Here is a 57671-nt window from a genome sequence, read left to right on the forward strand (position 1 = left end):
CTTCTTCGGACGAATCAAAACAAGTATTCTTTTGGATTAAAAGTAGTATTTCTTCAAGAATAAACTATATTTGTTTTAGCGGACAACAAAGCCATGGTAAGTCTCATCCCAACCGTCGGAGAATAAGCGTTGTAGGGTGTCAACTGTCGCACCTATATCGGAAAACAAAACAGGATCTATCGGTAGAATGTGAGTACAAAACAGGTCGGTTTCCGTCTTCTTTATAGTTGAAAATACCGATTGGAATGAATAATATATTGAAACATCGAATATTTGTACTGTTCTTATGCGCATGCGCGATAATAGGTTCGGCGGAAGCCCAACAAACACGTTCGCTCCGTGATCAATTTCAAGATCCGTCCTACGAGGCCAAACCTTGGACCTTCTGGTACTGGATGTACGGCGCTATTTCCAAAGAGGGGATTACTGCCGATTTGGAAGCCATGAAACAGGCCGGATTGGGAGGTACCTATCTGATGCCTATCAAAGGAGTTGAGAACGGCAAAGAGTATAACGGAAAAGCAGAGCAACTAACCCCCGAATGGTGGGAAATGGTTCGTTTCAGTATGCAGGAGGCCGATCGGCTGGGACTGAAACTCGGAATGCATATATGCGACGGATTCGCATTGGCAGGAGGTCCTTGGAACTCACCGAAGGAATCGATGCAGAAAGTCGTGTGGAGCGAATTGGTTGTCGATGGTGGCAAACTGAATAAACTGTCTTTACCGCAACCGGAAGCCTACGAAGGCTACTACGAGGATATCTCCTTGCTTGCGTTACCCGCTGACAATGAACCCGACGAAATGCCATCTAAGATCACTTGTGTGAATCTGGCCGTTACGGGCGAAGTGAAAGAGACGCAAGTAGTCAACAGAGATGCTTCAGGCGTGATTCGCTCTTCGTATCCCTGTTACATCCAATACGAATACGACCGTCCGTTTACCTGTCGCAATGTCGAAATTGTGTTGAATGGCAATAACTACCAGGCACATCGCCTGAAAGTAATGGCAAGCGATGATGGAGTGACTTACCGACTGGTGAAGCAACTGACTCCTGCCCGTCAGGGTTGGCAAAATACAGACGAAAACTCGACGCATGCCATTCCGGCAACTACGGCCCGTTTCTTTCGTTTCTACTGGACTCCCGAAGGTAGTGAACCGGGAAGCGAGGATATGGATGCCGCTAAATGGAAACCGAACTTAAAGATTAAAGAAATACGCCTGCACCGTGAAGCACGCTTGCATCAATGGGAAGGAAAAGCCGGACTGGTCTGGCGGGTTGCTCCGGCTACCCGTGAAGAGGAAGTCGGTACAAAAGACTGCTATGCTCTTTCGCAGATCATCAACCTGACGGATCAATTCAAAAATGGTGTCTTGACAGCAACACTTCCTAAAGGTAAATGGAAACTGCTGCGTATGGGACATACATCAACCGGACATACCAATGCGACTGCCGGAGGTGGTAAGGGCTTGGAATGCGATAAATTCAGCCCTGCAGCCGTTCGGAAGCAGTTCGATAACTGGTTTGCACAGGCATTTGTGAAAACAGATCTGCAATTGGCACGCCGTGTCTTGAAATATATGCACGTAGATAGCTGGGAATGTGGTTGCCAGAACTGGAGCACCGGTTTCCCAGCGGAGTTTAAGAAACGTCGGGGATACGACCTGATGCCTTATTTACCGCTTCTTGCCGGTATTCCGATTGAGAGCACTGCAAAGAGCGAGAAAGTATTGCGGGATGTTCGCACAACGATGGCCGAATTGGTGGTCGATGTGTTCTACACCGTATTGGCGGACTGCGCCAAGGAATACGATTGTCAGTTCTCAGCCGAGTGCGTGTCGCCAACTATGGTGAGCGATGGGCTGATGCATTATCAGAAAGTAGACTTCCCCATGGGAGAGTTTTGGTTGAACAGTCCGACACACGACAAACCGAATGATATGCTGGACGCAATCAGCGGAGCACATATCTACGGCAAAAACATTGTTCAGGCAGAAGGCTTTACCGAAGTACGTGGTACATGGGACGAGCATCCTGCCATGCTGAAAACTTTATTCGATCGCAACTATGCGCTGGGCATCAACCGTCTTTTCTTCCATGTGTATGTACACAATCCCTGGCTTGATCGTAAACCGGGTATGACATTGGACGGCATCGGACTTTTCTTCCAACGTGACCAGACATGGTGGGACAAGGGTGCGAAAGCTCTTTCCGAGTACGCAAGCCGTTGCCAAGCTTTGCTGCAATACGGACATCCGGTAGCGGACATTGCTGTATTTACAGGCGAAGAGGTGCCGAGACGGTCGATATTGCCTGAACGTTTGGTTCCCTCACTTCCCGGTATCTTCGGTGCCGAACGGGTAGAGAGCGAACGCATCCGTTTAGCCAACGAAGGACAGCCCTTGCGTGTTAAACCGGTAGGAGTTACGCACTCCGCTAACATGGCTGATCCCGAGAAATGGGTCAACCCGATGCGTGGCTATGCGTACGACAGTTTCAATAAAGACGTATTGTTGCGTCTGGCTAAAGTAGAAAACGGCCGCATGGTATTGCCGGGTGGTGCAAGTTATAAAGCGGTTGTACTGCCTCTCCCGCACCCGATGGACCCGAATCCGGTGGCTCTGTCGCCCGAAGTGCGTGCCAAATTAGACGAGTTACAAAAGGCAGGTGTACTGATTCCTGCTTTGCCATATACCAACGATGATTTTTCAGGCTCCGGCTTGGAACGTGATTTGATTGTACCGGAAGATATTGCCTGGACACACCGCAGTGGGGATCTGGGAGAGGTTTACTTCATCTCCAACCAACGCGAAGAAGTGCGTATCTTTAATGCCAATATGCGTGTATCCGGCATGGCACCGGAATTATGGAATCCGGTTAACGGGGAGATGACAATTCATATTCCCTATGCGCAGACAGACACTCGCACGGAAGTCTCTCTGACGTTGGCACCCAACGAGTCTGTGTTTGTCGTTTTCCAAAAGAATAACGGCACGAACGCTCTGGCAGGTCAAGCGTATGAAAAGGTATCTTCGATTCATGAGATGGAAGAGGTGGCTTTCCAGCCGGAACCTTATTCGGTTACGTTTGTTACTAACGGAAAGAAACTGGTTAGCGAAACGCTTTTCGATTGGAGTAAAGAGTCGGATGAATCGATCCGCTACTATTCGGGCACAGCTATGTATAGCACCTCTTTCCGCTGGAAAGGGAAGCCGAAAGCAGACCGTCGCGTTTACTTGGATCTGGGCGAAGTCGGCAACTTGGGTACGGTCTATGTGAATGGTGTCAACTGTGGCACTGTGTGGACACCTCCGTATCGGGTAGAGATCAGCAAGGCACTTCAGAAAGGAGCCAATAAACTGGAAATAGAAGTTACCAATACGTGGGCGAACGCTCTTCAGGGAGTAGACGAAGGGAAAGCACCGTTCCCGGGTATATGGACGAATGCCAATTACCGAAAACAAGATAAGACATTGCTTCCGGCGGGTTTGTTCGGTCCTTTGAAATTGACACAGGAAAAATAATAGATCATAAAGATTAAGGTTTGTCAGCAATGAAAAAGATAAAATTCTCACAGCGAATTATGATAGCAGGTTTCGTACTTGCTTCTTTTCTACAAGCTAACGCAGAGGTTAAGCTCCCTGCTATTTTCTCCGACGGAATGGTGATGCAACAACAAACAACGGCCAACCTATGGGGCACCGCATCACCCCATAAGAAAGTGACGGTTACTACCGGATGGAACAAGAAACAATACTACGTCACAGCGGATAGTAAAGGGGCTTGGAAACTGGCTGTTGCTACACCTAAAGCGGGAGGTCCTTACGCCATAACTTTCGATGACGGTGCTAAAAAAGTGTTAGACAATATCCTCATCGGAGAAGTATGGCTTTGTTCGGGACAGAGCAACATGGAAATGCCTATGAAAGGGTTTAAGAACCAACCGGTAGAGAATGCCAATATGGATATCCTACATAGCCGGAATCCGCAGATTCGTCTTTTCACGCTTAAACGCACATCGACTCTTGTCCCGCAGGATGATGTCGTTGGTTCGTGGTCGGCAGCGGCTCCGGTAAGTGTGCGTGAGTTCAGTGCCACAGCCTATTATTTCGGCAGACTGGTTAACGAGATGCTCGACGTTCCTGTTGGCTTGGTTGTAGCTGCCTGGGGTGGCTCGGCTTGCGAAGCCTGGATGAATGCCGATTGGCTGAAAGCGTTCCCGGATGCGAAGATCCCTCAGTCGGAAGCGGATATCAAATCGAAGAACCGTACGCCGACCGTGCTATACAACGGAATGCTTCACCACTTATCGGGATGACAATGAAAGGGGTTATCTGGTATCAGGGAGAAGATAATTACAACCGGGCGCATACGTATGCTGATATGTTCGCTACGCTGATTAAAGGTTGGCGTGCCGATTGGAATCAGGGCGACTTTCCTTTCTACTACTGCCAAATAGCTCCGTATGATTATGAAATAATAACCGAAAAAGGCAAAAAAGTGATCAATTCTGCGTATCTTCGTGAGGCACAGGCACAAGTGGAACACCGGGTTCCGAACACGGGAATGGCTGTATTGCTCGATGCCGGAATGGAAAAAGGAATTCACCCATCTAAGAAACGTGTAGCAGGCGAACGTCTTGGACTCTTAGCGCTAACGAAAACCTATGGCGTGGAAGGGGTGAATGGAGAAAGTCCGTGCTACAAAAGCATGGAGGTAAAGAACGACACAATCATTGTTAGCTTTGAACGTGCCGATATGTGGATCACAGGAAAAGACTGTTTCGAATCGCGTTTGTTCCAAGTAGCGGGTGAAGACCGTGTGTTTCATCCGGCCAAAGCTTGGATTGAACGGAGTAAAATGTATGTAAAATGTGCCCAGGTGCCGCATCCGGTTGCTGTCCGCTACGGTTTTGAGAACTATGTGGAAGGTGATGTGTATTGTGACGGATTGCCGTTAGGCTCTTTCCGGTCGGACACTTGGTAGGCAATAGCTTATGAGGAAATTAGTTATAAGTATATCGATACTGTTTGTTGGCGTGCTGGCTCTCCAAAGCCAACATGCCAATGTCGTTTGGAATACCCCCAGTCAGAACTCTTCCGAGTCGATGCCTTGTGGGGGTGGAGACATCGGCATGAATGTGTGGGTGGAAGATGGCGATTTACTTTTCTATGTGAGTCGTAGCGGTACGTTCGACGAGCATAATACCATGCTGAAACAAGGACGTTTCCGGGTTCGCCTGTCTCCAAACCCTTTGAAAAACGCCACGGACTTCCGCCAGGAACTTCAATTGAAGGACGGATGTGTGGAAGTGTCGGCAGGAGGTGCGAAGATAACGCTCTGGGCGGATGTATTCCATCCCGTGGCTCATGTGGAAATAGAAAGTGCGACTCCGGTGCAGACCGAGTTGATTTATGAAAACTGGCGTTACCGCGACCGTCCGTACCAAAAAGGAGAGGGGCAGCAGAGTTCGTACAAATGGGCTCCTTTCAAGGGCATGGTTACCTCAGCTGATAGCGTATGTACCAGCACGGCAAACAAAGGGGTATTGGTGTTCTATCACCGGAATCCGGAGCAGACCGTATTCGACCGGGCTGTTGAGCAGCAAGGTATGGAGGCGGTCAAATCGGAGATGATGAATCCGTTGAAGAACCTAACCTTTGGCGGATCTCTGCTGGCGGAAGGTGTACAATATGAAGGAACTACGGACGGAATATATGCCGGAACAGATTTTCGGGCATGGAAGTTCCGCACCCAGAAAAAACAACGGAACTATCGCTTCGCCATCGCTTTGCATACCGAGCAGACCGAAGAAGTCGGCCAATGGGAGCAAGGTTTGGCGAATGTTATCCAACGGATCGCACCGAAGGGGATAGTTGCCCGTTCGGTAGTGGCTAAAGATAAATTGAACAGCCGTTCGTGGTGGAACGCTTTCTGGCAGAGAAGCTACATCGAAGCAGGTGGAGAAGCTGCCGGAATAAGCCGCAACTATACGCTGTTTCGCTATATGCTGGGCTGTAACGCGTATGGAAGTGTACCGACCAAGTTCAACGGAGGGTTATTCACGTTCGATCCTTGCCATATAGACGAAAAGCAAGCCTTCACACCCGATTACCGGAAATGGGGAGGCGGTACCATGACGGCACAGAATCAACGATTGGTCTACTGGCCGATGTTGAAGAGCGGTGATTTCGATATGATGCCTGCACAGTTTGACTTTTACAACCGGATGTTGAAGAATGCCGAACTGCGTAGTCAGGTTTACTGGCAGCACGGTGGAGCATGTTTTGCCGAGCAGATCGAGAACTTTGGGTTACCTAATCCGGCAGAATATGGTTTCAAACGTCCCGATTGGTTCGATAAAGGATTGGAATACAATGCTTGGCTTGAATACGAATGGGACACGGTTCTTGAGTTCTGTCAGATGATATTGGACACTAAGGACTATGCGAACGCGGATATCACACGTTATATGCCGCTTATCGAAAGCTCACTGACTTTCTTCGATGCGCATTATCGCAAACTGGCTTCTCAACGGGGACGTAAAGACCTCGACGGTGAAGGGCATTTGGTGCTCTTCCCGGGATCGGCTTGCGAAACGTACAAGATGACGAACAATGCTTCCAGTACGATTGCTGCCTTACGTACGGTGCTGGAATCGTATGGGAAGAAGCCGGAAATGTTGCAAACAATTCCACCCATTCCATTGCGTTACATAGAAGTACAAGATAGCTTGAACAAAACCGCACAACCTGCATTGATACAGGTGATTGCACCCGCTAAAAGTTGGGAACGCATCAACAATGTAGAGACGCCACAGCTTTATCCGATATATCCCTGGCGCATCTACGGAGTGGATAAGGAGGGCTTGGAGATTGCCCGTAATACCTACTTCCATGATCCGGATGCTATCAAGTTCCGCTCACATACGGGTTGGAAGCAGGATAACATCTGGGCAGCCTGTCTGGGGTTGACGGATGAAGCGAAAAGGCTTACGTTGCAGAAACTGGCGGATGGCCCGCATCGCTTCCCGGCCTTCTGGGGACCCGGCTTCGACTGGACACCGGACCACAACTGGGGAGGAAGCGGTATGATCGGCTTGCAGGAAATGCTTCTGCAAACGAATGGTGATCGGATTCTACTCTTTCCGGCTTGGCCGAAGGAGTGGGATGTACGTTTCAAACTTCACGCACCTCAAAACACAACGGTGGAAGTGGTTCTGAAAAACAGAAAGGTTACGGTTTTGAATGTGTTACCGGAGAGTCGAAAGAAAGATGTAGTAATCATGAATGAATAAAAATATGAATAAAAGACAGACATTTGTTATCTCTTTGTTAGTATGGTTGCTTCCCACTTTTGGGCAAGCTACGGAAACACTTCGTTTGGAGACTTCCGTTGCAGGTTTTATTCAACTGCCCGGAAGCGGACGGCAGGTCTATAATTTTAATCCCGGATGGCGTTATTTGAAAGGTGATGCCCCAGGTGCGGAAGCAGTAGGCTATGATGATCGCAGCTGGCAGGTTGTTTCTACCCCACATACCGTAGAGCTGATGCCTGCCGAAGCAAGTGGTTGCCGCAATTATCAGGGACCGGCTTGGTATCGCAAACATTTTGTAGTCCCTGCGCAAGCCAAAGGGCAACACGTGTCCATTCACTTTGAAGCTGCGATGGGCAAACAGATGATCTACCTGAATGGAAAAGTAGTCAAAGAGCATTTGGGAGGTTACTTACCTTTTACGCTCGATCTTACGGCAAACGGCATACAGGCAGGTGACTCTTGCCTGCTGGCTGTCATGACGGATAACAGCGACGACAAATCGTATCCTCCGGGAAAACGTCAATATACACTCGACTTTGCGTATCACGGGGGTATTTACCGGGATGTGTGGATGATCGCTAAAGCACCGGTAGCCATTACGGATGCCGTAGAGTCGGCAACTGTGGCCGGCGGCGGAGTCTTTGTTTATTTCGATCAGATCAGCGAAAAGAGCGCACAGGTTTATGTGAACACCGAAGTGGAAAATAGTGATAATCGTGCTCAAACGGTTGTTGTGGAGACTTCACTGACCGATGCTTTCGGGAAAACAATCAAACGCGTATCGGGCAAACTGGCTCTGAAAGCGGGTGAGAAGAAAAAGATAATGCAGCAGATCGCGGTAAATAGTCCGACACTCTGGTCGCCTGAGAACCCTTATCTGTACCGGATACAGTCACGCATTAAAAAGGGAAACCAAACCATTGACGGCGGAGTAACACGTATCGGAATCCGTAAAGCGGAGTTTCGCGGCAAAGACGGTTTCTGGTTGAATGGCAAACCTTATGGACAATTGGTGGGTGCCAATCGTCACCAGGACTTTGCTTATGTAGGCAATGCGTTGCCCAACTCACAACAATGGCGAGATGCCAAACGGTTGAGAGATGCAGGTTGCACCATTATTCGGGTAGCTCACTATCCGCAAGATCCTTCTTTCATGGATGCTTGCGACGAACTGGGAATGTTTGTGATTGTAGCCACTCCCGGTTGGCAGTATTGGAACAAAGACCCAAAATTCGGTGAACTGGTGCATCTGAATACACGGGAGATGATCCGTCGCGACCGTAATCATCCGTCGGTACTGATGTGGGAACCGATTCTGAATGAGACTCGCTATCCGTTGGACTTCGCATTGAAAGCACTCGAAATAACGAAAGAGGAGTTTCCTTATCCGGGACGTCCGGTAGCTGCTGCCGATGTTCATTCGGATGGCGTGAAAGAAAACTATGATGTGGTTTACGGATGGCCGGGTGATGATGAGAAAGCTGATAAGCCGGAACAATGCATCTTTACCCGTGAGTTTGGTGAGAATGTAGACGACTGGTACGCGCATAATAACAACAACCGTGCGAGCCGTAGCTGGGGTGAACGTCCGCTATTGGTTCAAGCGCTTTCGTTGTCGAAGAGTTATGATGAGATGTATCGCACTACGGGACAGTTTATCGGCGGGACACAGTGGCATCCTTTCGACCATCAACGTGGTTATCACCCCGATCCTTATTGGGGCGGTATATTCGATGCGTTTCGTCAGAAGAAATATGCGTACTACGCATTCCGTAGCCAATCTCCGGCTAGCTTGAAACATCCGTTGGCGGAATCCGGCCCCATGCTATACATTGCGCATGAGATGTCGCAGTTTTCAGATCGTGACGTAGTGGTATTCAGTAATTGTGATTCCGTTCGCTTATCGATCTACGACGGCACGAAGACCTGGACTAAACCGGTGGTACACGCCAAAGGACATCAACCGAACGCGCCTGTTGTATTCGAGAATGTATGGGATTTCTGGGAAGCACGCGGATATAGCTATACGCAACGAAATTGGCAGAAAGTAAATATAGTTGCGGAAGGTATCATCAATGGGAAAGTGGTATGTACGGAACGTCGGATGCCTTCGCGTCGTTCAACCAAACTTCGGCTGTCTGTTGACAGAGAAAATGTAAATCTGGTTGCCGATGGTTCGGACTTTATCGTAGTCGTAGCCGAAGTTACCGACGATAATGGTAATGTGCGTCGACTTGCCAAAGAAAGCATTGTGTTTACCGTCGAAGGAGAAGGCCGTATTATAGGCGATGCTTCAATCAGTGCAAATCCTCGTGCGGTAGAATTTGGCTCGGCACCTGTCTTGATTCGTTCCACTCGCCAAGCGGGTAAAATCAAAGTGAAGGCGCATGTGTTGTTTGAAGGAGCACAGGCTCCCACAGCCACAGAAATAGAGTTTGAGAGTGTGCCGGCGGAATTGCCCTTCTGTTATGAAGTGGAGGAGGGTACGGAAGGTGTAATAAATACGCACCGGACAGCTTCTGATACGGAATCTTCGAAAGTCAAATTAACAGAGGAAGAGCGTAGAAAACTTCTGGATGAAGTTGAGCGTCAGCAAACAGAATTTGGAATCGAAAAATAAAAGCCTATTGGAAAAAAGTGCTATCTTTGGGTAAATTTGTACCTAACAAAAGCAAAGAAATGAAAAATCGTTTATTTTTGATACTAACATTTTCGTTGATGGCGTTTAGGCTAAGCGCCATCCCGAATATGATAGTGGAACATTATACTACTGAACATGGACTACCAAACAATATTGTCAATTGTACCCTAAAGGGCAAAGATGGGTTTATTTGGTTTGGCACCTGGTATGGGTTATGTAGTTTTGACGGTACTAAATTCCGTTCCTATGACAATCGGGACGGGTTCTATTCGGCTGATATTCCTCCCCGGAAAATTCAGCGAATTGTAGAGGACAAGAATGGTTTCCTCTGGATTAAAACAATCGATCGCAAGCTCTATCTGTTTGATAAAAGACATGAGAGCTTCCATGCCGTGTATGACGATGTAAAGGAGTACTCGGAGAATATCCAGATCATTAAAGTACAAACGACCGACGATGGCGATGTCTTGCTGTTGACCAAAGACAAAAGCTTCTTCGTGCATATACCGATCCGTACGGTAAAATAACGATGGAGCAGTTGCATGACTCGCGTCCCAACGTCAATGTGTATGATATGCGGCTGAAACATAATGTATTCAGTGAAACGACTGAGTTCATTAACTGGATCGGCATGGATTATAAGATTCTCTCTTTGCGAAAAGGAGAGGCCTTGAAGAATAAGCCGGCCGATTATATTCATAAAAAGATAGGAGCGGACCCTGCTTCATTCACTTGTGCATCGTACAACGTGAAGCTTTTGTGGTTGGGCGATCGCGATGGAAGAGTCTATAGCATTGACCCTCAAACAGGCATAGTTAACCGGTATGAAATCCCCGGAATTACACATCCGATAACGAATCTGCTGCTAACAGAATCCGGTTCGATGTATATTACCACGGATGAAGGGGCATACGAATACAACATTGGCTATAAGCAATTGCGTAAGCTTCCTTTTGATATCGTCGGAAATGAAGTAGGTGCGATCTTTAGTGATAAGTACGATAAGATTTGGTTTCAGGAAAACAATCATGCCCTGATCTATTATGATCCGCTTAATCAACGCAATCATCGCTTTGACTTTCCCGCTCAGAATTCAATAGGTAACTTTGAAGTACAGGATGCGGGCGAACAAGGTATGTTCTTTCTGACTCCGGGAGGAGAGATCTTACTCTTCGATCGGGAGAAGATGGGAATGACTCGTTTGAATCAACTGAAGTCCTTTGCCGATGACTTACCTAATCAACTATTCTTCCACCTATTACTGGATAAAGACGGCATCCTTTGGTTGGCTTCTACAAGCTTTGGAGTCTATAAGGTCAATTTCCCCAAGAAGCAATTCCAGATGCGGACCGAAGTTGCATCCGGCCCCATAGTAGGCAATCCGAGTTGGAGTCAGGGGATACGTGCGCTCTTTCAAGCCAAGAACGGAGACATCTGGGTAGGAACACGCTGGCAGGAACTTTATCGACTCGATCGGAATGGAAAGGTTAAGCAGGTCTTCTCGGATAAGAATTATCTGGTGGGGGCTGTATATCACATCATGGAGGATAAGGATGGAAATCTGTGGTTCTCTACGAAAGGAAATGGGCTTGTGAAAGCGGAACCGGATATGAACTCACCGCACGGACTGCGTTTTATCCGCTACAAGAATGATACGAAAAACCAGAACTCGATTAGTAACAATGATGTTTACTTCACCTATCAGGATAGTCAGGGACGTATTTGGGTCGGTTTGCTCGGAGGGGGCTTAAATCTGATTCGGGAAGAGAACGGGAATACGGTTTTTATACATAAATACAACGGTCTGAAACAATATCCTCCGTACGGCCTTTATATGGAAGTGCGGACAATGGCGGAAGATAACGAAGGGCGAATCTGGGTAGGTACCATGGATGGACTGATGTCTTTCAATAGTCATTTCACAAGTCCTGAACAGATTCAGTTTGAGACCTACCGACAGGTAAGCGATCGCTCGAATGTAGCTGATAATGACATCTACGTATTGTACAAGGATAAGGATTCGCAGATATGGATCAGTGTCTTTGGAGGTGGTTTGAATAGGCTGCTTCGGTATGATAAAGATAAACACGAACCGATCTTTAAGTCATATGGCCTACGCGAAGGGATGAACAACGATGTGGTTAAGTCGATCGTTGAGGATAAGGAAGGCAATCTTTGGTTTACTACGGAAATTGGCTTGTCTCGTTTTAATAAAGCAACCGAGCAATTCCGTAACTACGATAAATACGATGGCTTCCTGAATGTGGAGTTGGAAGAGGGTAGTGCGCTTCGTACGCTAAACGGTGATTTGTGGATTGGTACCAAGCAGGGCATTCTGACTTTCTCCCCCGACAAACTGGAAACCCAACATACAAACTATGATACGCGGATCGTTGACTTCAAAGTATCGAACCGGGAGTTGCGTACATTCCGCGATAATCCGATTCTGAAGGAGTCTATTCTATATGCCGAAAGTATTGAACTCAAGCATAACCAGTCGATGTTTACCATCGAGTTTGCCGCTCTGAACTTCTATAATCAGAATCGGGTTTCCTATCGCTACATCCTTGAGGGATATGAGAAGGAGTGGCACTACAATGGTAAGAACCGCATCGCGTCGTATACCAATGTGCCTCCCGGCGACTACCTGTTCCGTGTAGATACTATTGATGAATCGAATCCGGAACTTGTTTCTTCACGGACATTGGCGATAACAATTCTTCCGCCTTGGTGGTTGAGCTGGTGGGCTTATGTGATCTATACAGTCCTCGGACTTGTGATTCTATACTTTGCTTTGCGCTTGGCTCTGTTTATGATTAAAATGAAGAATGATGTTTATATCGAGCAGCGTGTGTCTGAGATGAAAATCAAATTCTTCACCAATATATCTCACGAACTTCGTACGCCGTTGACGTTGATCAAAGGACCGATACAGGAGTTGAAGGAGGGGAAGATCTGTCTCCCAAGGGGCTTCAATACGTGGAGCTGATGGAGAAGAATACGAACCAAATGTTGCAACTGGTCAACCAGATTCTTGATTTCCGTAAAATACAGAACGGGAAGATGCGTCTGCATGTATCTTCGTTCGATTTGAATGAAATGGTGCACTCTTTCCAGAAAGAGTTCCGGGTTTTGTCTGAAGAGAATGAAGTAAGCTTCTCTTTCCAGCTGCAAGATGAACCTATTATGATATGGGCTGATAAGGAAAAGCTAAGCATCGTTGTCAGAAATATAATATCGAATGCTTTCAAGTTTACGCCTTCGGGTGGTAGCATTTTCGTAACTACCGGTTTGACGGAAGATGAAAAGAAGTGCTATGTGCGGGTAGAGGATAATGGAGTCGGTATTCCCCAAAACAAACTGACTGAGATATTCGAGCGTTTCTCACAGGGTGAAAATGCGAAGAATCCGTATTATCAGGGAACAGGTATCGGTTTGGCTCTTTCGAAGGAGATAGTCAACCTGCATCACGGCTTTATCCAGGCGGAGAGTTCAGCGGGGCAAGGATCTGTTTTCACGGTTGAGTTCTTGTTGGATAAAGACCATTATAAACCTTCGGAAGTCGACTTCTACATGAGCGATGGACAAGCTCCTGAGGATATGGAAGGAACAGGCTTGTCATTAGACAATCAGGAGGATAGTCTCGCTAGAGATGTTGAGTTCGATACATCCTTGCCTAGTTTGTTGCTAGTTGAAGACAACAAGGACTTATGCAACATGATCAAGCTTCAGTTGGAAGATAAATTCAATATTCAGATTGCGAATAATGGTATAGAAGGCTTGAAGAAGGTTCATCTTTATCATCCCGATATTGTGGTAACGGATCAAATGATGCCTGAGATGGATGGATTGGAGATGCTGCAAGCTATGCGGAAAGACTTCCAGATAAGTCACATCCCGGTCATTATCCTGACAGCGAAGAATGATGATGGAGCTAAGACGAGAGCAATTACTTTAGGGCTAATGCCTATATCACGAAACCATTTGGTAAGGAATACCTCTTGGCCCGAATCGAACAATTACTTTCGGAACGTAAGCTGTTCCGCGATCGCATTCGCCAACAAATGGAAAACCAGCACACGGAGATTGATAGCTATGAACAATTCCTGGTAAAGAAGGATGTGCAGCTGCTTGAGAAGATCCATCAGGTGATTGAAGAGAACATAGACAACAGTGACTTTAATATTGACACCATATCTTCCAGCATCGGATTGAGCCGTTCGGCTTTCTTCAAGAAGCTGAAGAGTTTGACGGGCTTAGCTCCTGTAGATCTGGTCAAAGAGATTCGGTTGAGTAAATCGGTCGAACTGATCAAGAATACCGACTTGAGCATTTCGGAGATTGCTTTCGCCGTCGGATTTAAGGATTCCGGCTATTACAGCAAGTGTTTCCGGAAGAAATATAACCAGACTCCACGCGATTATATGAATGAATGGAGAAAAGTCCGGGAATGAACGATTACAAAACACTTTCTGGATCGTCCTATTTAAAACATAAACGATTTGAAACAATGAAGAACATTCAGAAAGCATTATCAGTATGGATACTGACAGCCTGCACACTGCCGTTAGCTGCCCAATATCCAGTTATTCCGGATTCGGTAAAAGCCCGGGCAGCCCGACAGGAAGCTGAGATTGATCGGCGGTCGAACGAAGCATGGGAGAAAGCATTACCTATCGTATTGCAGGAAGCTCAACAAGGACGTCCCTACAAGCCTTGGGCTTCGAAGCCGGAGGATTTAGTTAAGAGTAACATTCCGGCATTTCCGGGTGCTGAGGGTGGAGGTGCTTACACACCGGGAGGCCGTGGCGGCAAAGTGATTGTTGTTACCTCTTTGGCCGATTCCGGTCCGGGATCATTCCGTGAAGCTTGTGAAACAGGTGGAGCGCGAGTTATTGTATTCAACGTATCCGGAGTTATTCATTTGAAAAGCCAGATCAACCTGCGTGCTCCTTACGTCACAATTGCCGGTCAAACAGCACCGGGCGATGGCGTCTGTGTGAGTGGGTCCTCTTTCTTGATTGATACCCACGATGTTGTTATCCGTCACATGCGTTTCCGTCGTGGAGCACAAGATGTTGCTTTCAGAGATGACGCTGTAGGAGGTAATGCGGTTGGTAATATCATTGTTGACCATTGTTCGGCAAGTTGGGGATTGGACGAGAATATGTCTATCTACCGTCACGTATACAATCGGGACGAAAGTGGTTATGGACTGAAACTGCCAACGGTTAACATTACGATCCAGAACTCGATCTTCTCCGAAGCCTTGGATACGTATAATCACTCTTTCGGAGCTACTATCGGCGGTCACAACAGTTCATTCTGTCGCAATCTGTTTGCGTCTAACATTAGCCGTAACTGTTCGGTAGGTATGAATGGCGGATTTAACTTTGTCAACAACGTAGTCTTTAACTGGTGGAACCGTTCGGTAGACGGAGGGGATAACACGAGCTTCTATAATATTATTAATAATTATTTTAAACCGGGACCTATTACTCCGGTAGGCAAACCGATTTCTTATCGTCTCCTTAAACCGGAAGCCGGTAGGGATCAGAGCAAGCCGATCTCTTTTGGAAAAGCTTTTGTTAAAGGTAACGTTGTGGATGGCAATGCTAAAGTAACCCGTGACAACTGGGACGGTGGTGTTCAATTGGCCGACAACGTAGATGCTAACAAATTCTTACCTCAGATCAAATCGGAACAACCTTTCGATATGGCTCCCGTAACAATCATGGATGCTAAATCTGCCTATACTTTCGTTTTAAATAATGTAGGAGCTACGTTACCCAGACGGGACGCTGTAGATACCCGTGTGGTTAAAACGGTAAAGACAGGTAAAGTCACTTATGTAGAGAATGCACCCGAATTTGTTTCTCCGTATGTAAAAAGACGCTTACCGGTCGATTCGTATAAACAAGGAATCATCACAGATATTCGTCAGGTAGGCGGACTTCCCGAATACAAGGGAGAATCGTATGTGGACTCGGACGGAGATGGCATGCCTGATAAATGGGAAATAGCCAACGGATTGAATCCGAATGATCCTTCCGACGCAGTGAAAGATTGTAATGGAGATGGATATACCAATATTGAGAAGTACATCAATGGTATGGACACCAAGAAGAAGATTGATTGGACTAACCCGAAGAATAATGGTGATACATTAGCCAAACGGACAAGTCTGATGTAAGCAGTATTCTTCAACTCGAAGAGTACTTCCGAACACTATATTGATACTTATAAAGTTTATTGTGATGAATATAAAGTTTAAAACACTCCTTCTGGGAATCTTGAGTACAGGGTTTGCGCATACTTATGCGCAAACCTTTGCTTTACAGGTCAAGAACGACCGGATTACGTATGTGAATGATTCCCGGGGAAACCGAATTCTTGATTTCTCTTATTGTGGTTATCAAAATTCAACTCAGGACATTCCTGCAGTCCGCACGGCTGTTTTTGTCCCTTACCAAACAGGAGATAACACGGCGCGTATCCAACGTGCCATCGATTATGTATCTTCGTTGAAGCCCGATGCTTCCGGTTTTCGTGGTGCGGTACTATTGGATAAAGGCGAGTTTCAGTTATCCGGTAGTTTGCGTATCGCCACATCCGGTGTTGTTTTACGGGGTGCGGATAAGAAACAGACCGTCTTGCTAAAGAAAGGAGTGGATAGAGGTTCACTCATTTATGTAGAAGGACTCGATGATGTTACCACTAAAGACTCCCTAGCTGTGCTATCGTCTTATGTACCGGTCAACTCGCTTACACTGGAAGTCGCTTCGGGAACATCATTACGCAAAGGTGACCGGGTTATGATTACGCGTCCTTCGAGCAAAGATTGGATCGCATCTATCGGATGTGATATCTATGGAGGAGGAATCAGTGCACTGGGTTGGAAAGAGGGAGATACCGATCTCACGTGGGACCGTACCGTGACAGCAGTCAATGGCAATCAGGTCACGGTGGATGCTCCGCTAACAGTAGCCTTGGATAGCAAGTTTAGTGCTTCTTTCGTTACCCCTTACCAATGGAACGGACGTATTCAGAATTCCGGTGTTGAGAACCTAACACTCGCATCCGACTACAACAAGCAATATCCGAAGGATGAAGATCACTGCTGGACAGGTGTTTCGGTTGAGAATGCGAGAACTGTTGGGTACGACGTGTTGACTTCCGTCATTTTGCCGGAAGCGCTGTTATTGTACAACGGACAGGAGCCCGCATCACTGTAGAAGACTGTATCTCCACCGAACCGGTATCCGAAATAGGAGGGATGCGTCGATGCACCTTCCATACACAAGGACAGTTGACTTTGTTCCAACGTTGTTACTCCGAACAAGGTATTCACGACTTCGCAGCAGGTTATTGTGCTCCGGGACCGAATGCTTTTGTACAATGTGATTCATACGAATCGTTGGGCTTTAGCGGTTCAATCGATTCATGGGCTTGCGGTTTGCTGTTTGATGTAGTGAACATCGACGGTCATAACTTGTCTTTCATGAATCTAGGCCAGGATAAAAACGGTGCTGGTTGGAATACGGCTAATAGTCTTTTCTGGCAATGTACAGCTGCTGAAATCGATTGTTATACACCGCAGCCGATGCACCCAACCGTGCCTACGGATGCTGGGCACAGTTCTCCGGTGATGGAGAATGGGACGAATCGAATAACCATGTGCAGCCTCGCAGTCTTTTCTATGCTCAGCTAGCCGAACGTTTGCAAAAGGGAGTAGACGAAAGAGCTCGTATATTACCTCGGAATACGAATGCAAGCAGTAGCCCGAAAGTAGAAGTTGCCATGGAGTTGGCCAAAGAAGCCTATACTCCGCGACTTACCCTGCAACATTGGATTGAAGAAGGACAATTTGCTCCATCCACGGCATCTACCGGATTAAAGGTGATTGATACGATTAAGGAGAAGATAATCAAAACTCCTGTTAAGCATACGGATATTTCCATTACGAACGGACGCATTCAGATGGATGGCGCCTTGTTAGTTGGCGGTAGTCATTCTACTCCTTGGTGGAATGGCAAGTTACGTACGAACTATTTAGAGAAAGCAAGTCCTGCTATTACCCGTTTTGTTCCGGGACGTGAGGGACTGGGACTGACCGATCGCATTGATTCAGTAGTGAACTTCATGAAGCAAAAGGATTTATTGGTATTCGACCAGAACTACGGACTCTGGTATGATCGTCGTCGGGATGATCACGAAAGAGTACGCCGTCGCGATGGAGATGTATGGGGACCATTCTATGAACAACCCTTTGGACGTAGCGGACAAGGTACTGCTTGGGAAGGATTGAGTAAATATGACCTCAAGCGTCCGAATGCATGGTACTGGGCTCGTTTGAAAGAGTTTGCCGAGAAAGGAGCTGATGAAGGTCTGCTTCTGTTCCATGAAAACTACTTCCAACACAATATTCTGGAAGCCGGTGCTCACTGGTAGACTGTCCATGGCGCACTGCGAACAACATTAATCAGACCGGATTCCCCGAACCTGTTCCGTTTGCCGGAGATAAACGAATCTTCATGGCCGATATGTTCTATGACATTGAGCATCCGGTACGCCGTGAACTTCATCGGCAATACATACGTCAATGCTTGAACAACTTTGCCGATGACGCGAATGTGATTCAGTTGACCAGTGCCGAGTTTAGCGGGCCGTTACATTTCGTACAGTTCTGGCTGGATGTAATAGCAGAATGGGAAGCCGAGACCGGTAAGAAAGCAAAGGTTGCCTTGAGTACAACTAAAGATGTGCAAGATGCGATTCTGGCTGATTCCAAACGTGCGGCCGTAGTGGATATTATTGATATTCGGTATTGGCATTATAAAGACGACGGAACCGTATGGGCTCCTGAAGGTGGTAAGAATATGGCTCCCCGTCAACATATGCGCCAAATGAAAGTAGGTAAGATTTCATTTGATGACGCATACCGGGCGGTTATCGAGTACCGTCAGAAGTTCCCTCAAAAAGCGGTTACGTTCTATTCGCAGAATTATCCGTCATTCGGATGGGCCGTATTTATGGCCGGAGGGTCTTGTCCCGTCATCCCTGTCAAGGACCAAGCGTTCCTGACGGATGCAGCTGCCATGGAGGTCGAAGAAACTGGTACGAAGGATTACCTCAAATTGGGAAAAATTGGTATTGGTGCGATCATTTATTCCAAGTCGGACGTAAACATCCCGCTTCAATTGGGCAGTGGAACCTATGCTTTAAAGTACATTAATCCATCCTCCGGGAAGATCGAAACGATCAATCTGAAGCTGAAGGTCAATGCTTTATACAACTTCACGCCTCCCAAGGGGAAGAGCGGTATTTATTGGTTTCATAAGAGTTAAACCGGAGCCCCTGCTAAGAGTCACTTAGCAGGGGCTTTTCTTTAGATAAGGTAATAACAGACAAAATATGTTATATAACATGATACTTAATATTTCATTCCACAAACCAATTATTACCTAATATTGCGCCGATTCCTCCTTAGTTTTGCATCATCAAATTTAGTCTAACAACTGCTGTGATGGAACAAACTAATAACAATGCCAACAATTTGCTCACTGCTTTTCAGGCAGGGGACCTAACTGCTTTTACTCAGTTATATAATTCGCATATAAACATTCTGCTTAATTATGGATCGAAGTTGACTTTTGATAAAGAACTACTCAAAGATTGTATCCATGATATATTCGTGAAGTTGTATGTGAAGAAGGATGAATTAGGCCGCATAGAGAATGTGAAATCTTATTTGTTTATATCATTAAAGAATAAGCTATGCGATGAGATACGCAAGAAAATGTATGTCTCCGATACAGCTGTAGAAGATACCAACGTTGCGTCACCCATTGACGTGGAAGATCTCTATATGGAGAAAGAAAGGCATAGAAATGAATTCTTTTTGGTACGGCGCTTGTTAGATCAGTTATCACCACGGCAACGTGAAGCTCTTACACTCTATTATATAGAGGAGAAGAAATACGAAGATATTTGCGAGATAATGAATATGAATTACCAGTCGATACGCAACCTGATGCATAGGGGATTGACCAAGTTGCGTACTTTGGCTAGTTAATAGGAAAATAAAGATGTTAGTGTGAGTACATTATAATTATTGCTGCGTCCTATATTTGAAAAGCTTAAAATGGATGCAAGTATGTGCTCTAAGGTAAAAGATTTTTTGACGGATGATAGTTTCATCAATTATGTGTTTGAGGTGTCTCAGGATGCGGTCTCTTGTTGGGAGACTTATCTGAAAGAGCATCCGGAACAAATAACAGATGTAGAAGAGGCCAAACAGATATTGTTGGCACCCGCAGATATAGCCTGTGATTTTACAACAGGTGAGTGCAAGGAATTAGAAAATAGGATAATTAGTAGTGTAGAAAGTTTTTCAGGAAAACTGTAATTAGGTTAGTTAAAACTAGAAGACTGTAATTTAAATAGTGGGGTAAAGGACTATGTGAACTTTACATCCCCCTATTTGAATTGCAGTCTTTCTTTTTAGGCCCTTTTTAGTGGGCAGGCAAGGGATGCTTGAACCCTCTTCAGGCAAGAGATAACTGGTAGGGGCCGGTACGCGTCGGTCTTTGTACGCAACTAAGTCAGTATAGGCAAGATTTGGCTCCTTCTCTTTTGTAAGCCGGTGAAAAACAGATTAATGAAATCGAATCAACTTTATATAGCTTGATAATGTTATAGGAATAGCTGAAGATGGTTTCGTCGGCAGAGGTTTCTACCCGATTCCTTGCTTGCATACAGACAGAAGACAATTGCATTCTTTTTCCAAAAATATGCAGGCTTTATCCGCTCCGAGCCATCTTTTTTTGTAATTTTGCACCCGATTTCAAAATATTACTGCATGAAGACAAGCGAATCTTTATTATCAATAAGTAAATTTATTGCTGAATATTCAGCCCATCTGATGGGAGCCGGTGTTCATACATCAAGGGTGGTGCGTAACTCGAAACGTATCGGTGACGCTTTTGGCGTTGATGTCAAACTAAGTGTGTTCCATAAGAACATCATACTGACGATTATCGATCCGGAGATAAATGAAGCATGCAATGAGGTAGTCGACATCCCGTCACACCCCATAAGCTTCGAGCACAATTCTGAGTTGAGCACATTGAGTTGGGAAGCCCTCGACAATAAAATGTCGCTGGAAGAGCTGACAGCTAAGTTTTATACGATTATCAATGCTCCCAAGATACATCCGTTGTTCGTATTGATATTGGTAGGATTCGCCAATGCTTCTTTCTGTAAACTCTTTGGTGGAGATTTATGCTCTATGGGCATTGTGTTCTCGGCAACCATTACCGGCTTTTTCCTGAAGCAGCAGATGCAGAAGAAAAAGATCAACCATTACGTTACTTTCATCGTTTCGGCATTTGTGGCTTCGCTCTGTGCTTCGACTGCTTGATCTTTGATACAACCTCGGAAATCGCTATGGCAACCAGTGTGCTGTATCTCGTACCGGGTGTACCTTTGATTAATGGCGTGATTGATGTTGTGGAAGGTTATGTCCTCACCGGATTTGCCCGACTGACAGAAGCCTCTTTGTTGATTGTTAGCATAGCAATCGGCCTTTCGTTCACTTTATTAATGGTAAAAAACAGCTTGATATGATCGCACTTGATATTTTAACCGACGCTTTCTTTGCCGCAGTGGCGGGTATCGGCTTTGGAGCTATCTCCGATCCTCCCTTGCGAGCATTCAAGATGATTGCAATATTGGCCGCTGTGGGACACGCCTGTCGCTTTTGTCTGATGACTTATTTAGGCATAGATATAGCCACCGCTTCACTTTTTGGTGGATTGGTCATTGGCTTTGGGAGCTTATGGCTTGGTAAAAAGGTCTATTGCCCGATGACCGTTCTTTATATTCCGGCCTTGCTTCCGATGATTCCGGGTAAGTTTGCCTACAACATGGTTTTCTCATTGATCATGTGCCTGCAAACCGTTAATGAGCCGGATCGGTTAGATAAGTATATGGGAATGTTCTTTTCGAATACGATGGTGGCCAGCACCGTTATTTTCATGTTGGCAGTGGGTGCTACGTTCCCTATGTTCTTATTTCCCGGTAGCTTTTTCATTAACCAGACACAAATAGGTCAATATGGAAATCTTTTGGAAAACTATTGCGTATTATAATTCGGCAACCTGGATACTTCAGGTTGTAATTGTCCTGATTGGCATTGTGCTGACAGCGATGCTCGTTCATAAACCTTCAGAGTGGAGCAAGCGACTGATGAAGGGGTATATGATTGTGCTATACACTTGGATTGCGGTTGTGTATTACTATATATATTGTGCCGAACGGAGTTACAACGGGGTGATGGCGTTGTTCTGGGGAGTAATGGCTGTCATCTGGGTCTGGGACCTAATCACCGATTATACCACGTTTGAACGTACGTATAAGTACGACTTCCTTTCTTACATTTTATTGGCGATGCCCTTTGTCTATCCATTGGTATCGTTAGCACGTGGATTGACCTTTCCGGGGATGACTTCGCCGGTAATGCCTTGTTCGGTCGTTGTATTCACCATCGGCTTGTTGCTGTTGTTTGCGCGTCGGGTCAATATGTTCCTCGTGCTTTTTCTTTGTCACTGGTCATTAATCGGACTCTCGAAGACATATTTCTTCCAGATTCCAGAAGACTTTTTGCTTGCCAGTGCCGCAATACCGGGACTCTATTTATTCTTCCGCGAATACTTCCTGAGCAATTTACACGCCGATACCAAGCCCAAAGCCAAGTATATCAATTGGCTGTTGATCGCCGTCTGCATCGGACTGGCTATCCTTTTAACAACGACTTTGTTCTTAGAACTGATGCCTAAAGGGTAATTCGTTTTCCCTTCGTTGAGTATATAACTGAATCTTCCGGAATATAGCCAGTTTGCCCAGGCAACTGAACTATGTTCCGGAAGATTCTTTTTCGGCTTTTCCGATTTGCTGTTTTAATAGGGAAACGTTATCTTTGAAAAATGAAGATCACGAAACGAATCTACGCATACAGTCTGCTGTGTCTGCTCTCCTGCACCGCTGCTTGGGGACAGACGATCGAGAAGATCGCTCCACCGAAGGGATATGTCCGCACGTCCTCAGACAAACAAACCTTCACCACTTATTTACGTCAGTTGCCACTTTTCCCCAAAGGAACCAAGGTCAAACTCTATAACGGACAGGAGAAACGCAATCAGGCCCCTACGTTTGCGGTGGTAGATATGGAGATTGGTAAGCGAGACCTACAGCAATGTGCCGATGCGGTGATTCGCTTGCGGGCGGAATATCTCTGGGCTCAGAAGAAGTATGAGGCAATCAGGTTCAACTTCACCAGTGGATTCCCAGCGGACTATACGAATTGGGCGGAAGGTAAGCGCATCCAAGTTAATGGAAATAAGGTGCAATGGTACACCTCCAATGTCGGAAAAGACTATTCGTACAAGACATTCCGCAATTATCTGGATGTGGTATTCATGTATGCCGGAACGGCTTCTCTTTCGAAAGAGTTGGTCACGGTTTCATACAACTCCTTGCAACCGGGGGATGTGTTTATTCAAGGTGGATATCCGGGGCACGCCGTCATAGTGGTCGATGTTGCGGTTAATCCGGCAGGGAAGAAGGTTTTTCTGTTGGCACAAAGTTATATGCCTGCACAACAAATTCATGTATTGGTCAATCCGACACAGCCTAATCTGTCCCCCTGGTATGAGTTGACAGAGTCGGATACCGGCAAATTGTACACACCCGAATGGACTTTTGAGAAGAAGGACTTGAAACGATTTAAATAACGGATAAGGCAACAGTCCGGTAGCTCGAAGATGTCGGGATGGAGCAGATTTGCAAGAACCCGGCAAGCAGGTAGGAGAGCCGAAGACTCGATTCCATATGATAGCTAAAACAGCCTTTCGCCAACATTTATTCACCATATAGTCGCATTACCTATCCCATGCATTAATCATTTATAGCCTGTTAGCTAGTCACTTAGCGGACGAATTAGAAACATTCGGTCGACCAAGCTAAAACAAGTATACATTTTGGTGAAAACATACACTCTTTTGAGTGAAAACAACAATACTTTTGCGTCAAGTTGACCGTACAAACCACACAAATACACCAATGAAGTATGCAAGAGACAAAAGAGAGCCGGGCAAAAGGAACGAAAGCCCTGGGCTTTTGCTCAGTAAGCTGCGGGCAAAAAAGAATTTGCCCCCGTCTTCCCGTCCGAATGCTTGCCTTTTTCAGTCCTAAACTCTAGTTTACATCCGAATATAGTTCGGTTGAATATAACAATAAGATAATTAAAATAGAATTTTATTGTGCATATAGAAATGATAATTGCGCATTGGAAGACAAATTAAAAACGCATCTTGTGTTTTAAAAGAAATCTGAGAAATTCTAATGACGCTAGAATTAAATAAAAATGCCGAGCCTGTTCCATTGGTCGAAACAAGCCCGGCATTTGCTTTCTAAAATACAAAATGTCAAAAGTGACAAATGGGTAATCGGAGTAAATCTTATCTTTTCAAGATGGCATTCAACTCTTCCCGCCAGTCGGCTCCGTTTATCGGTTGGAATGTTTGGAAGCCTAGTTCCTGTCCGATCTTTACATTCGAAGCGCCGTCGTCAATAAACAATGTTTCGGACGGAAGCAAACCACTATCTGCAAGCATCTGGTCGAATATCTCCCGTGCCGGTTTCGTATGGCCCATTTGATACGACAAATACATCTTATCGCAATAATTATACAACGGTATCTGTTTGGGTGAGAAGTCCGTGCTACATGCCCACGACATGACGAAAGGATTGGTATTACTCAATATATCCACTCGATAGGATTTTCTCAATTCCATAACATAATCCAGTTTATCCAAGTTGACATTACTGACGAAGCCTAACCATGCCTGCCGAGTCTCGTCGTACGACAATTCACGTCCGCACAATAATCCCAGTTCTTTCCGAAATTCATCCGCTGTCAGCTTACCTTCTTCCAAATCCTGAAAAATGCCTGTTTGGTGATACTTATCCAAACGCGTGTCTGCGTCGAGTAAGCCTATTTTAATAAAAGCCTGAACTGCTTTATCCCGGTCAATATCTACAATAACCCCTCCGAAGTCGAATACCAGATTCTTTATCATAATGTTCTGTTTTAATTTGCGGTACAAAGATACGTCTAAACTTTTTATTAAAAAACACGGAACGCTTGATCTTTATCAAGAAAAGGAAACATTAAAATCAGGTACACAAACTATTTTTACTAAGTAATATTTTTTATATTTGCATATCAAACCACTGATAAAGACGATTATGGACAATCTCCGCATTTTATTATACCTGCTGCTCTTCTCGCTGGCCGCCTGTCACCCGGAGGGGAGCCATGTGAAACAAGGATTGGATAAAGCCGCACAACTGATGGGGCAAGACCCGGATACGGCCGCCATTCTATTAGAAAGTATTCAAGTTGACCAAATGAACGAAGCCCAACTTGCTGAGTATTATCTGCTTCGCACGCAAGCCGACGAAGATAAAAACGTGCATCACACGTCCGATGAGCAGATCCAAAAAGCTGTATTGTATTTCGAAAAGCATGGAAACGCCTATGATAAGTCGAAGGCCTACTACTATTTGGCCTGTGTGGAAAGCGATTTAGGCCGAAAAGAAGAAGCCGGGACTCACTTCATGGAAGCGATTCGACTGGCGGCTCTTACTGAAAAATATGATCACTTGACCAAGGTATGCAAGCGTTGCAGTCTTTACTACCAACGAAACGGCAACTTTGATGAAGCACTCGAAATGGAAAGAAAAGCGTACGCCAGTCAGCTGATGTTAAACGATGCCAAGCAGCAGTCACCCCTTCTGTTGTCTTCCGCGCTGGGAGTTTTGGGCGTATTGTCCTTGCTCCTCGGCGTTATTTGGCAAAAGAATCGATCGGTCCGTTCCCAACTCAGTTTCTTTAAAGAAGAGATGTTGAGTAAGCGGGTGGAATCCGATCAGCTGGCACTTCAGTGCACGCACCTGGAAGAAAAATATCAATCACTCCAGATACAAATTTATGAAAGTTCTCCGGTGATATCCAAAGTCAGGCGATTGAAAGAACGGGTGCACACGCCATCCAAAGCGTTTGCGTTTACGGAGAATGATTGGTGTGAGCTCCTGCAACTTCAAGAAAACATCTACGGACTTGTGTCGAAGTTGAAAACGATGAGTCCCAAGCTGACCGAAGAAGACTTGCGTGTTTGTGCGTTTCTGCGTGAAGGCATTCAACCCTCCTGCTTTGCCGACCTCATGAAGAGTAGTTCGGAAACCTTAACGCGGAGAATATCCCGAATAAAAACAGAGAAATTGCCGTTTGCCGACTCCAAAGAATCACTGGAAGAGATCGTCAAATCCCTCTAGTCCGCAAATGTCCGTTCCCGTCCGGTGGGTATGTCTGGTTATCAGCCGTTTGCCCGCTTAGTTCATCCGTAGTCGTCCGCGTTAAAAATAGCGTTTGAGGCCGAAGTACTGTATTTTTGCAAGTAAAAAATGCAGTATAATGAACCTAGTTTTATTTAAAAGATGGAATAACGCAGGCGGTTGGATACTCTTTCTAATTGCCGCCTATGTATTTGGTTCTACCATCGAACCGACAACGAGCTACTGGGATTGCCCCGAGTTTATTTCTTGTGCCGAGAAACTTCAAATCGGGCATCCTCCCGGCGCACCGTTCTATATGTTAGTAGGTAATTTGTTCACTCAGTTTGCCGATTCACCGACTCATATAGCTTTGACAGTCAATTTGCTGAATGCCTTACTCAGTGCGGGTTGTATTCTCTTCCTTTTCTGGAGCATTACCCGCTTGGTCAAGCCCCTGATTGTGCCTGACAAATGTCAGTTGCTACAGATATCTGATGTCGTACTAATCTTAGGTAGTGGAGCGGTTGGAGCTTTGGCTTACACCTTTAGTGATACTTTCTGGTTCAGTGCGGTAGAGGGCGAAGTCTATGCTTTCTCTTCATTTCTTACCGCATTCGTATTCTGGCTGATACTCCGCTGGAAGATGAATCCAATTCGGTTTACGGTGATCGCTGGATTATCCTAATCGCCTATATAATAGGCCTTTCCATCGGTGTTCATCTACTCAATCTGCTTTGTATCCCGGCTATTGTATTGGTTTACTACTATCAGCAGAAACGACATTCAGTGACTTTCAAGGGAGCGGTAGGGGCGGTGCTCGTATCGGGTCTGTTGATTGCCTTCATCCTGTTTGTCTATATTCCCGGAATGGCAGAAGTAGGCGGATGGTTTGAGTTACTCTTTGTCAACGTATTAGGCTTTCCGTTCCACACCGGACTGCTTGTTTTCTTGCTCCTGTTCTTTCTGCTGGTAGGCGTTCTTCTGTGGCGATTTAAGAAACGTGTCGTGCAACTTTCGGCTTGGTGCATACTCATGCTGACAATCGGTTACACGAGTTACGCTGTCATCTTAATCCGCTCCAACGCCAATCCGCCACTCAATGAGAATGCTCCGGATAATATTTTCACCCTCAAGAGCTACCTCAACCGCGAACAGTATGAAAGTGTACCTTTATTCTATGGTAAAAGTTACGCTTCCGAACCGGAATACACTCCCGACGGTGATTACCTCAGAATAAAAACCAAGAAAGGCGATGCTATTTACCGTCCCGATCCGGAAGCCGGTATCTATCGGGTGATCCGTCACAGAGAGGAAGTATGCTACACACAAAAGATGCTTTTTCCCCGGATGTGGAATGACCGGGCGACTGAGGCGTACAAGAGTTGGTCTGGTGGAGAAGGGAAACTGCCTACTCAGAAAGAGAATCTGACGTACTTCATCCGATATCAGCTCAATCACATGTATTGGAGGTACTTCCTGTGGAACTTTGTTGGCCGGCAAAATGACTATCAAAGTACAGGCGAAGCGAGCATGGCAATTGGCTGACAGGTATTTCGGTATTAGACAACCTGCGCTTGGGCGACCAACAGTTGCTACCTCAGTCTTTACAGCAGAATAAGGGACACAATGTGTATTACGCTCTACCGCTCATACTCGGTTTACTGGGTATAGGGTGGCAGTGGACGCGGGGGAAACAGGGGAAGATGCAGTTCAGTGTTCTGTTCTTTCTTTTCTTCATGACGGGAATAGCCATCGTGCTGTATCTCAATCAGGCTCCCGATCAGCCCCGCGAAAGAGATTACGCGTATGCCGGCTCCTTTTATGTCTTTGCTATTTGGATGGGCTTGGGGGCTGCCGGATTGTGCGAATGGGTTCGGAAGAAGCGCACACGTCTGCTTCCTGTTTGTCTGTCGATGTTACTTTGTTTGTTAGTTCCCATCCAAATGGGTAGCCAGACATGGGATGATCACGACCGGAGCAACCGGTATACGTGTCGCGACTTTGGTTCTAATTACCTGATGACGCTTCCCGACCAAGGACATCCCATCATCTTCTGTAACGGTGACAACGACACCTTTCCGCTGTGGTATAATCAGGATACGGAAGAGGTCCGCAGAGACGCTCGTATCTGCAACCTGAGTTATGCGCAGACTGATTGGTATATCTACCAGCAACAGTGTCCCCTCTATGAGGCTCCCGGACTTCCCATCCCCTGGAAGCGGAAGCAGTATCAGGAGGGAACGAATGAGTATGTAGAAATACGTCCCGAGCTGAAAGGGCAGATTCAAGCGTTTTATCAGCAACATCCGGAAGAGGCTCGCCAAACCTTTGGCGAAGATCCGTTTGATGTTCGAAATATCTTGAAATATTGGCTTTTGCCGAGAATCCGGAGTTTCATATTATTCCCACCGATACAATCAGCTTGCCAATCGATAAGGAAGCCTTACTTCGCTCTAATATCATGCTTCCCGCCGCTATTCGTCACTTGAAAGGGGATGAGCTGCGCAATGCTTTGCCCGATCGTATGGAAATATCACTCAAAGGTATGCGTATGCTTACCAAAGTCGACCTACTGGTGTTGGAGGTACTGGCTAACTGTAATTGGGAACGCCCCCTGTACATGGCCATATCGGTGGGAGCGGTCAGCAAACTCAAACTGGATAACTTCCTTGTTATGGAGGGGCTGGCCTATCGGTTTACTCCCTTCGATTACCAACAGTGGGGAGACGCACAACAGCCTAACAGTTATGCCATGGATGTAGAAAGACTGTACGAGAACCTGATGGATAGATATAAATATGGTGGTTTGGATGCGCACCCTCTCTATCTGGATGAAACAACCCGCCGCATCTGTTACTCGCATCGCAGACTCTTTGCTCAGCTTGCCACACAGCTCTTGAAACAGGACGACGAGGTGCGTGCCCGCAAGGTATTGTCCTATGCTCGCCAAGTGCTTCCTGCCTACAATGTTCCCGAAGTGTACGAAAGTGGGCATTCGATCTGGCAGCTGCTTACGCCACTTTGGGTGAGAATGCGGAAGCTGAAAGGATCTTAACGTACCTCATTGCGGAGGCGGAAAGTTATGTCAATTGGAGTTTCTCGTTCGGAAGCAGTAATCTGCATTTTCTGGAAAGGGAATGTCTGTATCGCTTCTGGCAATGGAACCAATGCAATGAGTTGTTGCAAAGGGTTAGCGAAAAAGCTTGTCGGACGAGCAAGCAACGCTTTGAAGAGAAGTACACCTATTTCACTCAACTAATGAAAAACTATTCAACGCAATAAAATGAAACATCCGGAAACCAAACAAAAAGAGCGTTATGCGCTAATGGGGGCAAAAAACTGGCTTATCTTACTACTCGGCTCCTTGCTGATTATAGTCGGTTATATTTTAATGTATGGTGAGGGGAGTACGCTAACCGCCTACAATCCTGATATATTCGCCCCGCTGCGGATACGTATCGCACCGATCATTTGTCTTTCGGGCTATCTGCTCAACGTAGCAGGTATCTTGTGGGTGGCTCGAAAGAAATAGACAAAGAGAGGCGGATCTCCATGCGGTAATATCATAAAAAGCTTAAATAAGTCGGGAGAATGGGAAGGTGAGGTTGTATAAGTTAATAATAAACCATACATTTCATTCCATAAACACCGGATATCATGAATATCACTACTATTGAAGCTTTACAGCATGGAGATCATCAAGCCTTTGAAAAAGTATTTCTGGGCTATTTTGACAAAGTCAAGTATTTCCTGAACGGCCTCTTACGGTCGGAAGCTGATGCCGAAGAGTTGGCACAAGATATTTTCGTCAACCTATGGCAGAACCGCGAAGCCATCGATCCGCAAAAGTCTTTTAATACTTACCTATATACAATTGCGCGCAATACCGCATTGAATTACCTGAAACATCGATCGGTCGAGAACACTTTTCAGGAAAGTAGCGCGAATGCCATGCAGGAAGAAGCGTATGGACCCGACGAGATTCTATTCGCACAAGAAATCAATCTTCTGGTAGAGATGACTGTCAGCAGCATGCCTGCGCAGCGAAGCCGGATTTATCGAATGAGCCGCAATGAGTGCATTGACAATGCAGCCATCGCACAACAATTAGGTATCTCAAAGAAAACTGTTGAGAACCAACTCAGCTTGGCCTTGCAAGATATCCGAAGAGTTATTTCAGCTATATTAGTCCTATTTTGTTAGAAAAACGAGAACCTGGCCGGGAGTAAGTGTCCGGTTAGTTGTATTAAGATTGTAGACACTCAAAAACAAAATGTCATGAAAGAGAATTACGTTCGGCAAATACTTAACTTGTTTTTCACGCACGCATATCCGCCGCAGACAGAGGAGAAGGTCAAAGAATGGATTGCAAATAACTCTTCTACCAAGGAGGTGGATCGCACATTATTCGCTATTTGGAACGAGATAGCGATTCGTCCGAATAAGCAGACGCATCGCTCCCTTCAAAAGGTAAAAGTAGCTATCGGTTTCAGCGAACCTAATGGTAATCGGACGCTTTGGAGCCGGAGATGGTTTCAATGCGCAGCGGTCCTTATCCCGCTATTCGTTTTCGTTGCCACTTATCTGTACTTCCAGCCCGGAGTGGAAATGATTGAGGTAGCGACTACCGCCAGTGAACAGAAGGAGTGCCGGTTACCGGACGGTACGACGGTTATACTGAACGCGTGTAGCAGGGTTACCTATCCCTCGGCATTCAAAGCGGACACTCGCCGGGTTGTTCTGGAAGGAGAGGCCTACTTCTCTGTTACTTCTGATGCTGAAAAGCCCTTCATTGTATCCACAGACTACTTTTCGGTCAAAGTTCTCGGTACTGAGTTTGATATATCCGCTTATCCGGCTGATGAACGGGCATCGACTACACTGAGCAGTGGGCGTGTTGAGGTGCAGATGAAAGAGAGTAAATCGAAAGACTCCTATACGCTCGAACCTAGCCAGAAACTGATCTATGATAAAAGCAATCACTTGGTTTCCTTGCATAGGATCGATCTTACTTCAATGGATTGGAAAGATGGGAAACTGATATTTCGGGATACTTCCTTCCAAGATATGATCCGCATCTTACAACGGCGGTTCAATGTGACAATCGACTACAACCAGCAGGCTTTTCCCAACGTTCCTTATACCGTCAAATTCGTTCACGGGGAAGGTCTCGAGGAGATACTCAAGATCTTACAGGCTATGACGGGCGGCTTCAGCTATACCGTCCGTGGTGATGTTGTAAAGCTAACCCGAACCACTTCTACTAAATAAATCAGCAACTTTCAACAATACGCAACGATGTATTCAACAACGATATTATATAAGATGGGGGAAGTTCTCCCCAAGACCGTATGGCTCATTGCATTTCTTTTCATATCCATCCACACAAGCGCTCAAAAGGCAGAAATACAATTCTCCAAGCGCGACCTTACCGTAGAACAGGCTTTGCAACAGATTGAGAATCAAACCATCTATACGGTCGCTTATAGCAAAACTCAATTGGACGTGAAGCGGAGCGTAAAGCTCGAAACACGCAAGATAGGGGTAAAGGAGGCACTCGAGATGGTGCTAAAGGGTACCGGACTAACCTACCAAGTACAAGGGAATCACCTGATTATCTCCACAACCGACGGAGGGGTGCAGCCTTCCGGCAAGAAACCTACGCAAACCGTCCGAGGGGTGATCATTGACAGTCAGACTAAAGTGCCCATTGAATTTGCTTCCGTACAAATAGTCGAGCTTCCTACTTTAGGATCGGTGACTGATAGCTTGGGGCGCTTTCGGTTGTCGAATATCCCCGTGGGGCGTTACACCATTCAGACTTCTCTGATGGGGTATCGCACGCAACTGATCACGGAATTGTCGGTAACTTCTTCCAAAGAGGTGTATCTCGTAATATCGGTAGATGAGGACATCCATCGCTTGAACGAGGTGGTCATACAACCGGAGATATCCAAGGATCGGCTAGTCAACCCGATGGCAATTACCGGTGGACGCATGATCAGCATGGAAGAAGCGTCTCGTTTTGCTAACGGCTTCGACGATCCGGCTCGCTTAAGCGCTGCTTTTGCGGGAGTTGCCGGAGATATCGGTACAAATGCCATTGCTATCCGGGGGAACTCGCCCCAATTTACACAATGGAGACTGGAGGGGATTGAAATACCTAACCCTACGCACTTTGCGGACTTAGCCGGTCTGGGTGGCGGGTTTCTTTCTGCACTTAGCACGCAAGTGATTGGCAACTCTGACTTTTACAACGGCGCTTTTCCGGCCGAATACAGCAATGCGCTGTCTGGTGTCTTCGATATGCACATGCGAAACGGAAATAACCAACGCTACGAACATACGTTCCAATTCGGACTTTTGGGCATCGATTTGGCATCGGAGGGACCGATCAGCAAGAAACAAGGGAGTTCTTATCTGGTCAACTATCGCTTCTCTACAACTTCATTGGCTTCCGGTAACGACATTAACCTCAAGTATCAGGACTTAGCTTTCAAACTGAACTTCCCGACTCAACGGTCCGGCACTTTCTCAATCTGGGGGTTAGGGTTGCTCGACAGAAACAAGACGAAACCTCTTGAACGGTCGGAGTGGGAGACCATTGGCGACCGTCAGTTCGGAACGAATCAACTGGATAAAGCGGCAGCAGGCGTGGCGCATCAGTATTTAATCAATGATCAGACGTATATCCGCTCTTCTTTGGCTGCGACTTACGCACAGGATCATACGATGGTCAATCAGGAGACCGAGACCGGGGGAAGAGTCAGCGTAGGAGACATCCAGAATTCGAAGTGGGATTTGCTGTTCAACGCTTACTTGAATAAGAAGTTCTCTTCGAATCATGTCAATCGGACCGGAATTACGGTTACCGGATTGATGTACGACCTTGATTATAAGATCAGCCCGTACTTCGGACTGGATATTCCGATGGAACAGATAGCGAAAGGAAACGGCCAGAGCTTGGTTCTCTCGGCCTACAGTACCTCAATGATCGACCTAAATCGCAACTTAACCGCTAGTTTGGGAGTCAACGCGCAATACTTCACGCTGAATAAGAACTGGTCAATAGAGCCACGGGTAGCTTTGAAGTGGCGTATGCAACCCCGACACGCTCTGTCATTTGCCTATGGCCTACATAGCCGAAGAGAGAAATTAGACTATTATTTCGTAGAGAAAGAGGTGAATGGGCAAACGGAATCCAACCGGTACCTGGACTTCTCCAGGGCGCATCACTTCGGAATAACGTACGACTGGAATATAAACCAAGGCTTGCATTTCAAAGTAGAACCTTATTATCAGTATCTTTTCGACATACCGGTCGAAGCGAATTCTTCTTTTTCTATCATCAATTATCAGGAGGTATATCTGGATCGAATCTTAAAGAATAAAGGACGAGGAGTTAATTACGGAATCGACTTAACGCTGGAGCAATACATGAAAAACGGGTTCTATTATATGCTCACAGGTTCGCTATTCAAGTCGAGGTATAAAGGCTCCGACCACATCTGGCGCAATACCCGGATGGATAAATCGTACCTGATGAATATAGTTGCCGGTAAAGAATGGATGGTGGGAAAGCGGAAACAGCATGTATTCAGTGTGAACGGACGTATATTCTTTCAGGGAGGAGGATGTTATACGCCGGTGGACGAGGACAGGAGCTTGGACGAACATGATATTGTATTCGATGAGTCGAAAGCGTTTAGTAAAAGGTTCAAACCTTCTGTCAACGGCGACCTAGCGATTAGTTATCGGATTAATAAAAAGAAGATATCGCATGAATTCTCGCTCAAAGTACTCAATGTAGGCGTAAGAACGGGTATGCACTTCTATCAATATAACGAAAAGATACACCGTATCGAGTCCAAAGATGGCAACGGATGCATTCCTAATATCAGTTACAAAATCTATTTTTAACGAAACATTCCATAATTCAGTAATTTTGGTATTACAATCAGTAATATGGATACTACCGCCGCATCCAAATTCTGGTATCTTTGCGCAAAAGAATTAGGTATATGCGTTTATTTAAGAAAACCAGAATGTATATGATTATTGGAAGTATAGTAGGAATAGCAGCTTTGCTGGCTCTTTTCGTTTTCATATTTATCAACCAACCTGCCTTTGGAAGACTTCCCACTGGGGAAAGACTCGAACGAGTGAAGAAATCGGCTAATTATAGGGATGGTAGTTTTAAGAACCAACACGAGACCGTGTTAATGACTTCACAACAAAACCGATTGGTGGCAATGTGGAACTTCCTCTTTAAAAAGGTGGAGGGGCTTCGTCCGGACCAACCCATCCGGGCAACTAAAGTCGATCTGCATCATCTAAACCGGAACGAGGAGGTATTGGTTTGGTTCGGACACTCTTCTTACTTTATTCAGACGGGAGGAAAACGCTTCTTGGTAGATCCGGTATTCCACATCGCTTCTCCGGTGTCGTTTGTCAATAAGCCTTTTAAAGGAGCGGATCTTTATAAAGCGGAGGATATGCCGGATGTTGATTACCTGGTCATTACGCACGACCATTGGGATCACCTGGACTATCACACGGTGAAAGAGCTGAAAGACAGAATCGGCAAGGTGATTTGTCCCTTAGGTGTGGGTGAGCATTTTGAATATTGGGGATTTGGCAAAGATCGGCTGGTTGAGCTTGATTGGAATGAGAAAGCTGATCTCAATGCGGGCTTTACCATGCATTGTCTGCCTGCCCGGCATTTCTCGGGTCGGGGACTGACTCCTAACCAATCACTTTGGGCCTCGTTCTTGTTGGAAGCTCCCCAAGAGACTATTTTTATTGGAGGCGATGGAGGGTATGATACTCATTTCTCGAAGATCGGGCAACAGTTTCCGAATATTGATTTGGCTATACTTGAGAACGGACAATACAATGAGGAATGGAAACATATCCATCTAATGCCGCAATATATGGCTCAGGCAGTGAAAGACTTGAAGGCCAAAAGGGTTCTTACCGTACACCATTCTAAATATGCGTTGGCTAGGCATCGTTGGGATGAACCGATTAAGAATGCTGAGAACATGGCCAGCCACGATTCACTGAATGTCTTGATGCCAGCTATCGGTGAGGTTCTGCAACTGTCCAAATAACAACATACACATTGACTAATTAATAGCGTAATAAAATGAAGAAGAAAATAGTAGTACTTTCTTCCACCCCGCGCAGAGGTGGAAACTCCGACAGACTATGTGATGAATTTATAAAAGGTGCCGAATCAACAGCACACCAAGTAGAGAAAATACGGCTCAAGGATAAGCAGATCAATTTCTGCACAGGATGTGGAACTTGCAGTACACACGGCAAACCTTGCCCTCAGAAGGATGATGCAAACAGTGTACTTCAGAAGATGATCGATGCGGATGTTATTGTTATGGCTACACCAGTCTATTTTTATACGATGTGTGCCCAGATGAAAACACTCATTGATCGCTGTTGCGCCCGTTACCTCGAAATGAAAAATAAAGAGTTTTACTTTATTATTGCTGCCGCAGATGAAGACCTTTCGATGATGGAACGCACAGTTGAAGCTTTCGTGCTTTCCTCGATTGCCTGGAAGAACCGGTAGAAAAGGGTGTTGTCTACGGAATTGGCGCCTGGAATGTTGGAGATATTGAAGGTAGATCCTCCATGCAGGAAGCCTACAATATGGGGTGCAATGCCTAAGTCTTAGCAAAGAGAACCGTTCAGGCTCTGGATGACGGCTATACGCTTAGTCACTCAGGGCCTGAATATCGTCTTCTTTACCGTATTTACTGGGACTTATATTAAAGTGTTTCTTGAATACTTCACGGAAATATTTACTATCACTGAAGCCGGTCATTTCAGCTACTTCGGTAATTGAGAGATCTCCTTCTTGCAATAATTGTGCTGCTCGCTTCAACCGGATGATACGGATATAGTCCGCCGGAGCTTGACCGGTCATTGCCTTCAACTTATTATAGAAACTGGTGCGACTCATGTTATGCAAGGAGCAAAGAGAGTCGACCGTAAAGTCTGGCGAGCTAAGATTCTCTTCAATATTCTTCCTTGCTTCCGACATAAACTTCCAATCAAGCGAATTTATGCCATTTCCCGTTGGAATCACATTCTCAGTCGTAGTATCGATATTGATATATCGGTTGCGAAGTAACGTTCTATTGGCTAGTATATTGGATATTCTCGCTCTTAGAATTACAATGCTGAAAGGCTTCACTATATATTCATCGGCTCCAGTTTGCAATCCCTCCAAGATATTCTCTTCACCTCCCAAGGCAGTCAACAGCAAGATAGGGATATGTGAAGTTTCAATATCGCTCTTGATGGCAAGGCATAATTCATCTCCCCGCATCTCGGGCATCATGATATCCGACAGGATAAGTTCCGGCCAGAATTCTTTCACAATAATCAGCGCCTCCTTTCCATTGGAACAGGCCTGCACGTTATACATGCCGGACAGCGAGTTGACCAGATAGAAACGGAGTTCATCGTTATCTTCAACAATCAGGATACGTTGTAGAAGGGTGACGTTCGTCTGTATCGTTTTAGGTATAATATTGACATCACTCATCTGGATAATTTGCTTCTCTGATTTTGAAGATGCCACAAACTTAGACTGTCGGAAATGAGTGTATCCTTTCGGGAAAAGTACTTTAATTACTGTCCCCTGTTGCTCCGTACTTTCTATATTTATTTTTCCTCCATGAAGACGGACCAATTTCCATACCAGCATCAAACCGATTCCGCTACCCGTAATCTTGGAATTAATAACATTTGCTCCTCTAAAGTGTACTTTGAATAACTTATTTTGTTCAGAAGCAGGAATACCTATCCCTGTATCGCGAATCTCTAGTTTCCACGACTCTTTAGTATCTGATACGATTAGATTAACACGCCCTCCTTCAGGGGTATACTTTAGTGCATTGGATAAAAGGTTCTTGAGGATTGAATCCATCTTTTCCTTATCAAACCATACATTTAGATAGCTGAATTGACTCTCATAGGTAAAATCAATGTGCTTGATGGTGGCATACGAACGAAATGTTTCGCAGGCTTCCTGTATATAGGCATTTAACTCATATTCGGATATGTGTAGTTCGGATGAGTATACATCGGCACGTTCAAAATTGATCAGGTTAGTGGTTAATCGTAAAAGAACATCCACATTACGCAAAGCTGTGTTCAATCGATTCGTCCCCTTATCACTAAAGACTTCTTCTTCTAGCAACTCTTCTAAAGGAGCTTTTATCAAAGTCAGCGGTGTGCGAATATCGTGAGCCGTATTAATGAAGAAACGAGTCTTTTCATCGGATATTTTCTTTTGCTTCTTTAGGTTCAGCAGTCGTAAAGCGATGACAAACATCATCGCAATTAATAGTGTATAGATAAGAATAGCACCTCCACTTAACCATAGCGGTTGGGCTATGGTTATTTTCATCTGCCTCTCTTCAAAGACATTATTCGACTCTTCTTTCGATACAGCACGTACGCGGAGCGTATATTCTCCCGGGTTTAGATTCGTAAAGCGAATGATATTGACTGTATTTAACTGCACCCATTCATCGTAAAACCCTTCTAGTTTCCAGTAATACAATATATTAGCGGGGAAATCATAGTTGATCGACGAAACTCGAAACGAGAATGTGTTTTGGTCGGAACTAAGTTTGAGAACGTTTGTTTCATTAATGTCTTTTGTTAGCGGTGAATCTTTTTCTCCCGGATAGGTAGGCTGATAAGATAGGAGGAAGTCACTAAATATCATTTTACTATATACATAATTGGGGAATTTCACATTCTCCGGAAATTGGATTGCTCCATCTATGCTACCGAAAACAAAATCTTTGTTTTTCCGCAGTACACCTGCGCCTGCATTAAAACAAGCCGACATCAATCCTTGTTCGCGAGTCCAGTTATGGAAAGATTTGTCTTTGGTCGAGAAACTAGTAATCCCATTTTCAGTGCTCATGAGTATATTTCCGTTCAATTCAGGCAGAATTGCAAATATACCATTCGAGACTAATGCCGAATTCTCTGTTGAGTATTGTTCAAACGTTCTGTTCACTATGTTATAAACCAGTAGCCCCGAACCGCTGGTTCCAATATAGAGCAGTCCGTTGTCCGTTTGATAAAGCGCATTAATATAGTTAGACTCCACTGACATTTCAATGAAATGATACTTTCCGGTGTTGCGATTTAATAAATACAAACCTGAAGAAGTACCGATCCACATATGATTAGCATCTCTTTCCTCAATAGCAGTGATGGAGTTAACCCCGGGGTATAAGCGTACAGAGTTGCTTTTCAAATCAAAGCATTTTAAGTTGTAATAACCTCCCGACCAAATATATCCTTCGGAGTCTTTGATCATTGCACGGATATATTTATCGGGGCGAATATTTACGGATGTTAGTAGAGAAGGGGAGAAGTACTCAACAGAAAGTGTTTTTTTATTTATTTTGTATAAACCGGATGTGTATCCTCCTGCCCAAATAATACCTGGAGAAACTTCACACAAAGTGATAAAGATATTATTTTTATCCTTTAGATGTCGGTCAAAAGAACTCAGGAATGAATGCCATTTCTTACTTTTGGAATCATAGTAACTGATTCCATTGCTAGTGCCAAACCATAGATCTCCATCACAATCTTCAATCACTGAATAAACCTGATCGTTAACCAGTGATTGTTTATTATTGACAGAGTGTTTAATCCAATGGTAATTGGTATATCGATGATCAATGACAGTAACTCCCGTAGGATAATTAGCCAACCAAATACGTTTTTTCTCATCTATATATATGTCGTTGATGTTGTTGCCATTCATCTCGTTGTAACTCTCATAGTTAGCGACGATATACGGGCTGGCTTCACAAGAATTGACGTTTATTTTATAAATTCCCATTCCTTCAGTGGCAACAAGCAACTCTTTCTGATTTAAGGGCCGTATTCGGGTTATGCTTACATCACTTAAATCAGTGTCGGATTGAATGATACGACGCGTATGCATGTCATAAGCAAAGACTCCTTTTTCAAATGTACCGACAAACAACCGTTGAGATGTGCGATGATAGTACAATTCATTTGCTTGCAAATGAATCCGGTCTAAAGCTTGATGAGGGATTATATGTAAAGCATTGTTTTTAAATTCTACGTATCGTACACTTGTTTCCGTAGCAATGAAAAAATGTGATTTATCGACTTGCTTTATAACGGTTATATTACTTTTCAATATATTGGGGAGCTGGAGAGTCTGATTGCTTAAAGTATTGTATATTGTGATAGAATCTTTACTGCATAGCCAAAATCGATAGTTTTCATCCATAAAACCGTAGCTGATAGCTTCCGGAACTCCGGTCAGCTTGTAAATCATCTTGAAACGATCGTATTTTTTTTCGTATTGAAAGACACAACCCCGTTGTCCAATAACCCATATCCCGTCGTTCTTACCCATATATAACCAGCCTAGATATATCTGAGAGTTGTCTGTTCTTTCTTCCTCAATCAATTTGTAATGCTTCATATCCTTACCATTGAAGCGATCCATGCCCTCGTTGGTAAGAAACCACATGTATCCTTCCGAGTCTTTTTGAATATTGAATATTCTCCGGTTACTCAATCCATCTTCCACTCCTATATATCTATATGTTTGTGCAGAGGCGGTGAAAGCAAAGAAAAAGAGAAATAATACAATAACTCTCATAGAACATTTGTTTATTTTTAGAGAATTGAAATAAGCTGAATCCGATGATCTACAAAATAAAAGAAAAAGCATGAAATTTCCAAGAAAAAAGAGTCTTTTGAAAGGGAATCTATATGTTTTTTAATTTTACAGTGTATATTTCTCTATTTATCCTTATAGCCTTGACTATATTATGAGCTAACGATCGGCTAAGTCTTTATGAGTCAATACAATCTTTTGAGTGAGTAGAATGGGTCTTTCTTTTCTTTAATAAAATGTCTTTTTTTATTTGAGATCTAAAAAAAAGATATACCTTTGCATCCATTATTTCATACCTATTTCATCGCAAGTAGGCATTGATGCGGTATTAGCTCAGTTGGTAGAGCACTAGCTTCCCAAGCTGGGGGTCGCGAGTTCGAGTCTCGTTTACCGCTCCCCTGATAATTAAGCACTTACATAGTCTGTGAGTGCTTTTTTTATGTCATCTTTTGTTTCTTAAGCCGAAATATAGTACATTTGAACGAATTAAAGTACATTAATTTGGGTCAAATAGCGGGTCGTTATTTCCTCGTTTAAACAAAAAACCTATGGTAGCAAAAAAAGCTAAGTTAGTTCTTGATAAAAGAAGAGCCAAAAAAGACGGCAGTTTCCCTATTGTGATTGAGATCCGCAATAATGATAAGATACGAATTGCAACGTCGTATTCATCAATACCGGAAAATTGGGTAAACGGGATGTTCGGTAAAAAGGAAAGTAATTATTCCAGGAAGAATGTCATTTTGAATGAAATGCAGAATAATGTTGAAAGAATACTTCTTGAATTATCGGATAACCATCAATCTATTTCAGATAAGGATCTAAGAGATCGCATATCGCGCACTATTATTGGCAAAGAGCCGAAGAAAGAAAAGACGTTTGTAGAATACCTAGATGAATTCGTTTCTATAAAGAGCAATAAAGGCACTCAATCGGTCTATGCTACTACACGAAGCAAAATAGAAAAATTTGACCCGAATTGTACCTTTGAGAGTATGGATAAGAAATGGCTTACATCTCTAGAATCATGGATGGCGCAAACTATGAAGATTAATGCTTATGCAATCCACCTGCGTAACATAAGAGCTGTATTCAATTATGCCATTGATGAAGAGTATACTACATTATATCCGTTCAGGAAATTCAAGATAAAGAAAGAAGAGACAAGGAAACGGTCGCTTACTGTAGAGCAACTAGCGATGCTGCGTGATTATGACTGTGAAGAGTATCAAAAGCGATACAGGGATTTGTTTATGCTTATGTTTTACCTCATTGGAATAAATGCGGCCGACTTATTCAACGCAAAGCCGGCGGGTGTAGTAGACGGTCGCATCGAGTATAAAAGAGCTAAAACAGGCAAGCTTTACTCAATCAAAATAGAGCCGGAAGCATTGGTGATTATAGAGCGATATAAGGGACGTGAATATTTGCTTAATATCATGGATGAGTATAGTAATCACAAAGACTTTCTCCATAGGATGGGAACCGGCTTAAAGCAGATCGGGGAGTGCAAGCGAGTAGGCCTTGGAGGGAAAAAAGAGATTACTCCTTTATTCCCGGACATTTCAAGCTATTGGGCGCGTCACACGTGGGCCACGATTGCGCACAAGATTGGAGTCCCGAAAGATGTGATATCGATGGCTTTAGGCCATTCTTTTGGTGTTGCCACCACGGACATTTACATAAACTATGATAATGATAAGATCGACGAGGCGAACCGGATGGTGATCGATTATGTGAATGAAGCCGGCCCAAACCGTTCGGATTGATTATTTAATTAAGCAAAACAGAGTAAATTGGCGACTTATTCAAACGTCAATTTACTCTGTTTTTTACTCTTATTAAACATACTAATCATCAGGTGTTATTATAGGTATATTCCCATTAAAAAACTGAGGTGGTATAGTAAGAACTCCTACTACATCCCCCAAATTAGCGGTGAAAGTAGAAATGAAAGAACGTATATAAGGGAACATTATCGCAGGCGCATTTGCAGTAAGAAATTTTTCTTTTATATCCTCTGTTATGTCCTCGCTGAGTTTAAATCTGCCTATAGCGCGCAAAGACAATGAAAAGTAACTTTCATTAGATACTACTATATCCATAACAATACTAAATGCATCTTTTTTTTTCTTGTTTAGGAGAATAGTAGGTTCGCATTCCACCTCAACATCAATTTGTTTTCCTCTAGGAGCCTTAGCTTCAAATAATACATTCACAATGTCGACGCCGTAAAAAGAGAGCTTTGGTTGATTGCTTATTTCCATTATGAAGCGCTTAATAAATCTTCTGTTAAATAAATATTATTACGCATATTACTACTGTATCTTTCTTTATGCACAGTGTATTTTACTGAAAACCCATATGATAAAACATCCATTTGTGTATAGTTTTCCGTTTCACCAACAAAACTGGACAGTGATTTCGCCTTTCTTTTTATGATCCAGTCGGTCATGCTCTTTATTGTTTCATTTTCTAGAGCTTCATTGAGCTTATTCTCTAATATATTCAAATCCAACATAACATCAATTTTTAATTAGTTCTATATTCATCCTTAAAAGAGAAATTATTTATACAAGATAGCTTGTAAACTACTGCCTGAATTCTTTTTCGGTAAGGATACTTTTTTATTAAGATGGAATCTCCTGTCGGCAAATCTTGAAATATTATACCATCTAATTCATCAGTCCATTTGGCTCTCTCATTTATATATTCGCAAATATCTTCAACTGTTGCCTTCAATCCGGTCTTTATATAAATATGCTTTCCGACCTTATCTATTTGTGAACGATAAAAGTTATAGTGTTCCTCATTAAAAACGGTATTCAAGAAATTTCCAGTTTCTATATTTGCTTTATATATCTCAAAAGCGCCTGTGCATTTCTTGGAAGAATGTCCCCACATTATAGCGTCTTCCTCTTCCCCCCAAAAATAATAACCACGCCCGAGCCATGCATCAGCTCTTTTGCAAATAGTGGGTTGAGACAGTCTAAAACTTCTTTTTTCTTGGGTGTGATACATTAATCGTTCCAAATCAGTAAGTTGCATTAATATCAGACTTTTTAATTCTATTTTTAGCACTCTCGCTACTGTCCCTGCGCCACAGAATCTATATGTGTCACAATGTCACCTAGTAATAAAAAGGCGTTTATAAAATATAATCTTCTGATATTTCTCATAATCTACTTTTAATAGAAAGTTGCAATTAATACAAGAAAAACAAATTCATTTCTAAAAATGTTCGTAATAATGGGCTTTATCTTTATTAAAACCTCAATTACCAAAGGTGTCATCCTTGGTTTCCGTGACAAATATAAGCACTTCTTTTAAAAAATGCGCATCATCTTCAGTAATTTATGCATTTTTTCTTGTATTTAGAGCGCAATAAGGAACAATAAGGGGAAATAGGGCGAAATAAACCACATCCAGCATGATCTTCATCAGCATGAAGAACCTCAGTTGCGAGTCCAGAATTATTTAGCAATAGTCACTTTATAACCACACTCTATCAGCACTTCGACTATTCGACCGATAGACAACTCGCCTTTTCGAAACCTACGCTTAATTTCATTCGCCTGGAACCGATTGATTGAAGTTCCTGAATACCAGTTGCGACATGACACAAGTTCGCTGAATACGTTGAGAATCTTTTCATCCATTGCTTTTCTTTATTAAGAATTCACCGGCTTTACGCAACGCTTTGGCTAGTACTTCCGGCGTTGCTTCCTCGTCTAGTACAACAACGTCTTCCAAATCACTCGCATCCCCATCAAATGTGATTTTAGCGCTAAAACGAGGGTACTTGTTACGTCGTATCGTTTGCACACCGGCGGCATTGTAGACTTCAAAAACGGGCAACTTATTTCCATTCCTATCGCAGTCGCATATGGAATAATCCGGCAAGAACTCCTTATCAGAAGCAGAAGCGATCGTTGATCCACATAAAGGGCATACTATCACCCACATTCCAGGCGATAGTTTTGTTTTCTCTGAAAATTTCATAACTATATAATTTTAAAATAAAACAATCTCGTTAACTGTATAATATCCTTCAAACCCTTGAGCTTTCAATTCAGACACTAACACGTTTTGGAAATTGAAATCAGATAACTGCTGAAATTCGTTTGAGATAAGAGCTTTAATTAATTCTTCCTCTCTATCATTCAGGGCTTCGATTTCTTTATTCCACAATGCTATTTCTTTCTTTGTTTTAGCTGACGCAAGGAACGATTTATAATCTGCTAGTTGTGCTCCTATTTGGGCGTTTACATAAGCGGAATAGGTATTTAGCATTCTGAAATTGGATGTCATATCGAAAAGATTGATCGCATTGGACAATTCTACTACTTCGAGATCACATTCATAATTAATATCACCATCCTCAAAACGAATGTACTTATAAGCTTCAACGTATTTCATGTTGGAAGCATAATACTTAAGTCCGTTAGGATTCTTCTCTACACCAGTATTGTTAAATTGGCGATCTTCTCTTGCTTTGGCGTTGTATCTATAAGCTTTCATATCACATACAGTTTTTAAGTGTGTCTCACTCTTTTATTATGCTACAAATATAAGCATAATTACTTAATGTGCAAATTATATGCACATTTATTATATTGCAATTAACCTTAATTAACAACACCCGATATCCATCAGTTGCGAGTCGCAGAACCAGGATGATTGTTATTTAGAATGAGTATAAATTAGGCAATAGTTTAAGTCACATTAGGGGACATTAAAAGGAAATATAAAACATTAATTTCCAATGTATATATCGCAGATATTCAGCGTATTGCATATTATGAAAAGACACTCTATCTTTGCATTGTAACAAGTGGAGTTGTTGACACAAAAATGGCTATTCCCCTTAAGTTTTTAAGGGATTGCAATAAGTTCAGAATCCGTAGCAGCTCCACCTGTTGCGGATTCTTTGTTTTGTACGTAATCCCAAGCGGTATATAGTTTAAAAGAGCCGCAGAAAAATGGTTGAGCTGGGAGATTCACCTCGAACAAAGATATAATTCCGCTAGAGGGGCTAAATGCAAAAGCGGACGTGTAGGAGATGGTGGCGTTACACGGCAAGGTTGCGATAATGCGATTAAACGCCAAGCTGCAAAGATTATCATATTGCAGCCGTTTGAAAGGGGGTCAGTTATACTGAATGTTACAAACGTTGAATCTCTAAGTAGTTTAACCACTACAAAGGAGATTCTACATCCGTGGAGATCGTTGCCTGAATATTTAAACAATATGATTAAACAAGTTTATTTAAAAGAATAAATATATTAATTCAATACAATAGAGGAATAAAAATGGAAAAAGCGAGGATCCTATTAAAAGAGATAGAAAAGAGCTTTAATTAAAAACCTAAATTAAAGTCATACGAGTAAATCACTCTTTTTCGAGCTCTTTAATAATCTCATTTAATGCTGTAATTTGCTCCATAGATGCTTCATAGGCCTTTTTATAATCTACCCCGGGAGCTTTCCTTGTCATACTAGATTCCCCTTTTATTAGCCAATCGAAATCCAGCTCAGGGAAGATTTCCGATATCTTCACCATGTGTGAATCAGTTAACCCTGTTCCTCGCTTTAAATTCGTAAGAAACCCTCTATAAAATCCGCACGCTTGTTCAAAGGCAAAACCGTTCTTGACCCTTCCGGAGTCAATGAGGTAATCGACGAATGTCATTAGTCTTTCAGATACAATTTCCATAATTATGCAATAAGTTCGCATCAAAAATAGCGTTTTGTCGCTATACTACCAAAAAAACGGGTAATTATCAGTAATTCCCGTTTTCTGTATGCTACTATTATTTAAATGATCCGAAATACTTCATTATAGCATCAGGTATATCTCTGACACCGCAACAAATATACCCTTCTGTTTGGTTCACCGAAGAATGACCCATTAGTTTGCTAATCAAATACAAGTCTGCACCACGAAGATACAAGTTAGTTGCAAAACTTCTCCTAGCAGTGTGGCTGCTTACGAATTCCCATCTCTCACCCTCGACGTATTCACCGGCCTGGTACAATTTGATCCGTTCATTTATGCCTACCTGTTTACAGATGGATCTGATCGTTGCGTTAAAGGTCGGAGATGATACTTCTTTGTCAATCATGAAGTATTCTTCATTTTCCTTCAATAAGCGCTCGACCACTGGAGATAAAGGTATCTCCGCTCTAATATGTGTTTTCTGAGATACATACACTATCCGCTCGTCCTGTATGTTACCATGAGTAAAGTTGATGTAATCGGAATGCCTGGCGCCGGTTAGACATCCTAAAACAAACTGATTACGCACAAGTCTTTCGTTTCTCGTGCTAGGCTCGAATTTAATCAGCTTCTGAATCTCAGAATCATTCAAAAACGCATTTTCGCTCACATCATTTTTTAATGAGAGAATTGAAGCATATCCGCTTGGAAGATCAACTTCCTCATTGTATAGATTCAAAACAGCCTTGAACATAGCGCAATAGGTTCTAGAACTACTTCTTGATAACCGATCTACTAAAAACGAAGCAAACCGGGATAACTTAGGCTTTGTTATGTTTGCAAATGTTAGTTCACAATCATTAGCCTCTCTGTATAGCCGTTCAATGCGGCCGGCATATTTAGGATATTTATTTTCAAAAGCTTGTCTTAGTTCCATGATGCTATATTTTAAGGGCTATTTAGAAATACCTTTAACGTCAATTTCCATGACTGACTTAAACCAAAAAACTTGCTGAACCGCATGCAACTGAGAGGCCGTATGCAGGACTAAGCGGTTGCCGTTTTTAAGTTCTATGAAAAACGATGTTTTCCCGTTCTTCTTTTCTGTTATGAAGCTTGAAATGGTTTTTGTTTCTACTCTCACAACCTTTGCGGATGCGGACAAGGAAAATATAAGCACGATTGTTAATAAAATAGTTTTCATAATCATTTATTTATTATGCAGCCAGAAAGGGATGCTGGGTGATGAATAACTAATTCACTCGTTATTTTTGTGTGGTAAGATGTTTCTCGAAGATATCATTTGCGCACTTCAATAGACCTTTGTCGGTTGGCCGATATTTTTTATTCGTTCTAAACTCTATGCATATCGCTAAAAGTAGTCTCTTAGAATTGCATCCCTTTCTTTCTAAAGAGGAAAGAATAAAACCTCTCCATTCCATAAATAAAACTTCTCTTTCCATAATGCTATAAATTAAATTGTTTATAATTCAAATTCATAGCGCACTAAAAAATGATAAGTGAAATTTTGGTGAAGTAAACGAAAGGAAGTATCTTTGACCTGTTACGTGGGAAAGAACTCGTTTCTTTTCAACTTCACGCCCCGATCAGTTATTGCAAGTAACCGGTTGGGGCTTTTCTTTTTCAATATCTAAAGTACGCTTTGTAAGTCCGATCATTTTAGCTCTTTCTTACACTACAAATATACGAATAAAATTCTAATATACAATGATTTAAGTGATTTATTTTCAAATAAATATATAATATAAAACACGATAGATCAGGTATGAAAGACAGTATGAGAAAAATATAGCCCATAACATTAATAGAGGCTCACTCGATGCGATTAATCAACTAGAGAAGCAAAGAGTTGACAATATATCAGCGACTCAAAGAGAGGTTGAATATCCTAATAGAAAGCCTATCAAAACAATATGTTATAAAACACATAGCGCATAATAAGTAGATAATCGCTATATTTGCGAATAAGTAAACACATAACACTTAACGAAATGGCAGCAAACACAACGCAATTATTAATGAAGGAATTCAAAGTAACAGCACAAGATGTATACTTTGCTACTTTGGTGGCTAACGACATACCGCAAAATGAAGCCTACTTAGCCATATACAAGAATCTAACAACGAATGTAACCGGAGCGTGCAATATGATGCTGAGGAAAAACCCGCAGATAACAACGCTTATCCAAAGTTTGAAATACAAGCAAGGATTAAACCCAGAAAATACTGATGATATGGATGATTCGTCTTTGAATAACTACAAGGATAAAGATTATATTCTAAGAAAGCTAGCTACACTAGAGGAAAATTCTTACGGTAAGGACAAAAAAGACATTTTGATTGCTATCGCTGACCTCCAGAAGATGAAGAACGATGATAACAAAGCGGAGGAAGAGCGAATACACTTCTATCTGCCTATAACTTGCGATAGATGCCCACATCGAGGAGTCAAACAGTAAATATTACATACATTAAGCGGTTGCACGCCTTACAAGCCTTGTAGGATGGTTTTTGATTAATATTATAAGTATAATATAAACATTTACGACTCTATTTTGAAGACGGGTACCCCCCCCTCTTGAATAGTGGTCGAGCCGGACCTATCGGTCAATCTCTAGATTTTTTTTATTTTTTTTCTTGATCATCTTTTCATCTTGCATTATTAACTGCCATTAACTACAAAAATGGTATAAATCATCTTATAATGCTTGAAAATTCCTGTATTGTGTAGTTTATATGTATACTTGATGTATGATTAGTGTATGAAAAGAAGGTATATCATACATGAATAATATGCTGTATAATAGATGATTATATTTTTAGTGTATGAATGTATGGTGTTTCTTATGTATTTTTGCGAGCATATATTTTTCTATATTTTATAAAAGAGTTTTCTTGAAATATCATACATATCATACACTATTTTACTATACATCTGTATATCAGAGTATTAAACGTGTATGATTCAGTGTATGATCTTGTATAGCATTTCCGTAAAGTGCTGTTTCATAGGTTTATATCAGTGTATGATGGGCTTTTTTATGCATATATTGATTATTTAGTATAAGTATCACAATATCAGGATATTATCCCTAGTATTGAAGTCATTCATTTATTGCACACATGTATGTAATCGCACAAATAGCGTTATTCATGTTGATATTATTAATATAATCGTTATATTTGCAATGAAATACTTTTCATTATGGACTTGATTCAATACGATAAGCTTTTAGATGAAGTGTTCTATCTTATAGACTCTAATGAGTTGTCTTCATCTCTTTCTTTAAAGAAAGCACCCGAGCGTGTAGACTCGGTTCAGGACCTTATTCGTAAAGCTATTCTTGAATCATCAATAGGTCGGTATAAGGGAGTCCCTTACTTTTTCAATGGGCGTATTTATGAGCCGATGTCCCCTGACGAGTTTGGTAATCTCATCTATGACCTCATGAAAAAATGTAAGTTACCTAATGGGGATTATGCTAGGGTGGAAGGAGTCATTAAGGTATGCCGCCGAATAATTGCGGGAAAGGAATTATACCCGGACCGAACTATTATGATTTTCAGGAACTGTATCCTTGATACAAAAAATAGAACTACTCATAAATTCTCGCCCCAATATGTACAGATGAGTTATGTGGACTACGACTATAATGCGAAAGATATTCCTCTTCAATGGGGAATGTTCTTAGATTCAGTTCTCCCTGAGAAAGAAGAGCAGCGCATATTGCAAGAATCTTTGGGTTGTCTGCTAATTAATCGTAGAGACGCTAAACTAGAACACATTTCCTTTCTTTATGGGACTGGAGCCAACGGAAAAAGTGTCGTTTTCGAGACAGTGATCGGCATATTTGGGCGTAAGAATGTCAGTAACTATCCCATAATGTCTCTTATATCAGGCGGGGATAGGAAAAAGAATATAGCATCAATGGATGGCCTATGGGTGAATTACAGCTCTGAATCCCAGATCGTAACCCTTGCTAAAAACGAAGATGCTTTTAAAGCTCTGACATCCGGAGAACCTACTGAAGCTCGGCAGATTTACGGAGAGAACTTCATGGCGTATAATATACCACTACAAATGGTAAATGTCAATGCCTTACCGGAAATGGGTAATTTGACGCATTCTCTTAAACGCCGGATTGTTATTATTGATTTTAAGATAGAGATTCCGGTCCATAAACAAAACAAGCAACTATCCAGAATATTCGAGAAAGAATATAGCGGGATATTCAATTGGATAATGGACGGCAGGGATCGATTTATAAAAAACGGATACGAGTTTACCGATCGCCTGAGGCTTGATGATAAAACGGATGAGTACCAGGCTAATTGCAATTCAGTCATGAGATTCATGAAGAGGATGAAATATAACCGGGTAAACAAAGATATAACAGATACTCTCCCAAGATGGGTTAACGCCACGATTCTCTATCGCCAATATAAAAAATGGTGTATATCAAATGACACAGAAGCAGAGAATGAACGGGTGTTCGGAGGAATACTTGGTGAGTCCGGGTATCAGAAGAAACGTATGTCGGGTGGCATAAGCTATGCTATATATGGGGCGGCTGTCATTAAGTCCATTGAAAGCAAATATACGATCCAAAATAGGAAGAAAAGAGAAAACCCGAACTACGAAGAAAAGGTGCCATATGCTATTGATGGCAGATGGTATGTAGATACGTATACAGGACTTTGCAAATATTTGGGTATAAGTTACCGCACAGTGTCCAATTGGGCTAAAATGGGGCTTCTGGAAGGATGTTACACAAAACGAGGAAAGTTCAATGCTACCATGGTATTTGATATCTCCCTTGTGAAAGAGGCTATGAAGAAGATGAAAGTCATCAAAACCGATAGAGAGCGAGATCGGGAGAGTTTCCTTCGTCAGAAAGCGCAGTCTAAACGAAATATGACAAACGAGACTATGAAGAAGTATAATTCCAAAGAACGCATCTTACTGTCTCCGGTTGATGCCAATTTCGTTACGGTCAAAGATGAGCTCGAAGATGCAGCAAGGAGAGAGGAGCTAAAGAAACAGGGATTAATTTAAAGATTTATAAATATGAAAAAAGAACCGCTACAATTTGGGAACTTTACGGTTACCCGCGAATCAGGTAAAGAGTTTGATCACATTCGCATTAAAGCTGTCTCAGGAATATGGGGCGTTTCATTCAGAAGCGACAACGAACAGTTTGAACGCATTCGTATGATGGCTAACGACAAGCAATTCAAATCGTATTTTGAAAGCTGGATTACGATGGTTTATCTTGTTTCAAATGGCATGCCTGATTTGGATTTCATCGGCGATTTCTTCGAATCTTATAATGCAATGAACGAGCGTTTTATTTCTGCATCTAAGACTATATCCGATGAAGAGGACGCCAAGATAATTGAAGAAGAAAAGAAAATTATTGAGATCAAGGAAGAACTTCAAGAGGAGGGTGATAGCCATGAATGATATAGAGAAAATCTGTGATTTACAGAAACAAGTCTGTGAGTATGAATATATTCTAAGAACACTTTTTGAATTATCCAATGGGATAGTAAGAGTGAATGCAATTGAAACCGATAATAAATACGCCAACGAGATTGGGAACTTCATTTTAAAACAGAAAAAAACAGAGCCTCGAGAAATCAGAATCAGAAGAGAGTATTCAAAAGAGGAATTTAAAAAAGCAAACCAAGAGGTTGTAACCATTGTGATGGCTCTAGAGAACGGAATAGCCCATGTTCGCCAGATAGGCGGGCATAGAAGAAAATATATGGACTCCCTAATGAGATCAATAAGTGAGAGGCTTTTATGTGATGGTATGGTACGGTTCTCTATATTGAATAATGGGGATAAGGTTGTCGTAGATGCAGGCCTTAACGTATGCGGATCGGATGGCATATCCAATGGTATTAGCGAAAAAGATGCAGACAAAATAAATACGGCTCTCCATGGAAACGATTAATCAAATAAAATCAGATAAAGCCGAACTTGAAAAGGAGATATCCGCCAAGATACAAGCGTTTTGCGAGAAGAACGGAGTGTTATTAGACGATATATCACTCTCAGTTGGCGACACATTTATGGGGATGTATGAACCAGATAAAAAGGATATATACGTGTCTTTAACGATAAAATTTTAGTAATATGGACGGAGTAATCATGGTGTATTGCAAAATTACTCAATCTGACTATATGAAACTCATGTGTATCATAGGATGGCATCGCGAGTTTTCTTTTACCACGTCAGAAATTAGATTATTATCAGAGATGGGAATACCTGTATTATCAAAGAGGCTGTATAATAGTGAAAAGGTTCGTGATTACATAAAAAAGTATTTATCCTTTGTCATAGCAAAAAGGAATAAGACATTAAGACTTGACAGGTCTTGGCGCAGGATGAAAATAGCAATAAGAAAATCAAATTCAGGGGAAGCTACTTAAACTTACCCGTTTTTACATGGTTAATGCAGTCGCTGCCCAGCCAGCAAGATAGGCAAAATGTTCATCTTTTCCTCCATCGAACCCCATCGTCATATTACAGTCATTAAAGATCACAGACGCAATATGGACACTCTCGTGCGCTATATTCTTAACCGTCATTTCCTTTTTAGAGGGGAATACGACTACCGCTCCTAGATCGTTTGTTTCTTTTAGAGAAGCGGGAAATACTATTGCTCCATACTTATAGGAAAAATCATCAATGTCGCACTCTGTTTCAAAATTGTCGTTCAAAAAAACTTCACTGTCAGTTATGACTACCCACAGTTTACGTGGATAGACCACCGGATTAAACTCGTGTATTTTATTTTTCATATTTATTCTAGTTATTCGTAAATTGGAACTATATAACAGCAGCATCTAGGGTGATATGGTGGATATGGATCCAATTTAAACTTATGTAGATAGCTGTCTCATCATCGCATAGTTGGCAAGGATAGCGGCTACCCCTGTAAGACATAAATCCGATTGCCCCATCTTTTATCGCTTTACCAACGTAATATTCCATCCATCCTTCAGCGACGGTATTCCTTGATAATGTATTTAGAGCTGTATATGAGCTGACAGTCCTCCCAACACCGAATGTCGTAACTACATCCAATCTGGTTTTTAAATCATAGCCCCTTTTTTCTGCAACCAGTATAGAAGTGTTCCCAAAAGGAGATGATCGCCATGTTTTAATTCCGGATACTATCTTTGACTGTGATAACCCCATTACAATACCAGCTGCAATCGCTATTTCTAGTTCTTTACCATATCGTGCTGTGTAATCCTCTATTCTTTCAGTCATGTTTTTCTCGCTTATGTCCCGGTTAATATAGACCAGTATATTGGATTTATCATCATGATGGGTAGATACCGCGAGTGTTTCGGTATAGTCTTCTATTTGATTTTTTAAATCACTCAGGACTTTATCAATTTCGAGCTTCATGTCTTTATTCGCAGAGAACTTAAATTGAGACGCAGGAATAGTATATTTAAAAGAAATAGCTACAACATCTTTCGCCGCTTTATCCATAGCAACGTCTAGATTATGTTGTATGGAAAGTTCTGCGTTTAATCTTTGCCTCAGATACTCTTTAGCATCTTCTATGTCTTTATTATTCGGAGATATCATTGTTTCCTTTTTCTAGTTTCAGTTCGTATAATAAATCCGATTGCTGCTCTTCTTTTTCTCCCTCATTATCCGGTCCCACTCACTTGGGGTCGTATACATAGATATAGTCTCCGATGCTGTCTGTTTTGAACAAAATCCGCTTACTACTGCCGAAGCAAGATCTGCGACCATCGCACTATCATTTACATGGATATAAGGTTTAATCCAATATATCATTGGAAGATTTGCAAAATTAATGGTGTTTTTCATTTCTAGTCCGTATCCAAATGTAAATATCTTAACTAGTCCATTGAGATATTTTTGATAATCAGCCGCATCCGTCATTGCTTTTTCATATGCTGGAGAATATAGAATTTTTAGTGCTGCAGCCGGCAAGTCTCCAGATTTCAATTCGGGTGGTATCACCGTGAAACTTTGCTCATAAATCATTTTATAAAGCGTATCTATTTGTTTCATAAATGATTCAGAAGCATCAGGAGAACTTATGTAGTCCGCTTTATCGTCTTTCCCCATTGCTAGAACTTTGATCGAACCATTCAGGTCTACCGTTTTATCAAAGTTCTCTCCATCTCCTTGTAAAAGCAGTATTGGGAATCCGTAAGCCTGGTTGTTTTGCGCCATTTGGGAGAATGACATCTCGTATCCGTCAATGCTATCTTGAGAAGGCGACCAACATGCACCGTTGTCATCCCTATGATATGCTACGGGAATAAACGGGAACCCATGAGCCTTTTTTGATACCAGGGAATATCCATCTAACCCAAATAATCCGAGTATCTTATCAGATATAGTCTTGCTGTTACTTATATTGCATTTATACCTAGATAAAAATGTGTTATCCCACACTTCTAGCCATTCTGTGATTTTATTTCCATCTTCGTCATAATCATAGTATGATCGAGCGAATAACAGCAAATCACCGGTAATTGAATCATAATGCGGATACAATACATCGCCATTCATGTATGATAAAGACTTAAACCCGAAAGTGCCCTCATTCAAGAATCCAACAGTTGCGCAGTCTCCTGTCGTTTTTACTGACTTGACTCCCTCGTAAAAGGCTATTTCCATATCTTTTTCAAGCCAGCCTGCTCTGAATAGATAAAATGCATCTGTTTGATCTTGCGTTGGGTTGGTTGTATTTAGCTGGAACTGAATATCATTTCCTGTGCCATGGATTATTTGCTTTAATGCAATAATTTGCTGAAACGCAAATGAATATCTAGGGACAAGCTCTCTGTATATATTGCGCTTCATTTTACCGGTTGATTCCCCATTCTCATCTAGTACCGGTTCCATTTCTTCTCTATAAACGTCCGGATATAATACAGGGTCATTGATGGAGTGCCCAGATGGGTAAAACTCTCTCATAAAGTCGGCCTGAGTAATCACTTGAAACGTCAAGTTCTCATCTAGGCAGACAGAGGGCTCTTCAACAGAAGAGAACCGTCCTTGTTGGAGATATCCCGTAGGTTGAACTCTTTTCCATACTCTTTTGGTTTTAATGTCTCTCGCTTTCATATTGTGATTGTGTTATGTGTTACTATTATCTAAATCTCGCTGGGTTGACATACCTCATGTTCCATTTTGGCCTGCCGCCTTTCTTCTTTTTTATGTCGAATATCATTCGCATAAACATCGCTTCTATGAAGTCAGGCGAGTGTCCTACGATCTTTTTCATATCTGGATTCTTCTTTATCAAAACAAATCCTTTATCAGCCATCTTATCATTCGCTTTGATAGCCTTCCTTTCATTCATGAGTATTTGACGAAGTTGGATATCTTTGTTTTTTCCTGCAGAGAATCGAAGATCAAGTAAATACGGCTCTATAGAAACTTCTCTATTGATTATTTTTTTTGCGAACAAATAGGCTGCCTGCGATTTTATTGTATCATAAAGCCCTTTGTTTTCTTCATCTACTGATTCCCTATTATTAAAAGGAATGGCAGATCTGAAGAACCCCTTGAATATTTGCCCAAGCCCATTCAAGTCATAAGTAAAGTTTTCTTCTAATACTCCCCATTCTTTAAGCTTTGCCCTTACGTTATTAACGGTTTCCTGACTATCTGCTCGACAAACGTAAACGTCTTTAATATGCCAACCAACCCACAGCCACATGACTAAGTTGTCTCCTCCGTCAAATGCCGCGTCACATGAAACCCTGCGAACCCCGTCGTCTATTTGTTGAGCATTATTATAGAAGTCATCCATGTGAGTCATCTTAATCATGTCGTCACCTTTAGACTTGAATTTCCAATTACCCTCTAAGTCGCGTGAACGCTGTTCTTCAGATTGTCCACCAAGGCTAGCCAGATACGTCGGATCTGAGCGCATCAATTGAACGTTATCTGCTAGTTTAGCTTCCACAAATGCAACCGATTTAACGAAAAGATCTTCAGGCCTCCCATACCGGGAATAACTTTCATCCCAAATGCGATCTATAATATCCTTGCACTGTTCGTAAGCCTCTTTTTTTGTATTTCCCCAGTATACGTCGTTGATGTTATCTCCATCCATAAAGCAATATCTAATCTTCCCAATTCTCTCTGGAATAGGGAATCCATCTTCGTCAATCCACCAATCTATAAACTGGGCAACCCATGAGTCGGGATCAGGATTGCAAGTTCCCCAAAATCTATTCCGTATTCCGTGGGCATTACGGTTGGTAGTTATCAGATACTTGAATTTAGGATATTCGATATGGGTAATCTCGTCAATACCTATATATGAATACTGTTTACCCTGCATTCTTTTTTTGAAGTCTTCAATAGCGTCAGAATAATATTGAAATTTGAGAGATCCGCCAGAGCTGAAGTTCCAAGTCATATCGTCTTTCGAGCGATTGTACGAGCCAAAATCTCCGTATACGGAGTCTGATGTATCTACCAAATCAGATAAATCATCTTTTTCTTTTCTGAATAATATAGCTTTAAATTCTTTATTATCTAGATCTTTCAAACCTTCTAGGAGCAAGGAGTAACTTTTGCTTCCGCCTCGGCTACCTCCGCCAATAATGATGTCGGCATTGCAGGAAAGCAAATTTTCTTGCCCGCCTCGTTGGGAAATAATTTTGTAAGGGTTTCGCTTTTTATCGTCTGCAACCCTCAGTTGTTCGATATACTCATATGTAAGTATATCCTTCCCGTCAATGGTTTTTTCTCCTGTGTATTGCTCAATATTCATAAAACAAAAAGCCCGAACCAGAAGATTTTTATTCTTCTAATCCGAGCCTTATACTCCTTTTGTTATTAATGTATCTACAAAAATACAGAAAAAAACGAATTAAAGCGCACATATAGCGTAAAATTCACTTTTATTTGCTTGTTTATTAATTATTAATCGCTATATTTGCGAAATAAATCACGGAAATGATTAGAATTGAAACCAACATAACTTCTGCTAGCAGATATGAAACCCCAGTAAGATGCCCAAAATGCAAGAGGGTACTTGGGGATGTGAAAGATGTACAAGGCGAGGTTTCTATGATTTATAGATGCCACAAATGCGGATGTGATGTTGATGTACGCGCAGAGGGTAAACATAGCGGAGTAGAGCAGAGGTAGCTCGTTAGGTTCATAACCTAAAGGTCGAAGGTTCGATCCCTTCTTCCGCAACTAGATTATAATAGGGACAAAGAGGTCTGATAATTGCTTTTGATAGCATTTGTCAGACCTCTTTTTGTTACAACACAAACACAAAATAACACGATGGAAAAAGAACAAATCTTATCCGAATTGAAGTCTAAAGTTGGACAAACCAGCTTATCAGACAGAACTTTAACCGACTACGTTGCAGGCAATCTCCCAGCAGAGGGAACAGAGCCGGATGATGCCTATTGGAATAGACATAGTGCGTTTCTGAAATCCTTAAATGGGAATTACAGCCATGATGTAGCCACTCAGGTAGAAAAGCCTAAAAAGGCTTTTCAACCGAATCCTAACCCTAATCCTAATCCGCAGCCACAACCGGATAAACCGGACCCGGCACTTGCGGAAATGAAGAAGGAAATCGAAGCAATGAAACAAGAACGTGAAGCAGAGAAGAAGAACTCTCTTGTGAATGGATTACGTGACATTGTTAAGGCGAAAGCGGGCGAACTGAAAGTGTCTAACAAGGCTATTTGGGAAGATACCGTGGCTTCTATTGAAGTAAAAGACGGTGCGACCCAAGAGCAGCTTCTTGAATCTGCAAAAAACGCATACGAGAAGAAGCTGAAAGCCTATATCGGTGACGGGGCAACGCCTTAT

The 57671-nt window shown here is 42.8% G+C and carries 36 protein-coding genes, 2 tRNA genes and 7 pseudogenes (1 of these 45 running past the window's edge); 30 read left to right on the forward strand and 15 right to left on the reverse strand.

The annotated features are described in order from the left end of the window. Nucleotides 1–245 precede the first annotated feature (245 nt). The 13 genes and pseudogenes from JCM10512_RS06100 (at nt 246) to JCM10512_RS06160 (ending at nt 23752) form a co-directional block, all read left to right on the forward strand. Nucleotides 246–3524 (forward strand): glycosyl hydrolase, encoded by a 3279-nt coding sequence (locus tag JCM10512_RS06100; protein WP_044161427.1) that lies wholly within the window; start codon nt 246–248, stop codon nt 3522–3524. Nucleotides 3525–3583: 59 nt separating this feature from the next. After that, nucleotides 3584–4986, forward strand: a pseudogene (locus tag JCM10512_RS06105) (sialate O-acetylesterase). 10 nt (nt 4987–4996) lie between these two features. Then, a complete protein-coding gene (locus tag JCM10512_RS06110) occupies nt 4997–7297 on the forward strand; it encodes a DUF5703 domain-containing protein (RefSeq protein ID WP_044161429.1) in 2301 nt (766 codons plus the stop codon). A gap of 4 nt (nt 7298–7301) precedes the next feature. Next, on the forward strand, nt 7302–9938 hold the full coding sequence (locus JCM10512_RS06115; RefSeq protein ID WP_044161675.1) for a glycoside hydrolase family 2 protein: 2637 nt from the start codon (nt 7302–7304) through the stop codon (nt 9936–9938). Nucleotides 9939–9997: 59 nt separating this feature from the next. Then, nucleotides 9998–14413: pseudogene (locus JCM10512_RS06120) on the forward strand (two-component regulator propeller domain-containing protein). A gap of 56 nt (nt 14414–14469) precedes the next feature. Then, nucleotides 14470–16152 (forward strand): thrombospondin type 3 repeat-containing protein, encoded by a 1683-nt coding sequence (locus JCM10512_RS06125; protein ID WP_044161678.1) that lies wholly within the window; start codon nt 14470–14472, stop codon nt 16150–16152. 64 nt (nt 16153–16216) lie between these two features. Continuing rightward, nucleotides 16217–19306: pseudogene (locus tag JCM10512_RS06130) on the forward strand (DUF6298 domain-containing protein). 179 nt (nt 19307–19485) lie between these two features. Further along, nucleotides 19486–20034 (forward strand): RNA polymerase sigma factor, encoded by a 549-nt coding sequence (locus JCM10512_RS06135; protein WP_044161431.1) that lies wholly within the window; start codon nt 19486–19488, stop codon nt 20032–20034. An 81-nt stretch (nt 20035–20115) separates the two neighbouring features. After that, nucleotides 20116–20367, forward strand: a complete 252-nt coding sequence (locus tag JCM10512_RS06140; RefSeq protein WP_044161680.1) for a hypothetical protein — start codon at nt 20116–20118, stop codon at nt 20365–20367. Between the two features lie 516 nt (nt 20368–20883). Next, nucleotides 20884–21587, forward strand: a pseudogene (locus JCM10512_RS06145) (threonine/serine exporter family protein). After that, nucleotides 21584–22070, forward strand: a pseudogene (locus tag JCM10512_RS06150) (threonine/serine exporter family protein). The pseudogenes JCM10512_RS06145 and JCM10512_RS06150 overlap by 4 nt, the downstream one beginning before the upstream one ends. 6 nt (nt 22071–22076) lie before the next feature. After that, nucleotides 22077–22805: a DUF6064 family protein gene (locus JCM10512_RS06155; RefSeq protein ID WP_044161433.1), complete on the forward strand. Its 729-nt coding sequence runs from the start codon at nt 22077–22079 to the stop codon at nt 22803–22805. Nucleotides 22806–22945: 140 nt separating this feature from the next. Then, nucleotides 22946–23752, forward strand: coding sequence for a DUF4846 domain-containing protein (locus JCM10512_RS06160; protein ID WP_044161435.1), 807 nt, complete (start codon nt 22946–22948; stop codon nt 23750–23752). Nucleotides 23753–24478: 726 nt separating this feature from the next. On the opposite strand, the gene JCM10512_RS06165 is transcribed toward JCM10512_RS06160, so the two are convergent. Further along, on the reverse strand, nt 24479–25099 hold the full coding sequence (locus JCM10512_RS06165; protein ID WP_044161683.1) for an HAD family hydrolase: 621 nt from the start codon (nt 25097–25099) through the stop codon (nt 24479–24481). A gap of 169 nt (nt 25100–25268) precedes the next feature. Here JCM10512_RS06165 and JCM10512_RS06170 point away from each other — a divergent pair, with 169 nt between their 5' ends. The 8 genes and pseudogenes from JCM10512_RS06170 (at nt 25269) to JCM10512_RS06205 (ending at nt 36044) form a co-directional block, all read left to right on the forward strand. Next, nucleotides 25269–26357 (forward strand): tetratricopeptide repeat protein, encoded by a 1089-nt coding sequence (locus JCM10512_RS06170; protein WP_044161437.1) that lies wholly within the window; start codon nt 25269–25271, stop codon nt 26355–26357. 139 nt (nt 26358–26496) lie between these two features. Then, nucleotides 26497–29639, forward strand: a pseudogene (locus tag JCM10512_RS06175) (glycosyltransferase family 117 protein). 1 nt (nt 29640) lies between these two features. Continuing rightward, nucleotides 29641–29889: a DUF3098 domain-containing protein gene (locus tag JCM10512_RS06180; RefSeq protein ID WP_044161439.1), complete on the forward strand. Its 249-nt coding sequence runs from the start codon at nt 29641–29643 to the stop codon at nt 29887–29889. Nucleotides 29890–30014: 125 nt separating this feature from the next. Continuing rightward, nucleotides 30015–30560 carry an RNA polymerase sigma-70 factor gene (locus JCM10512_RS06185; protein ID WP_044161451.1) on the forward strand — a complete coding sequence of 182 codons (546 nt, stop codon included), beginning with the start codon at nt 30015–30017 and terminating at the stop codon, nt 30558–30560. Nucleotides 30561–30635: 75 nt separating this feature from the next. Then, on the forward strand, nt 30636–31628 hold the full coding sequence (locus tag JCM10512_RS06190) for a FecR family protein (protein ID WP_044161453.1): 993 nt from the start codon (nt 30636–30638) through the stop codon (nt 31626–31628). A gap of 54 nt (nt 31629–31682) precedes the next feature. Beyond that, nucleotides 31683–34277 carry a carboxypeptidase-like regulatory domain-containing protein gene (locus JCM10512_RS06195; protein ID WP_148298287.1) on the forward strand — a complete coding sequence of 865 codons (2595 nt, stop codon included), beginning with the start codon at nt 31683–31685 and terminating at the stop codon, nt 34275–34277. Nucleotides 34278–34369: 92 nt separating this feature from the next. Continuing rightward, nucleotides 34370–35470 (forward strand): MBL fold metallo-hydrolase, encoded by a 1101-nt coding sequence (locus JCM10512_RS06200; RefSeq protein ID WP_304523431.1) that lies wholly within the window; start codon nt 34370–34372, stop codon nt 35468–35470. A gap of 35 nt (nt 35471–35505) precedes the next feature. Then, nucleotides 35506–36044, forward strand: a pseudogene (locus tag JCM10512_RS06205) (flavodoxin family protein). A 46-nt stretch (nt 36045–36090) separates the two neighbouring features. Here JCM10512_RS06205 and JCM10512_RS06210 read toward each other — a convergent pair. Continuing rightward, nucleotides 36091–40056, reverse strand: a complete 3966-nt coding sequence (locus tag JCM10512_RS06210; RefSeq protein ID WP_044161455.1) for a hybrid sensor histidine kinase/response regulator transcription factor — start codon at nt 40054–40056, stop codon at nt 36091–36093. 340 nt (nt 40057–40396) lie between these two features. Between JCM10512_RS06210 and JCM10512_RS06215 the strand changes: the two genes are divergently transcribed. Both JCM10512_RS06215 and JCM10512_RS06220 read left to right on the forward strand, forming a co-directional pair. Next, a tRNA-Gly gene (locus JCM10512_RS06215) sits at nt 40397–40469 on the forward strand. A gap of 153 nt (nt 40470–40622) precedes the next feature. Next, entirely contained in the window at nt 40623–41840 is a 1218-nt protein-coding gene (locus JCM10512_RS06220; RefSeq protein ID WP_044161457.1) for a site-specific integrase, read from the forward strand. Between the two features lie 81 nt (nt 41841–41921). On the opposite strand, the gene JCM10512_RS21255 is transcribed toward JCM10512_RS06220, so the two are convergent. From JCM10512_RS21255 to JCM10512_RS22400, 9 genes are all read right to left on the reverse strand, one after another. Next, entirely contained in the window at nt 41922–42338 is a 417-nt protein-coding gene (locus JCM10512_RS21255; RefSeq protein WP_052517121.1) for a protein-export chaperone SecB, read from the reverse strand. Beyond that, nucleotides 42338–42592 (reverse strand): hypothetical protein, encoded by a 255-nt coding sequence (locus JCM10512_RS06230; protein ID WP_044161459.1) that lies wholly within the window; start codon nt 42590–42592, stop codon nt 42338–42340. Before JCM10512_RS06230 ends, JCM10512_RS21255 begins: the two co-directional genes overlap by 1 nt. Before the next feature lie 11 nt (nt 42593–42603). Continuing rightward, nucleotides 42604–43119: a hypothetical protein gene (locus JCM10512_RS06235; RefSeq protein WP_044161461.1), complete on the reverse strand. Its 516-nt coding sequence runs from the start codon at nt 43117–43119 to the stop codon at nt 42604–42606. A 425-nt stretch (nt 43120–43544) separates the two neighbouring features. Continuing rightward, on the reverse strand, nt 43545–43730 hold the full coding sequence (locus JCM10512_RS06240; RefSeq protein WP_044161463.1) for a hypothetical protein: 186 nt from the start codon (nt 43728–43730) through the stop codon (nt 43545–43547). Further along, nucleotides 43723–44073 carry a hypothetical protein gene (locus tag JCM10512_RS22720; protein WP_158332185.1) on the reverse strand — a complete coding sequence of 117 codons (351 nt, stop codon included), beginning with the start codon at nt 44071–44073 and terminating at the stop codon, nt 43723–43725. Before JCM10512_RS22720 ends, JCM10512_RS06240 begins: the two co-directional genes overlap by 8 nt. A gap of 12 nt (nt 44074–44085) precedes the next feature. Further along, the gene (locus JCM10512_RS06250; protein WP_044161468.1) at nt 44086–44592 is read right to left on the reverse strand and encodes a hypothetical protein; all 507 of its coding nucleotides are present in this window, start codon (nt 44590–44592) and stop codon (nt 44086–44088) included. Between the two features lie 870 nt (nt 44593–45462). Continuing rightward, a complete protein-coding gene (locus JCM10512_RS06260; protein ID WP_044161472.1) occupies nt 45463–45786 on the reverse strand; it encodes a hypothetical protein in 324 nt (107 codons plus the stop codon). A 97-nt stretch (nt 45787–45883) separates the two neighbouring features. Next, a complete protein-coding gene (locus JCM10512_RS06265; protein WP_044161474.1) occupies nt 45884–46726 on the reverse strand; it encodes a site-specific integrase in 843 nt (280 codons plus the stop codon). A gap of 18 nt (nt 46727–46744) precedes the next feature. Then, the gene (locus JCM10512_RS22400; RefSeq protein ID WP_148298289.1) at nt 46745–46993 is read right to left on the reverse strand and encodes a hypothetical protein; all 249 of its coding nucleotides are present in this window, start codon (nt 46991–46993) and stop codon (nt 46745–46747) included. Nucleotides 46994–47801: 808 nt separating this feature from the next. On the opposite strand from JCM10512_RS22400, the gene JCM10512_RS06270 reads away from it, so the two are divergent. The 5 genes from JCM10512_RS06270 (at nt 47802) to JCM10512_RS06290 (ending at nt 51948) form a co-directional block, all read left to right on the forward strand. Next, nucleotides 47802–48269: a hypothetical protein gene (locus tag JCM10512_RS06270; RefSeq protein WP_044161476.1), complete on the forward strand. Its 468-nt coding sequence runs from the start codon at nt 47802–47804 to the stop codon at nt 48267–48269. A 746-nt stretch (nt 48270–49015) separates the two neighbouring features. Next, complete coding sequence (locus JCM10512_RS06275) at nt 49016–50866, forward strand: DNA primase family protein (protein ID WP_081741241.1); 1851 nt, start codon at nt 49016–49018, stop codon at nt 50864–50866. A 12-nt stretch (nt 50867–50878) separates the two neighbouring features. Continuing rightward, nucleotides 50879–51274 (forward strand): hypothetical protein, encoded by a 396-nt coding sequence (locus JCM10512_RS06280; protein ID WP_044161478.1) that lies wholly within the window; start codon nt 50879–50881, stop codon nt 51272–51274. Next, nucleotides 51207–51770 (forward strand): hypothetical protein, encoded by a 564-nt coding sequence (locus JCM10512_RS06285; protein WP_148298290.1) that lies wholly within the window; start codon nt 51207–51209, stop codon nt 51768–51770. Before JCM10512_RS06280 ends, JCM10512_RS06285 begins: the two co-directional genes overlap by 68 nt. Then, complete coding sequence (locus tag JCM10512_RS06290) at nt 51757–51948, forward strand: hypothetical protein (protein WP_044161483.1); 192 nt, start codon at nt 51757–51759, stop codon at nt 51946–51948. Before JCM10512_RS06285 ends, JCM10512_RS06290 begins: the two co-directional genes overlap by 14 nt. A gap of 313 nt (nt 51949–52261) precedes the next feature. Here JCM10512_RS06290 and JCM10512_RS06300 read toward each other — a convergent pair whose 3' ends face one another. The 4 genes from JCM10512_RS06300 to JCM10512_RS06315 are packed head-to-tail and all read right to left on the reverse strand — an operon-like array spanning nt 52262 to nt 56607. Further along, a complete protein-coding gene (locus JCM10512_RS06300; RefSeq protein WP_052517122.1) occupies nt 52262–52621 on the reverse strand; it encodes a hypothetical protein in 360 nt (119 codons plus the stop codon). A gap of 28 nt (nt 52622–52649) precedes the next feature. Continuing rightward, a complete protein-coding gene (locus tag JCM10512_RS06305; protein WP_244436987.1) occupies nt 52650–53423 on the reverse strand; it encodes a hypothetical protein in 774 nt (257 codons plus the stop codon). Between the two features lie 18 nt (nt 53424–53441). Continuing rightward, nucleotides 53442–54944: a phage portal protein gene (locus tag JCM10512_RS06310; protein ID WP_044161486.1), complete on the reverse strand. Its 1503-nt coding sequence runs from the start codon at nt 54942–54944 to the stop codon at nt 53442–53444. A 25-nt stretch (nt 54945–54969) separates the two neighbouring features. After that, the gene (locus JCM10512_RS06315) at nt 54970–56607 is read right to left on the reverse strand and encodes a terminase large subunit domain-containing protein (protein ID WP_044161488.1); all 1638 of its coding nucleotides are present in this window, start codon (nt 56605–56607) and stop codon (nt 54970–54972) included. 359 nt (nt 56608–56966) lie between these two features. On the opposite strand from JCM10512_RS06315, the gene JCM10512_RS06320 reads away from it, so the two are divergent. Both JCM10512_RS06320 and JCM10512_RS06325 read left to right on the forward strand, forming a co-directional pair. Further along, a tRNA-Met gene (locus JCM10512_RS06320) sits at nt 56967–57038 on the forward strand. Between the two features lie 93 nt (nt 57039–57131). Then, nucleotides 57132–57671, forward strand: the 5' portion of a protein-coding gene (locus tag JCM10512_RS06325) for a hypothetical protein (protein WP_044161489.1). 117 nt of this gene lie beyond the right edge of the window; only the first 540 of its 657 coding nucleotides appear in the window; its start codon is at nt 57132–57134; its stop codon lies beyond the right edge, outside the window.

Source organism: Bacteroides reticulotermitis JCM 10512, assembly GCF_000517545.1.
GTDB lineage: Bacteria > Bacteroidota > Bacteroidia > Bacteroidales > Bacteroidaceae > Bacteroides > Bacteroides reticulotermitis.

Excerpts from the sequence above, each read along its gene's own strand:
- JCM10512_RS06170 (WP_044161437.1), top strand. The coding sequence starts at position 25,269 with ATGGACAATCTCCGCATTTTATTATACCTGCTGCTCTTCTCGCTGGCC.
- JCM10512_RS06135 (WP_044161431.1), top strand. The coding sequence starts at position 19,486 with ATGGAACAAACTAATAACAATGCCAACAATTTGCTCACTGCTTTTCAG.
- JCM10512_RS06300 (WP_052517122.1), bottom strand. The coding sequence starts at position 52,621 with ATGAAAAATAAAATACACGAGTTTAATCCGGTGGTCTATCCACGTAAA.
- JCM10512_RS06275 (WP_081741241.1), top strand. The coding sequence starts at position 49,016 with ATGGACTTGATTCAATACGATAAGCTTTTAGATGAAGTGTTCTATCTT.
- JCM10512_RS06240 (WP_044161463.1), bottom strand. The coding sequence starts at position 43,730 with ATGGATGAAAAGATTCTCAACGTATTCAGCGAACTTGTGTCATGTCGC.
- JCM10512_RS06125 (WP_044161678.1), top strand. The coding sequence starts at position 14,470 with ATGAAGAACATTCAGAAAGCATTATCAGTATGGATACTGACAGCCTGC.
- JCM10512_RS06265 (WP_044161474.1), bottom strand. The coding sequence starts at position 46,726 with ATGGAACTAAGACAAGCTTTTGAAAATAAATATCCTAAATATGCCGGC.
- JCM10512_RS06230 (WP_044161459.1), bottom strand. The coding sequence starts at position 42,592 with ATGTTGGATTTGAATATATTAGAGAATAAGCTCAATGAAGCTCTAGAA.
- JCM10512_RS06115 (WP_044161675.1), top strand. The coding sequence starts at position 7,302 with ATGAATAAAAGACAGACATTTGTTATCTCTTTGTTAGTATGGTTGCTT.
- JCM10512_RS06110 (WP_044161429.1), top strand. The coding sequence starts at position 4,997 with ATGAGGAAATTAGTTATAAGTATATCGATACTGTTTGTTGGCGTGCTG.
- JCM10512_RS06100 (WP_044161427.1), top strand. The coding sequence starts at position 246 with ATGAATAATATATTGAAACATCGAATATTTGTACTGTTCTTATGCGCA.
- JCM10512_RS06305 (WP_244436987.1), bottom strand. The coding sequence starts at position 53,423 with ATGATATCTCCGAATAATAAAGACATAGAAGATGCTAAAGAGTATCTG.
- JCM10512_RS06270 (WP_044161476.1), top strand. The coding sequence starts at position 47,802 with ATGGCAGCAAACACAACGCAATTATTAATGAAGGAATTCAAAGTAACA.
- JCM10512_RS06315 (WP_044161488.1), bottom strand. The coding sequence starts at position 56,607 with ATGAATATTGAGCAATACACAGGAGAAAAAACCATTGACGGGAAGGAT.
- JCM10512_RS06190 (WP_044161453.1), top strand. The coding sequence starts at position 30,636 with ATGAAAGAGAATTACGTTCGGCAAATACTTAACTTGTTTTTCACGCAC.
- JCM10512_RS06260 (WP_044161472.1), bottom strand. The coding sequence starts at position 45,786 with ATGGAAATTGTATCTGAAAGACTAATGACATTCGTCGATTACCTCATT.
- JCM10512_RS06180 (WP_044161439.1), top strand. The coding sequence starts at position 29,641 with ATGAAACATCCGGAAACCAAACAAAAAGAGCGTTATGCGCTAATGGGG.
- JCM10512_RS06290 (WP_044161483.1), top strand. The coding sequence starts at position 51,757 with ATGGAAACGATTAATCAAATAAAATCAGATAAAGCCGAACTTGAAAAG.
- JCM10512_RS21255 (WP_052517121.1), bottom strand. The coding sequence starts at position 42,338 with ATGGAAATAAGCAATCAACCAAAGCTCTCTTTTTACGGCGTCGACATT.
- JCM10512_RS22400 (WP_148298289.1), bottom strand. The coding sequence starts at position 46,993 with ATGAAAACTATTTTATTAACAATCGTGCTTATATTTTCCTTGTCCGCA.
- JCM10512_RS06155 (WP_044161433.1), top strand. The coding sequence starts at position 22,077 with ATGGAAATCTTTTGGAAAACTATTGCGTATTATAATTCGGCAACCTGG.
- JCM10512_RS06165 (WP_044161683.1), bottom strand. The coding sequence starts at position 25,099 with ATGATAAAGAATCTGGTATTCGACTTCGGAGGGGTTATTGTAGATATT.
- JCM10512_RS06185 (WP_044161451.1), top strand. The coding sequence starts at position 30,015 with ATGAATATCACTACTATTGAAGCTTTACAGCATGGAGATCATCAAGCC.
- JCM10512_RS06195 (WP_148298287.1), top strand. The coding sequence starts at position 31,683 with ATGGGGGAAGTTCTCCCCAAGACCGTATGGCTCATTGCATTTCTTTTC.
- JCM10512_RS06310 (WP_044161486.1), bottom strand. The coding sequence starts at position 54,944 with ATGAAAGCGAGAGACATTAAAACCAAAAGAGTATGGAAAAGAGTTCAA.
- JCM10512_RS22720 (WP_158332185.1), bottom strand. The coding sequence starts at position 44,073 with ATGAAATTTTCAGAGAAAACAAAACTATCGCCTGGAATGTGGGTGATA.
- JCM10512_RS06235 (WP_044161461.1), bottom strand. The coding sequence starts at position 43,119 with ATGCAACTTACTGATTTGGAACGATTAATGTATCACACCCAAGAAAAA.
- JCM10512_RS06220 (WP_044161457.1), top strand. The coding sequence starts at position 40,623 with ATGGTAGCAAAAAAAGCTAAGTTAGTTCTTGATAAAAGAAGAGCCAAA.
- JCM10512_RS06160 (WP_044161435.1), top strand. The coding sequence starts at position 22,946 with ATGAAGATCACGAAACGAATCTACGCATACAGTCTGCTGTGTCTGCTC.
- JCM10512_RS06140 (WP_044161680.1), top strand. The coding sequence starts at position 20,116 with ATGTGCTCTAAGGTAAAAGATTTTTTGACGGATGATAGTTTCATCAAT.
- JCM10512_RS06210 (WP_044161455.1), bottom strand. The coding sequence starts at position 40,056 with ATGAGAGTTATTGTATTATTTCTCTTTTTCTTTGCTTTCACCGCCTCT.
- JCM10512_RS06280 (WP_044161478.1), top strand. The coding sequence starts at position 50,879 with ATGAAAAAAGAACCGCTACAATTTGGGAACTTTACGGTTACCCGCGAA.
- JCM10512_RS06250 (WP_044161468.1), bottom strand. The coding sequence starts at position 44,592 with ATGAAAGCTTATAGATACAACGCCAAAGCAAGAGAAGATCGCCAATTT.